54 protein-coding genes and 2 pseudogenes (1 of these 56 running past the window's edge) are annotated in these 48,602 nt (G+C 64.1%); 32 read left to right on the forward strand and 24 right to left on the reverse strand.

Annotated elements, in window-relative coordinates; all coding sequences use genetic code 11:
• Window positions 1-484, forward strand: partial view of an RBBP9/YdeN family alpha/beta hydrolase gene (locus NKJ12_RS22835; RefSeq protein WP_352705247.1) — the 3' portion only. 83 nt of this gene lie to the left of the window's left edge; 484 of the gene's 567 nt are visible here — the last part of the coding sequence; its start codon lies off the left edge, out of view; the stop codon is at window positions 482-484.
• 60 nt (window positions 485-544) lie between these two features.
• On the opposite strand, the gene NKJ12_RS22840 is transcribed toward NKJ12_RS22835, so the two are convergent.
• Entirely contained in the window at window positions 545-1,504 is a 960-nt protein-coding gene (locus NKJ12_RS22840; RefSeq protein ID WP_352705249.1) for a prohibitin family protein, read from the reverse strand.
• 295 nt (window positions 1,505-1,799) lie between these two features.
• Between NKJ12_RS22840 and NKJ12_RS22845 the strand changes: the two genes are divergently transcribed.
• The 5 genes from NKJ12_RS22845 (at window position 1,800) to NKJ12_RS22865 (ending at window position 3,729) form a co-directional block, all read left to right on the forward strand.
• Window positions 1,800-2,168 (forward strand): hypothetical protein, encoded by a 369-nt coding sequence (locus NKJ12_RS22845; protein ID WP_254819632.1) that lies wholly within the window; start codon window positions 1,800-1,802, stop codon window positions 2,166-2,168.
• Window positions 2,165-2,473: a hypothetical protein gene (locus tag NKJ12_RS22850; protein WP_023675703.1), complete on the forward strand. Its 309-nt coding sequence runs from the start codon at window positions 2,165-2,167 to the stop codon at window positions 2,471-2,473. The genes NKJ12_RS22845 and NKJ12_RS22850 overlap by 4 nt, the downstream gene beginning before the upstream one ends.
• 11 nt (window positions 2,474-2,484) lie before the next feature.
• Window positions 2,485-2,667 carry a DUF3606 domain-containing protein gene (locus NKJ12_RS22855; RefSeq protein WP_023675702.1) on the forward strand — a complete coding sequence of 61 codons (183 nt, stop codon included), beginning with the start codon at window positions 2,485-2,487 and terminating at the stop codon, window positions 2,665-2,667.
• Between the two features lie 223 nt (window positions 2,668-2,890).
• Window positions 2,891-3,073: a hypothetical protein gene (locus NKJ12_RS22860; protein WP_245274654.1), complete on the forward strand. Its 183-nt coding sequence runs from the start codon at window positions 2,891-2,893 to the stop codon at window positions 3,071-3,073.
• Window positions 3,074-3,117: 44 nt separating this feature from the next.
• Window positions 3,118-3,729: a hypothetical protein gene (locus tag NKJ12_RS22865; RefSeq protein WP_352705251.1), complete on the forward strand. Its 612-nt coding sequence runs from the start codon at window positions 3,118-3,120 to the stop codon at window positions 3,727-3,729.
• Between the two features lie 15 nt (window positions 3,730-3,744).
• On the opposite strand, the gene NKJ12_RS22870 is transcribed toward NKJ12_RS22865, so the two are convergent.
• Window positions 3,745-4,650: a S1C family serine protease gene (locus NKJ12_RS22870; RefSeq protein WP_023675699.1), complete on the reverse strand. Its 906-nt coding sequence runs from the start codon at window positions 4,648-4,650 to the stop codon at window positions 3,745-3,747.
• A gap of 249 nt (window positions 4,651-4,899) precedes the next feature.
• On the opposite strand from NKJ12_RS22870, the gene yghU reads away from it, so the two are divergent.
• Window positions 4,900-5,787 carry a glutathione-dependent disulfide-bond oxidoreductase gene (gene yghU, locus NKJ12_RS22875; RefSeq protein WP_352705253.1) on the forward strand — a complete coding sequence of 296 codons (888 nt, stop codon included), beginning with the start codon at window positions 4,900-4,902 and terminating at the stop codon, window positions 5,785-5,787.
• Window positions 5,788-6,086: 299 nt separating this feature from the next.
• Here yghU and NKJ12_RS22880 read toward each other — a convergent pair whose 3' ends face one another.
• Both NKJ12_RS22880 and NKJ12_RS22885 read right to left on the reverse strand, forming a co-directional pair.
• Window positions 6,087-6,338, reverse strand: coding sequence for an exopolysaccharide production repressor protein (locus NKJ12_RS22880; protein WP_302896853.1), 252 nt, complete (start codon window positions 6,336-6,338; stop codon window positions 6,087-6,089).
• Window positions 6,339-6,491: 153 nt separating this feature from the next.
• Window positions 6,492-7,631, reverse strand: a complete 1,140-nt coding sequence (locus NKJ12_RS22885; RefSeq protein WP_352705291.1) for a KamA family radical SAM protein — start codon at window positions 7,629-7,631, stop codon at window positions 6,492-6,494.
• 512 nt (window positions 7,632-8,143) lie between these two features.
• Here NKJ12_RS22885 and NKJ12_RS22890 point away from each other — a divergent pair.
• Window positions 8,144-8,575 (forward strand): SAM-dependent methyltransferase, encoded by a 432-nt coding sequence (locus tag NKJ12_RS22890; RefSeq protein WP_352705255.1) that lies wholly within the window; start codon window positions 8,144-8,146, stop codon window positions 8,573-8,575.
• 50 nt (window positions 8,576-8,625) lie between these two features.
• Here NKJ12_RS22890 and NKJ12_RS22895 read toward each other — a convergent pair whose 3' ends face one another.
• Window positions 8,626-10,248, reverse strand: a complete 1,623-nt coding sequence (locus tag NKJ12_RS22895) for an ABC-F family ATP-binding cassette domain-containing protein (protein ID WP_352705257.1) — start codon at window positions 10,246-10,248, stop codon at window positions 8,626-8,628.
• Between the two features lie 848 nt (window positions 10,249-11,096).
• Entirely contained in the window at window positions 11,097-12,002 is a 906-nt protein-coding gene (locus tag NKJ12_RS22900) for a LysR family transcriptional regulator (protein ID WP_352705293.1), read from the reverse strand.
• A 101-nt stretch (window positions 12,003-12,103) separates the two neighbouring features.
• Here NKJ12_RS22900 and NKJ12_RS22905 point away from each other — a divergent pair, with 101 nt between their 5' ends.
• Both NKJ12_RS22905 and NKJ12_RS22910 read left to right on the forward strand, forming a co-directional pair.
• On the forward strand, window positions 12,104-12,844 hold the full coding sequence (locus NKJ12_RS22905; protein ID WP_352705259.1) for an SDR family oxidoreductase: 741 nt from the start codon (window positions 12,104-12,106) through the stop codon (window positions 12,842-12,844).
• A gap of 34 nt (window positions 12,845-12,878) precedes the next feature.
• Window positions 12,879-13,079, forward strand: coding sequence for a tautomerase family protein (locus tag NKJ12_RS22910; RefSeq protein ID WP_254819641.1), 201 nt, complete (start codon window positions 12,879-12,881; stop codon window positions 13,077-13,079).
• 24 nt (window positions 13,080-13,103) lie between these two features.
• On the opposite strand, the gene NKJ12_RS22915 is transcribed toward NKJ12_RS22910, so the two are convergent.
• Complete coding sequence (locus NKJ12_RS22915; RefSeq protein ID WP_352705261.1) at window positions 13,104-13,253, reverse strand: hypothetical protein; 150 nt, start codon at window positions 13,251-13,253, stop codon at window positions 13,104-13,106.
• 158 nt (window positions 13,254-13,411) lie between these two features.
• On the opposite strand from NKJ12_RS22915, the gene NKJ12_RS22920 reads away from it, so the two are divergent.
• Window positions 13,412-13,876 (forward strand): GFA family protein, encoded by a 465-nt coding sequence (locus NKJ12_RS22920; RefSeq protein WP_352705263.1) that lies wholly within the window; start codon window positions 13,412-13,414, stop codon window positions 13,874-13,876.
• A gap of 39 nt (window positions 13,877-13,915) precedes the next feature.
• On the opposite strand, the gene NKJ12_RS22925 is transcribed toward NKJ12_RS22920, so the two are convergent.
• The 6 genes and pseudogenes from NKJ12_RS22925 to NKJ12_RS22950 form a co-directional block, all read right to left on the reverse strand.
• A complete protein-coding gene (locus NKJ12_RS22925; protein ID WP_254819644.1) occupies window positions 13,916-14,686 on the reverse strand; it encodes an exodeoxyribonuclease III in 771 nt (256 codons plus the stop codon).
• A gap of 9 nt (window positions 14,687-14,695) precedes the next feature.
• A complete protein-coding gene (locus NKJ12_RS22930) occupies window positions 14,696-15,340 on the reverse strand; it encodes an alpha/beta hydrolase family protein (protein WP_352705265.1) in 645 nt (214 codons plus the stop codon).
• A 215-nt stretch (window positions 15,341-15,555) separates the two neighbouring features.
• Window positions 15,556-16,649, reverse strand: a pseudogene (locus tag NKJ12_RS22935) (tetratricopeptide repeat protein).
• Window positions 16,646-17,560, reverse strand: a complete 915-nt coding sequence (ku, locus tag NKJ12_RS22940; protein WP_352705267.1) for a non-homologous end joining protein Ku — start codon at window positions 17,558-17,560, stop codon at window positions 16,646-16,648. The pseudogene NKJ12_RS22935 and the gene ku overlap by 4 nt, the downstream one beginning before the upstream one ends.
• 231 nt (window positions 17,561-17,791) lie before the next feature.
• Window positions 17,792-20,290 carry a DNA ligase D gene (gene ligD, locus NKJ12_RS22945; protein ID WP_352705269.1) on the reverse strand — a complete coding sequence of 833 codons (2,499 nt, stop codon included), beginning with the start codon at window positions 20,288-20,290 and terminating at the stop codon, window positions 17,792-17,794.
• A gap of 87 nt (window positions 20,291-20,377) precedes the next feature.
• On the reverse strand, window positions 20,378-20,602 hold the full coding sequence (locus NKJ12_RS22950) for a hypothetical protein (RefSeq protein WP_352705271.1): 225 nt from the start codon (window positions 20,600-20,602) through the stop codon (window positions 20,378-20,380).
• A 183-nt stretch (window positions 20,603-20,785) separates the two neighbouring features.
• On the opposite strand from NKJ12_RS22950, the gene NKJ12_RS22955 reads away from it, so the two are divergent.
• The 5 genes from NKJ12_RS22955 to NKJ12_RS22975 all read left to right on the forward strand — a co-directional run bounded on the left by NKJ12_RS22955 (window position 20,786) and on the right by NKJ12_RS22975 (window position 26,346).
• Complete coding sequence (locus NKJ12_RS22955; protein ID WP_352705273.1) at window positions 20,786-21,793, forward strand: aldo/keto reductase; 1,008 nt, start codon at window positions 20,786-20,788, stop codon at window positions 21,791-21,793.
• 229 nt (window positions 21,794-22,022) lie between these two features.
• Complete coding sequence (locus tag NKJ12_RS22960) at window positions 22,023-22,973, forward strand: substrate-binding domain-containing protein (protein ID WP_352705295.1); 951 nt, start codon at window positions 22,023-22,025, stop codon at window positions 22,971-22,973.
• Window positions 22,974-23,223: 250 nt separating this feature from the next.
• On the forward strand, window positions 23,224-24,789 hold the full coding sequence (locus NKJ12_RS22965) for a sugar ABC transporter ATP-binding protein (RefSeq protein ID WP_352507795.1): 1,566 nt from the start codon (window positions 23,224-23,226) through the stop codon (window positions 24,787-24,789).
• The gene (locus NKJ12_RS22970; protein WP_254819652.1) at window positions 24,786-25,802 is read left to right on the forward strand and encodes an ABC transporter permease; all 1,017 of its coding nucleotides are present in this window, start codon (window positions 24,786-24,788) and stop codon (window positions 25,800-25,802) included. The genes NKJ12_RS22965 and NKJ12_RS22970 overlap by 4 nt, the downstream gene beginning before the upstream one ends.
• Before the next feature lie 64 nt (window positions 25,803-25,866).
• Window positions 25,867-26,346, forward strand: coding sequence for a GNAT family N-acetyltransferase (locus NKJ12_RS22975; RefSeq protein WP_352705275.1), 480 nt, complete (start codon window positions 25,867-25,869; stop codon window positions 26,344-26,346).
• 187 nt (window positions 26,347-26,533) lie between these two features.
• Here the strand turns inward: NKJ12_RS22975 and NKJ12_RS32300 are convergent, their stop codons facing one another.
• The 4 genes from NKJ12_RS32300 to NKJ12_RS22995 all read right to left on the reverse strand — a co-directional run bounded on the left by NKJ12_RS32300 (window position 26,534) and on the right by NKJ12_RS22995 (window position 29,495).
• The gene (locus NKJ12_RS32300; RefSeq protein ID WP_502896260.1) at window positions 26,534-27,178 is read right to left on the reverse strand and encodes a DUF982 domain-containing protein; all 645 of its coding nucleotides are present in this window, start codon (window positions 27,176-27,178) and stop codon (window positions 26,534-26,536) included.
• Window positions 27,175-27,390, reverse strand: coding sequence for a hypothetical protein (locus NKJ12_RS22985; protein WP_254819654.1), 216 nt, complete (start codon window positions 27,388-27,390; stop codon window positions 27,175-27,177). The genes NKJ12_RS32300 and NKJ12_RS22985 overlap by 4 nt, the downstream gene beginning before the upstream one ends.
• 103 nt (window positions 27,391-27,493) lie before the next feature.
• On the reverse strand, window positions 27,494-29,125 hold the full coding sequence (groL, locus tag NKJ12_RS22990) for a chaperonin GroEL (protein ID WP_352507798.1): 1,632 nt from the start codon (window positions 29,123-29,125) through the stop codon (window positions 27,494-27,496).
• A 55-nt stretch (window positions 29,126-29,180) separates the two neighbouring features.
• Window positions 29,181-29,495: a co-chaperone GroES gene (locus NKJ12_RS22995; protein WP_254819656.1), complete on the reverse strand. Its 315-nt coding sequence runs from the start codon at window positions 29,493-29,495 to the stop codon at window positions 29,181-29,183.
• Between the two features lie 364 nt (window positions 29,496-29,859).
• Between NKJ12_RS22995 and NKJ12_RS23000 the strand changes: the two genes are divergently transcribed.
• A complete protein-coding gene (locus NKJ12_RS23000) occupies window positions 29,860-30,129 on the forward strand; it encodes an usg protein (protein WP_023718102.1) in 270 nt (89 codons plus the stop codon).
• A gap of 109 nt (window positions 30,130-30,238) precedes the next feature.
• Here NKJ12_RS23000 and NKJ12_RS23005 read toward each other — a convergent pair whose 3' ends face one another.
• Both NKJ12_RS23005 and NKJ12_RS23010 read right to left on the reverse strand, forming a co-directional pair.
• Window positions 30,239-30,502, reverse strand: coding sequence for a DUF982 domain-containing protein (locus tag NKJ12_RS23005; RefSeq protein ID WP_254819658.1), 264 nt, complete (start codon window positions 30,500-30,502; stop codon window positions 30,239-30,241).
• Window positions 30,503-30,638: 136 nt separating this feature from the next.
• Window positions 30,639-30,851 (reverse strand): hypothetical protein, encoded by a 213-nt coding sequence (locus NKJ12_RS23010; RefSeq protein ID WP_352475551.1) that lies wholly within the window; start codon window positions 30,849-30,851, stop codon window positions 30,639-30,641.
• 339 nt (window positions 30,852-31,190) lie between these two features.
• Between NKJ12_RS23010 and NKJ12_RS23015 the strand changes: the two genes are divergently transcribed.
• From NKJ12_RS23015 to NKJ12_RS23055, 9 genes are all read left to right on the forward strand, one after another.
• Window positions 31,191-31,667: an Hsp20 family protein gene (locus NKJ12_RS23015; protein WP_254819660.1), complete on the forward strand. Its 477-nt coding sequence runs from the start codon at window positions 31,191-31,193 to the stop codon at window positions 31,665-31,667.
• A gap of 29 nt (window positions 31,668-31,696) precedes the next feature.
• Window positions 31,697-32,218, forward strand: coding sequence for an Hsp20/alpha crystallin family protein (locus NKJ12_RS23020; protein WP_352705277.1), 522 nt, complete (start codon window positions 31,697-31,699; stop codon window positions 32,216-32,218).
• Between the two features lie 67 nt (window positions 32,219-32,285).
• The gene (locus tag NKJ12_RS23025) at window positions 32,286-32,963 is read left to right on the forward strand and encodes a hypothetical protein (RefSeq protein ID WP_352507800.1); all 678 of its coding nucleotides are present in this window, start codon (window positions 32,286-32,288) and stop codon (window positions 32,961-32,963) included.
• A gap of 109 nt (window positions 32,964-33,072) precedes the next feature.
• On the forward strand, window positions 33,073-33,675 hold the full coding sequence (locus NKJ12_RS23030) for a CDP-alcohol phosphatidyltransferase family protein (protein WP_254819663.1): 603 nt from the start codon (window positions 33,073-33,075) through the stop codon (window positions 33,673-33,675).
• A 26-nt stretch (window positions 33,676-33,701) separates the two neighbouring features.
• Entirely contained in the window at window positions 33,702-35,489 is a 1,788-nt protein-coding gene (locus NKJ12_RS23035; protein WP_352705279.1) for a bifunctional alpha/beta hydrolase/class I SAM-dependent methyltransferase, read from the forward strand.
• 2 nt (window positions 35,490-35,491) lie between these two features.
• Window positions 35,492-36,829: a phosphatase PAP2/dual specificity phosphatase family protein gene (locus NKJ12_RS23040; protein WP_352507802.1), complete on the forward strand. Its 1,338-nt coding sequence runs from the start codon at window positions 35,492-35,494 to the stop codon at window positions 36,827-36,829.
• Window positions 36,826-37,251: a hypothetical protein gene (locus NKJ12_RS23045; RefSeq protein WP_352691790.1), complete on the forward strand. Its 426-nt coding sequence runs from the start codon at window positions 36,826-36,828 to the stop codon at window positions 37,249-37,251. The genes NKJ12_RS23040 and NKJ12_RS23045 overlap by 4 nt, the downstream gene beginning before the upstream one ends.
• 8 nt (window positions 37,252-37,259) lie before the next feature.
• Window positions 37,260-37,922, forward strand: coding sequence for a lysophospholipid acyltransferase family protein (locus tag NKJ12_RS23050; protein WP_254819667.1), 663 nt, complete (start codon window positions 37,260-37,262; stop codon window positions 37,920-37,922).
• Between the two features lie 22 nt (window positions 37,923-37,944).
• Window positions 37,945-38,880: a phosphatidate cytidylyltransferase gene (locus NKJ12_RS23055; RefSeq protein ID WP_254819727.1), complete on the forward strand. Its 936-nt coding sequence runs from the start codon at window positions 37,945-37,947 to the stop codon at window positions 38,878-38,880.
• 125 nt (window positions 38,881-39,005) lie between these two features.
• Here NKJ12_RS23055 and NKJ12_RS23060 read toward each other — a convergent pair whose 3' ends face one another.
• Window positions 39,006-40,997 (reverse strand): AI-2E family transporter, encoded by a 1,992-nt coding sequence (locus NKJ12_RS23060; RefSeq protein ID WP_352507803.1) that lies wholly within the window; start codon window positions 40,995-40,997, stop codon window positions 39,006-39,008.
• A gap of 306 nt (window positions 40,998-41,303) precedes the next feature.
• Between NKJ12_RS23060 and NKJ12_RS23065 the strand changes: the two genes are divergently transcribed.
• From NKJ12_RS23065 to NKJ12_RS23075, 3 genes and pseudogenes are all read left to right on the forward strand, one after another.
• On the forward strand, window positions 41,304-41,594 hold the full coding sequence (locus tag NKJ12_RS23065; protein WP_254819668.1) for a hypothetical protein: 291 nt from the start codon (window positions 41,304-41,306) through the stop codon (window positions 41,592-41,594).
• A gap of 256 nt (window positions 41,595-41,850) precedes the next feature.
• A pseudogene (locus NKJ12_RS23070) lies at window positions 41,851-41,946 on the forward strand (alkylphosphonate utilization protein); the annotation flags it as partial.
• Window positions 41,947-42,139: 193 nt separating this feature from the next.
• Complete coding sequence (locus NKJ12_RS23075; protein WP_352705281.1) at window positions 42,140-44,110, forward strand: acyltransferase family protein; 1,971 nt, start codon at window positions 42,140-42,142, stop codon at window positions 44,108-44,110.
• A gap of 228 nt (window positions 44,111-44,338) precedes the next feature.
• On the opposite strand, the gene NKJ12_RS23080 is transcribed toward NKJ12_RS23075, so the two are convergent.
• On the reverse strand, window positions 44,339-44,617 hold the full coding sequence (locus NKJ12_RS23080) for a DUF2285 domain-containing protein (RefSeq protein ID WP_352475563.1): 279 nt from the start codon (window positions 44,615-44,617) through the stop codon (window positions 44,339-44,341).
• Window positions 44,618-44,902: 285 nt separating this feature from the next.
• Here NKJ12_RS23080 and NKJ12_RS23085 point away from each other — a divergent pair, with 285 nt between their 5' ends.
• Both NKJ12_RS23085 and NKJ12_RS23090 read left to right on the forward strand, forming a co-directional pair.
• The gene (locus NKJ12_RS23085) at window positions 44,903-45,166 is read left to right on the forward strand and encodes a hypothetical protein (RefSeq protein WP_254819672.1); all 264 of its coding nucleotides are present in this window, start codon (window positions 44,903-44,905) and stop codon (window positions 45,164-45,166) included.
• A gap of 244 nt (window positions 45,167-45,410) precedes the next feature.
• Window positions 45,411-45,719 carry a hypothetical protein gene (locus NKJ12_RS23090; RefSeq protein ID WP_292664589.1) on the forward strand — a complete coding sequence of 103 codons (309 nt, stop codon included), beginning with the start codon at window positions 45,411-45,413 and terminating at the stop codon, window positions 45,717-45,719.
• Window positions 45,720-45,763: 44 nt separating this feature from the next.
• On the opposite strand, the gene NKJ12_RS23095 is transcribed toward NKJ12_RS23090, so the two are convergent.
• The 3 genes from NKJ12_RS23095 to NKJ12_RS23105 all read right to left on the reverse strand — a co-directional run bounded on the left by NKJ12_RS23095 (window position 45,764) and on the right by NKJ12_RS23105 (window position 47,535).
• Window positions 45,764-46,369, reverse strand: a complete 606-nt coding sequence (locus tag NKJ12_RS23095) for a DUF6456 domain-containing protein (RefSeq protein ID WP_352705283.1) — start codon at window positions 46,367-46,369, stop codon at window positions 45,764-45,766.
• Window positions 46,370-46,430: 61 nt separating this feature from the next.
• Entirely contained in the window at window positions 46,431-47,015 is a 585-nt protein-coding gene (locus NKJ12_RS23100; protein WP_352705285.1) for a high mobility group family protein, read from the reverse strand.
• A gap of 121 nt (window positions 47,016-47,136) precedes the next feature.
• Window positions 47,137-47,535: a hypothetical protein gene (locus tag NKJ12_RS23105; RefSeq protein ID WP_352705287.1), complete on the reverse strand. Its 399-nt coding sequence runs from the start codon at window positions 47,533-47,535 to the stop codon at window positions 47,137-47,139.
• A 74-nt stretch (window positions 47,536-47,609) separates the two neighbouring features.
• On the opposite strand from NKJ12_RS23105, the gene NKJ12_RS23110 reads away from it, so the two are divergent.
• Window positions 47,610-48,314: an XRE family transcriptional regulator gene (locus NKJ12_RS23110; protein WP_352705297.1), complete on the forward strand. Its 705-nt coding sequence runs from the start codon at window positions 47,610-47,612 to the stop codon at window positions 48,312-48,314.
• The last annotated feature ends 288 nt before the right edge of the window (window positions 48,315-48,602 follow it).

Below are 48,602 nucleotides of genomic sequence, written 5' to 3' on the forward strand. Positions count from 1 at the left end.
GATGCGGCGGTTTAATCCGGCGAGTTGGGACGCGCCGGATTTCGACGACTGGGTGGCAGCATTGGAAACCGCTGTATGCCAGGCATGGACACCGCCGGTGCTCGTCGCCCATAGCCTCGGCTGTCTGCTGGTCGTACACTGGCAACGGATCTCCCCTCGCGAGATCAGCGGCGCGTTGCTGGTCGCGGTTCCGGACCCTGCGTCGCCGGCCTTCCCCTCCTCCGCCCGGGCCTTCGCCGACGCGCCGCAACAACGGCTTCGCTTTCCGTCGCTGATTGTCGCCAGCACCAACGATCCCTACGGCTCGCTGGACTATGTCAGGGCGAAATCCGAGCGCTGGGGCAGCGATCTCCATATCGCCGGGCCGCTTGGCCACATCAATGGCGACAGCGGGCTCGGCGACTGGCCGGTGGGAATGGAGCTGCTGACGGCTTTTCTCGGGCGAACGCAAGCAAGCGCCCGAGGCGCCGTGCTTCAGCCGTGACCGCAATGGGACGGCTACCTTGCCGCCGTCCTGATCTGGTTTGCGCCGCGGCGCCGCGCCTCAGTTCGATGCTGCGGCAGGTGTGCTGAGCTCCAGGAACGGCACTGTCGAACCCGGGATCATCGACTTCGGCAATTCGCCGTTCCATCTCTCCGCCTTGGTCAGTTCGACCAGCAGCGGATTGTTGGCGATTGCGGCGGCGCGAGCCTTGATGGCGCCCGCGGTCGCATCGCCTTCGACCCTGGTCTTGTAGGCGCTGGCCTCGGCTTCGGCCTTGACGCTGTCGGCGCGGCCCTTGGCCTGGGTGACAGCGATATCGGCCTTGATCTTTTCCTGCTGCAGGTTCTGTTCCTGCTTCTGCACCTCCACCTGCGCCGTCATCCTGGCTTCGACCGCCTGCTCGTAGGCGTCGGAGAAGTCGATGTTCTCGACCTGCACGCTGTCTATCATCACCGGGCCGTCGGTTACCGCCGCGATGGCGTCGGCAACGTCCTTGTTGAACTTCGCCCGGTTCTGGATAACCGACACCGCGTCGTACTGGCCGAACACGGTCTTGATCTCCTGCGGTGCTTTCCTGGCAATGACACGGTCGGCCAGTGCCTCGATCGATCCATAATTGGTGTAGACGTTGCTGACTTCGGCGGCCGGCACGTGGAAGTTGACGGTGACGCGCATGTCGGCCGGCTGCTGGTCGCGCGAATAGGCCTGCATGGCCGGCAGGCCGCCGCAAGCGTTCTGGTTCTCGCAGCCCCATTTGAGCACCTGCTGGCGCAGGCTGATCTTCTCGACGCGCTGTAACCACGGCAGCTTGAAATGCAGTCCGGGATCGACGACCGAACTCAGCGCCCCGTTGGTCAAGAGCACGCCGCGGTCGCCCTGATCGATCGTGTACCAGGATCCAAACAGCGCAAAGATGCCGAGCGCCACGATGAGGAGTGCGACCAGGCCGGAACCGATCGACCTCGACGCCGTCCCCGGCTTGCCCTGCGGACGGCCTGAATTGCCTTGCGTTTCGGTCATTACCCCACCCCAACCCGATTGCCCGTGCTGCTTTTGCCCACAATAGCGGCGGCATTGCAATCCTCTCGACATGGAAGGATCTTCGCGCCGGCCGGCCCCGGACCGGCGGGGTGGTTCAGGCTGGCTAGCGGATTTCCCCTGCAGCCGCGGCAGTACGCGTTGCCTGGCGTCTCCTTCTGCCGTTCGGCATCGCTTTTGCGCTTCGGGCAATCCTCGTAGTCGTGGTCGCGCCCACCGCAGTAGGAGCAGCATTTTGCCGGCGCGTCGGAGCGAAGCATCGTTGGCATGCACAAGGATGCACGAAAACCCGACAGATTGCGACGGCTTGCGCACCGGCAACGTCGATTTCGCCACGGAACCGCTGCCGCCGCATGAAAGTTATCTGCTCATTGCAACGGGAGCACAGGACATGGCCGACGACCCGAACCGCTACGAGACCGGAGCGAGGAAATATCCGGCAAAGATGAGCCCCGACGCGGCCGACCAATTTTCGCAGGATGCGGCCGGCAACAAGCCGCCTCCCGGCGGCATGGGATTGACCAGGCCGGCTGACGATTTCGACGACAAGACCCGGCATTCGGAGGGCCAGAACCCGCCGCGCGCAGCGATCCGGCCAGACGACAAGGCCACCGCCAAGAAGCCCGGCGAGGACGCAAAACGATGAACGTCGCCAATCTCCAACTCGAAGGATTGATGATGGCGATCGCGGCCGTCAACAACGCGCTGGTCCACAAGGGCCTGCTGTCGGTCGACGAGGTCGACATGGCGTTGCGCCGGGCCGAGGCGGCGATGACCAGCGACGAGCGTCTCTATGAAGACATGTCGCCATCCAACCGCGACGCCGTCTGCTTTCCGCTCAGGCTGCTGCAGGCGGCCAACAATGCCCAGGGCGAAACCGGCGTGCCGTCCTTTGCCGAACTGGCCAGGATGGTCGGCCGGACCAAGGAGCCCTATAACGACCAGATGTGATGGAGGACGCCATGGCCGACGACAAATCCAAGACCAAGCAGGATCGCAAACTGGTCTCAGGCGAAGAGCCTTACGAGGTCGCTGCCTTTGCCCGCAAATACGGCATACCGCAAAGCGAGGCCGCGACCATCATCAAGCGTTACGGCCCCTCGAGGAGGAAGCTCGACGCGCATATGGCGAGCCGCAACGCCTGAACCAATTCTGGCGGCGGCCGCCGTTCACGCCGGAAGCGTCCCTGCCCTGCCGCCTTGTCGAGAGTATCGGCACCGTCAGCCGTGACCTGTCGGGTTCGCCCCTGTGGGGATTCAACGCCTGGTTTTGACAGCCGCGGAATACTCTCGCGGCGCAACAACTCATTTACCTCGACGCTGTACCAGTCCGGTGAGCAAAGCCGGGGGTCGGATGCAGGAACAATTATTGCGCTATGAATGTGTCATGGAGCCGAACGGCCGTTGGATGGTGTGGGACATCGTTCACGATCTGCCGGCGCAATTTTCGGAGATCGCGCTGATCGGCCTGAGCCGTCGTGAAGCGGTTTCGCTCTGCCGGCTGCTCAACGAGACGAGCCGTTCCGAGACGCGGCAGAGCCGGGCCTCCTGAGAAGCGCGTGCGTCTCCGGCCTGCCCAGGCGAAGAGGATTTCACATGCGGTCGACAATATTCGGTTTGGTCCTGTTGCTGCCGGCCGCCGCACTGGCAGAACCGATCGAGACGCAGAAGATCATCACCGCGGCGACCGGCGATTGGAACGGCGACGGTGCCGCCGATCTGGCGATGATCGTCGAGACCGAGCCCGGCCATCCCATGGATCTGCATTTGTTCCTCAGGGACCGCGACGGCAATTTTCTCAGACCTGCCGGGGTCGTGCATGAACAGATTGACGGGGAATGGAAGGATTACGACCGGCCGGGCCCCGCCACATCCGACACCGAGCCCGAACTCACTACGCTCCCCAACGGCTCGATCAAGCTCTATATTCCGGCGATGGAGATCGGCAGCGAGCGGACCAATAAGACGCTGACGCTCGCCTGGCGCAACGGCACGTTCGTCGTCGCCGGTTTTGCCTACGAGTATTGGGATTACATGGACGACAATGTTGCCGGCGACTGCAACTACAATGTGCTGACCGGCAAGGGCAAAAGCAGCAAGAAGCTGGCGGACGGCACCACCAGGCAAGCGACCGTATCGGTCGAAGGCAAGGTCATCCCATTCGCGGAGTGGACCCCGGGCACTGGCTTCAGCGCTTGCGGAGAGTGAGAGGTTTCGGTTGCCTCACTGCAGCGGCGGCTTCCACAGCAGGCTGTTGCGATCGGCGGACTTGACGCGCAGCCAGGTTTCGCGGCCATCGCGCAGCACCCGGAGCGGGATCTCGGCACCCGCCGGGCCGCTCTTCCAAAGCTTGCGATAAAAATCGGCAAGCCCATCGACCGCCGTGTCGCGGACATCCGAGATGACATCGCCTTGGCGAAGGCCCGCCTGGGCGGCTGGACCGCCCTCGGCGACGCTCATCACCACGACCTTGCCGTCGCTCTCGGCCGAGAAGGCGCCGAGCCACGGCCGCGGCGGCCTGGCGACCTGCCCGCGCGTCAGCAGATCGTCGAGGATGGGCGGCAGAAGATCGATCGGCACCACCATGTTGATGTCGGCGACCTCGCCGTTGCGGCTCATCTGCAGGCGCAGCGAACCGATGCCGAGCAGCCTGCCATCCGCGCCGATGAGGCCGGCGCCGCCCCATGAAGGGTGAGCCGGCGCCGTGAAGATCGCCTCGTCGAGCAGATATTCCCAATAGCCGGCGAATTCCTGCTTGGTGACGATCCGCGCCCGCACGGAGCGGCCGACGCCGTCGGCGAGCACGACGGGATCGCCGATCTTGGCCCTGGACGCATCGCCGAGCGCAATGGCGGGCAGCCCGAGCGGCGCCAGCGCCTGCACCAGGCCGAAGCCCGACTCCTGGTCGTAGGCGAGCGCATGGGCGGGAACCACGCGCCCGTCCTGGTCGGCCAGCCAGACCTCCTCGGCCTCGGTGATGAGATAGCCGATGGTGAGTACCAGCCCGTCGCCGCGGATGACCACGCCACTGCCCTCGCGGCGGGTGCCAAGTGTATTTGCCGTGAAGGCGTCCTCCGGCACGGTGGCGCGGACGGCCACGATGGATCGCAAAAGGGGTTCGATATTCATGCTTTGGTTCCTGGCAATGTTCGCAGGCTGATATGGGCTATAGGTATGGCGCAGGTGATCAGGCGCAAGAGGTGGCGCCGGCTTTGGCGTGGACCGGCGCCGCGCCGTTCGCGCCGGGGTTTTGCATCAGCGCCGGCAGCCCTATCTGTACCTACGGCTATCCCAAGCTGCCCTATGCAAAGTTCCTCCGCCATTACCCACGTTGATATCTGATATCCTCCCAACCCAACCCTTCCAAAGGCCTCCCAAATGAACGACTACGCAACGGACCAATACACGCCGCCAAAAGTCTGGACCTGGAACAAGGCAAATGGCGGCGCTTTCGCCAGCATCAACCGGCCGACCGCCGGCCCGACGCATGACAAGAAACTGCCGGTCGGCAAGCATCCGCTGCAGCTTTATTCGCTGGCGACACCGAACGGCGTCAAGGTGACGATCATGCTGGAGGAACTTCTGGCGCTCGGCCACAGCGGCGCCGAATACGACGCCTGGCTTATCAGGATCAACGACGGCGACCAGTTCGGCAGCGGCTTCGTCGAGATCAACCCCAACTCGAAGATCCCGGCCATGATGGATCGCAGTGGGAAAAAGCCGGTCCGCATCTTCGAATCCGGCTCGATCCTGCTCTACCTCGCCGAAAAATTCGGCGAATTCCTGCCGACGGAGCAGCCGGCCCGCGCCGAGACCCTGTCATGGCTATTCTGGCAGGTGGGCTCGGCGCCCTATCTCGGTGGCGGCTTCGGCCATTTCTATGTCTATGCGCCAACGAAGATCGAATATGCCATCGACCGCTTCGCCATGGAAACCAAGCGGCAGATGGACGTGCTCGACCGACGCCTCGCCGAAAGCGAGTATTTAGGCGGCAGCGACTATACGATTGCCGACATTGCGGTGTGGCCCTGGTACGGCGGGCTGGCCAAGGGCCGCATGTATGACGATTCCGGCGAGTTCCTGCAGGTGGAGCAGTACAAGAACGTGCAGCGTTGGGCCGACGCCATCGACGCGCGGCCGGCGGTCAAGCGCGGCCGCATGGTCAACCGCACCTTCGGCGAGCCTTCGATGCAGCTGCACGAGCGCCATGACGCCAGCGATTTCGAGACCAAGACGCAAGACAAGCTCGCGGCGGCCAAAAGCTAAGCCGACGACGCGCCGATCTCTCGCCTTGTAGGGGAGATCGGCAGCTTCGGCCGACTGCTCAGGCCCGTCTCTACCGCCGCCATCCAAGCTGGCATCAACAAAAGGGAGCTTGCCAGCCGGTTGTAAAATGTGGCGTTGGGCACCGTCGTACAAGCAGCAGGCAGGTTTTCCCGCTAGCTCAAAAACGACGATATGAGTTGGACGATATATATTAGTTGACTAAACTAGCGGAACGTCCAATGCACATTCCCAGAACCGAACATGTCCTGTCTAGACCATGATATCTATATGGGACATTACTACATAAGCTGAACGCGACCTCGACGGTTTGGCGGCACAGCCCTCAGACGCCGCGGCTTTACCTCCGCGCTTTTCGCCCCGGATCCGTAGATCAACCGGACGACGAACAGGAAATATCCAACCTGCATGACGATCAAGGTCAAGATCGTCCAAGCCAGCGTCTTCCAGATTGAACCCGTCGCAAGGTAAGTCGAGATCGCCACGATGGACGATATGGTGGTCAGCCCCACCAGGAACCGTGGAAAGTTCATGACTTTTGCGCCGCCCCGTAACTCGCAACAGCCGGGACGAACTCCCCTAACCCATTACCCCGGACCAACGTTTTCACTATTTTGGCAATTGCGCAACCACCAAATAGATCAGCAGTTAACGCATGCTTCCGTGATCAAGGGCTGCGTGTCAGGTCACCAAGGTGGGCTGGCTTGGACGGCGGCTGCACGTCCCTCCTCCCCAACCAGCTCTCCATACCTCCTTACAACCCCATCAAGCCCACGTATTCGCCACGTCTCCCCTTCGCACGCCTCGAGATAGCACTGGCCGAGCGGGACTTTCCCTCCGCCGTCCGGCAGGTCCAGCACGTAGACGGGATTGCAGATGCCGGACAGGCGCGCACGCAAGGCGCTGACCAGCGCCTGGCCCTCGGCGATCGTGGTGCGCCGGTGCGCCATTCCGCGCACGAGGTCGCCGTGGTGCAGGTAATAGGGTTTGACGCCAAGGCGATACATCAGCTCGCGGCACAGCTCTTCCAACACCTCGACCGTATCGTTCACGCCTTTCAGCAGAACACTCTGGTTCAGCAGCACGAAGCCGCCCTGCCTTAAAGTACGGCAGGCCCGCTCGGTCGCCTCCGTGATTTCGCGTGGATGGTTGAAATGGGTGACGACAGTGACCATCAGCCGGCCCTGCAAGGCTTGAACCAACCGGCCGGTGACGCGCGACGGCAGCGCGACGGGTACGCGAGTGTGGATGCGCAACAGCCGCACGTGCTGGATCGCCTCGACTCGGGCGCGGATTTCCGCCAGCGCCTTGTCCGGCAGCGACAGTGGGTCGCCGCCGGTCAGGATCACCTCGCGGATTTGCGGATGGGCCGCGATATAGGCGAAGGCCTCGTCGAGAGCTTCGCGCGTATAACCGCGGCCGATCGACGTCAGCTGCTCCTTGCGAAAGCAGAACCGGCAATAGACCGCGCATTGATAGGTTGGGAACAGCAGAACCCGGTCGGCATGGCGATGCGTCAATCTCGGCACCGGACTGAAGGCGTGGTCGGCGATCGGGTCGTCGAGCTCGCCCTCCTGCTCTGCCAGTTCGTCGGGCGACGGGATGACCTGAAGCCGTATCGGATCGGCGGGGTCGTTCCAGTCGATCAGGTCGAGATAGGCCTTGGGGATGCGAACCTTGTGGCGCGTGGCCGCGGCTTCTGCCGCCGCCCGCTCGGCTGGCGACAGCGGCAGCGAATCCAGATCGCCTACATGCCGCACGCCCTCGCGAACATCGTCCCGCCATGCGGCATCCGCCTCGCGAGCGCGCCGGTCATCGGCTGTCATGCCGGCAGCATCGACCGCCATGCTGGCCTCGGGGATGTCGGGATGTGAGGTCATTGCAGGCTCCTTGAATTTCGGCCGGGGTACAGCATCGGAGCCAGGACTTGAAGGCAATAAGCGGTGTTGGGCCGGGTTGGAGGGCGCGGCAGGAAGCCACAACCGGCCACTGATCGGCCCAATCGTCCAACATCGCTGAGGCACAACATTAGCTTGCGCTCATATTAGCTTGAGCGTATACACATAAACGGCCGGTGATCTATCCCCCAACCGGTTAGGCTCGGCGCCAGTCCCTCCCTACCCCTCAGGTCAACGACGCCGGGCCGCTCGGGGTCCGCCCGGTCGCCCGCGGCTGAGACCGGATCGTCGACCTCTTCGATGTCGATCATGCCCCCTGCTCGAGCAGCACCCAACTGAACATACCAGCTGAACACATCGGCGATGCCCGCGTCTCTCGGCCTTCCCGTCGCCGGCCGCGGTCGCTAATCTCGGATTGCGAAAAAGCTGGAGAAGAGCGTATGGCGAACGACTTGTCGCCAAGGCTTTTGGAGATTGTCAATGCGCTGCCCTTGCGGCAGGGCATGCGAGTGCTGGAGATCGGCTGCGGACCGGGTGCTGCAGCGCGCGAGATCGCGCGCCGGATCGGCGGCGGGCACGTGCTGGCGATCGACCGCTCGGCCAAGGCCATCGCGCAGGCCGGGGCCGCCTCGCGCGCCGAGATTGCGGCAGGCCGGCTGAGCCTCCGCCAGGTCGCCATCGAGGATTTCGAGTTGGAGGCCGATGAGAAGCACTTCGACATTGCCGTTGCGGTGCGCGTCGGCGCGCTGGACGGGCGTCATCCCGAAGCAGGAAAAATTGCCCTGCGACGGCTCGGCGCCGCGTTGACCGCGCAAGGCCGGCTGTTCATCGATGGCGGCGATCCGCTGCGCGAAATTGCGATACACGGCTGAACAGCTCGTGCTTAGCCTCTGGAATCGAGCGGCAGAGCTGGGTGCGCGCCTCAGCTCCGCAACCCCGGCGCCTCCTGCCCGGTGCGCTCGACATATTCGGTATAGCCGCCGCCATAGGTGTGGATGCCCTCGGGCGTCAGTTCCAGCACCCGGTTCGACAGCGCCGCCAGGAAATGGCGGTCATGCGAGACGAACAGCATGGTTCCCTCGTACTGCGACAGTGCCGTGATCAGCATTTCCTTGGTGGCGATGTCGAGGTGGTTGGTCGGCTCGTCCAGCACCAGCAGATTGGGCGGATCGAACAGCATCAGCGCCATCACCAGCCGCGCCTTCTCGCCGCCCGACAGCACGCGGCACTTCTTCTCGATCTCGTCGCCGGAAAAGCCGAAGCAGCCGGCCAGCGCCCTGAGCGGCGCCTGGCCGGCCTGCGGAAATGCATCTTCCAGCGTCTGGAACACGGTGCGCTCGCCCTCCAGCACTTCCATGGCGTGCTGGGCGAAATAGCCCATCTTGACGCTGGGCCCGCGCGCCACCGTGCCATTGTCCGGCTCGGAAGCGCCGGCGACCAGCTTCAACAGCGTCGACTTGCCGGCGCCGTTGATGCCCATCACGCACCAGCGCTCGCGGCGGCGCACCTGAAAATCCAATCCCGCGTAGATCAAGCGGCTGTCATAGCCCTTGTGCACGTTCTTCAGCGTCACCACGTCCTCGCCGCAGCGCGGCGCCGGCTGAAAGTCGAACGATACCTTCTGGCGGCGCTTGGGCGGCTCGACCCGGTCGATCTTGTCCAGCTTCTTCACCCGGCTCTGCACCTGCGCGGCATGCGAGGCACGCGCCTTGAAGCGCTCGATGAAGGCGATCTCCTTGGCCAGCATCGCCTGCTGACGCTCGAACTGCGCCTGCTGCTGCCGGTCGGCGATCGCCCGCTGCTGCTGGTAGAATTCGTAGTTGCCGGAGTAAGCGGTCAGCGAGCCGCCATCGATCTCGACCACCTTGTTGACGATGCGGTTCATGAACTCGCGGTCGTGCGAGGTCATCAGCAGCGCGCCGTCGTAGTTCTTCAGGAACTGCTCCAGCCAGATCAGGCTTTCGAGGTCGAGATGGTTGCTCGGCTCGTCGAGCAGCATGGCGTCGGGCCGCATCAAAAGGATCCTGGCCAGTGCCACGCGCATTTTCCAGCCGCCGGACAGCTTGCCGACGTCGCCGTCCATCATCTCCTGGCTGAAGCCAAGGCCGTCCAGCACCTCCCGAGCACGCCCATCCAGCGCGTAACCGTCGAGCTCCTCGAAACGGTGCTGTGCCTCCCCGTAACGGGCGATGATCTCGTCCATTTCACCGGCGCGATCGGGGTCGCCCATCGCGTGCTCGAGCTCGCGCATCTCGGCCGCCACTTCGCTGACCGGCCCGGCGCCGTCCATCACTTCGGCAACGGCACTGCGGCGGGACATATCGCCGACATCCTGGCTGAAATAGCCTATGGTGACGCCGCGATCGACCGAGATCTGGCCCTCGTCAGGCTGCTCCTCGCCGTTGATCATGCGAAACAGCGTTGTCTTGCCGGCGCCGTTAGGCCCGACCAGCCCGACCTTCTCGCCCTTCTGCAACGCGGCGGAGGCTTCGATGAAGACGATCTGCCGGCCGTTCTGCTTGCTGATGCTTTCGAGACGAATCATGGTTTTCCAGGAAAGGCCAAAGGAGAGTTCCCGCGCCCATACGCGATAGGCCGCGCCGGCGGAAGCCCGCAAGTGGTGAGGCGCCCCGCGCCAAATTGTCTGAACCCTATCGTTGCATCGCCCGCCGGAATCGCTCGTCCAGTTGCTGGAACTCGGCAAAGAGCCCATCGCATGCCCGGCGACCCGCTTCGCATCGCATAGTCCGTGTTTGGTACCAACTGCCCTGCCGGTCCCTGCTGAGGCGATTGCAGGTTATGGCGGGATACGCTTGTTCGGTGGGCCTTGTGAAACTCCACTGTGTCAGCCCGTCAGCAGAAACGAACAGTTCGAAGCGGGATGAGGCAGCAACCCAACGCAACGCGGGAGACGCCCTCAGTTGCTCGACCAAATCCAATGCGTCAGCACCGTGGAAACCGCACATCGTCGACGGCCCATGCGCGTCGCGGTGGATGCCTTCGTCCACAGTCTGGGCGTGCGAGGCGCCGTAGGTTGCGAGCATAATCGCGCCGACTACACGGAATCTTCTCACTGGAGCTTCCCTATTGGCTACTGCATTCCTTCAACACTGTTGGTTGCAGCAGGACCACTCACCCGATCCCGTCACCTCATAGGCGCCGGCGGCGCGCCTGTCCTCAAGTCGCACCGGCCGGCACAAGGACACTACCGGTGAAGCGCGCGCCGCTCCGATGCCGCTCCGATGCATAATGACAGGCTCGCCGTTGACATGGACTTTGCGCTGGTTTTGGTTTTGGTCTTGGTCCCGGTCCCGATCTTGTCACTAAACCCAAGCGCGATGTTTATCTCGTCCGATCGCCCTTCGCAAAGTAGCCGGCGGCCCGAGTGCACGATCACACCCGGCCCGATGTCCCACCCTCGCCAAAAATCCCGGTCACCCAGTCGATGAACACGCGTACCCGTGGCGCGAGCTGGCGGTTCTGTGGGTAGAGCGCCGACAGCGGTGTCGGCGACGGCGGGTAATCCGGCAGCACTTCGACAAGCGTGCCGCGTGCGAAATCCCCGGCGAAGCGGTAATGCGGCGCCTGCACCAGGCCGAAGCCGAGACGCGCCAGCTCCGCCATCGTGTCGGAGCCGTTGACCGTCACCCGGTTCGGCAGCGTGACATAGCGCAACGCGCCGCCAACGGTGAATTCGAGCGGCATGACCTCGCCGGTGCGCGACGAGCGGAAGCCGACCATCAGATGGCCTTCGAGATCGTCGGGGGTTGCCGGCATGCCGTGCTTTTCGAGATAGGCGGGGCTGGCACAGGTGACTTCGCGCAATGTTGCCACCCGCCGCACGATCATACCGCTGTCGGCCTGTTCGCCGGAACGCAGCACGCAGTCGATGCCCTCGCGCACCAGATCGACCAGCCGGTCGCCGTCGCCGATATGCAGGTCGATCCCGGGGTAGCGGTCGAGGAATTCGGTGAGCCGCGGCAGGATGAAATGGCGGGCCATGAAGCCGTGCACGTCGATCCTCAAAAGGCCCTGCGGCTGCGCCGATTGAAAGCCGGCCTCGGCATCTTCGACATCGGCAAGGATGGCGAGGCAGCGCTGGTAATAGGCCTGGCCGTCCAATGTCGGCCTGACATGGCGCGTGGTGCGTTCGAGCAGCCTCACCCCCAGCCGCGCCTCGAGGTCCTTGATCGCCTCGGTAGCGCTCGATCGCGACATCGACAGATCGGCGGCGGCCGCGGTGAAGCTGCCGCGCTCGATCACACGGGCAAGCAGGCGCATTCGGTCGAGACTGTCCATCGCCATTGTTCGCCATATCCGAATGGTGTTGGCAAGTCCCGAGCGATTATCCCGCAGGATTTATCGCCTATTTTTCAGCCGACAAGAATTGGAGAGCGGACATGACTACGCGGAATGGAAAGGCGGCGCTGGTAACCGGCGCCTCGAAGGGTATTGGCGCCGAAATTGCCAGAAGGCTGGCACACGACGGCTTTTCGGTCGTCGTCAACTATGCCAGGGGCGCCGAAGCAGCCGAAAGCGTGGTGCGCGGGATCGAAGCGGCGGGCGGCACGGCGATCGCCGTTCAGGCCGATGTCGGCGATCCCAAAGGCGTGGCGCATCTGTTCGACGCAGCCGAGCAGGCGTTTGGCGGCCTCGACGTGCTGGTCAACAACGCCGGCATCATGAAGCTCGCGCCGATCGCGCAGATGGACGACACCGGTTTCGAGCAGCAGGTCGCGGTGAACCTCGGTGGCGTCTTCCGCGGCATGCGCGAGGCCGCAAGAAGGCTGCGCGACGGCGGCCGCATCGTCAGCTTCTCGTCCAGCGTGGTCGGGCTCTACCAGCCGACCTACGGCGTTTACGCTGCCACCAAGGCCGGCGTCGAGGCGATGACGCATGTGCTGGCCAAGGAACTCGGGCCGCGCGGCATCACAGTCAATGTCGTGGCGCCGGGGCCGGTGGCCACCGAGCTGTTCCTCGGCGGCAAATCTGAGGCACTGGTCGAAACGATCACCAGGATGATCCCGCTGGGGCGGCTCGGCCAGCCCGCCGACATCGCCAGCGTGGTGTCCTTCCTGGCCGGACCGGACAGCGGCTGGGTCAACGGCCAGGTGCTGCGCGCCAATGGCGGCACGGTCTGACTTTATCTCCAACAACCAACAGGGAATCGACATCATGCCGTTTGCAAACTTCAAGGTGCCTGAGCGCGCGCTGTCCGCCGAACAGAAGGAGGACCTCGTCCACAAGACCACAGCCCTGTTCGTCGAAATGTTCGGCGAAGGCGTGCGCCCCTACACCATGGTGCTGATCGAGGAGGTCGCCGATGGCGGCTACGGCCGCGCCGACGTGGTGTTCACGATTCCTGGGGCAGGATAAAATCCTGAACCCTAAGCACCGCCTTCACCCGCTCGAGCGCCAGCTCGTCATGAAGCTTTCGATGGAAAAGACGTTGCAATAGGCGCCAAGGCCGCGCAGCGACGAGACGCGCAACGGCATGTCGGCAACGAAATGCCAGTTCACCCGCTGGTTCGGCGCGAACAGCTTCGTCAATCATGTGATCGCTTCAACTTGCGATCACCGCGGCCGCGAGAACGCGGGTTCGGGGACGGCTAAGCTGCCGATGCCTTCTTTGAGGGACCGTCAAGGGAGAGATTGCAGCATGGCGGTCGCGCGCTAGATCGCTGGCAGAGGCTAACGCGAGGCCAGCCATGGACGATTGGAAGCTACCTTGGGACGGCGGTTGCCTATGCGGCGGGATACGCTTTCGCGTAAGTGCGCCGCCTTTGCTGACGACGGCGTGTCACTGCACCGGCTGCCAGAAACTGAGCGCCAGCGCGTATTCCTTGACCATCGCCGTGCCGAGCGACGGTTTCGCCGTCACCCAAGGCGAGCCGGTGGTCGGCGGCCTGCACGGCCCGCACCGGCAACTCTACTGCCCGCATTGCAAGAACTGGATGTTCACGCGTCCGCATGGCCTGGACTTTTTCGTCAACATTCGCGCGACCATGCTGAACGAGCACCATTGGTATGTGCCTTTCGTCGAAGTCTTCACATCGGAAAGGCTGCCCTGGGCTTCGACCGCCGCTACCCACAGTTTTGCTACGCAGCCCGACCTTGAGGGATACGCCCCTTTGATCGAAGCATTCGCCCGTGAAGCGGCGCGGCCAAGCTGACTGGTTGGCGCCCGGAAAGGCGGGGCCAGTCTTCGTGCTTCACCGCAACTCCACCCAGACAGGCGCGTGGTCGCTGGCGCCGGTCTCGCCACGCACGTCGCGGTCGATGCCCGCCGCGACCAGCCGGCGCGACAGCTTCTTCGAGAGCAAGATATGGTCGAGCCGCAGGCCGGCATCGCGCGGCCAGCGATTGCGGCGATAGTCCCAGAATGTGTAGAGCGTCTCCGTCGGGTGCTTCTTGCGCAGCGCGTCAAGCCAGCCCTGGTCGAGCAGCCGCTGGAACGACGCGCGGCTTTCCGGCTGCACCAGCGCGTTGTCGTCATAGGAGCGGGTCGGGTAGATGTCGCGCGCCTCGGGCACGATGTTGTAGTCGCCGGCCAGCACCACGGGCAGGCCGGTGTCGAGCAACTGCGCCGCATGCGCCTCCAGCCTTTCGTGCCAGGCCAGCTTGTACTGGAATTTCGGGCCGGGCTGCGGGTTGCCGTTCGGCGCGTAGAGCGAGGCGACGACGATACCGTTGACCGCCGCTTCGATGTAGCGCGCCTGCTGATCGCTATCGTCGCCGGGCAGCGCCTCGCGGGTCAGAACGGGTTCTGAGCCACGCGAAAGGATGGCGACGCCGTTCCAGGTCGGCTGCCCGACCCAAACCGCGCCGTAGCCGGCGGCCGCCAGCGCAGTGCGCGGAAACTGCGTCTGTCTCGCCTTGAGCTCCTGCAGGCAGGCGATGTCGGGTTTGGCGGCGGCCAGCCATGCGAGCAGGTTCGGCAGCCGGCTGTTGATGTTGTTGACGTTGAAGGTGGCGATCTTCATCGGCCTGCTTCAGCGCACGATGCGTTCGGTCCACGCCTTCACCGCATCAGCGAGCGTCTTCAGATGATCGGCGATGGAGAAGCCGGAGATGTTTTTGCGCGGCTTCAGATCATGGTCGCCATCTTCCAGCCAGAGAATCTCGATCGCCTCGGACAGAGCATAGGTCGCGACCTCGTCTTTGGTCCCGAACTCGTCGCGCGTGCCCTGGAGGATCAATGTCGGCGTCTTGAGATCGGCGAGGTGCTTTGTCCGAAGCTGCGTCGGTTTGTCCGGCGGATGGAACGGATAGCCGAGGCAAAGCAGGCCCGAGATCTCGCCCTTCGAAAACATCTCGTCGGCGATCATCGAAGCGACGCGTCCGCCCATCGACTTGCCGCCGATGATGAGCGGCCCCTCCACGCCCTTCGCCCTGAGGTCGGCGATCGCCTTGACGTATTCCGGGTTAACCGTCTCGGCGCGCGGCGGCGGCTTGCGATGGCCGTAGCGGCGGGCGGCCATGTAGTGGAATTCAAAGCGCGCGACGCGGAAACCGGCCGCGGCGAGCGTTTTTGCCGTGGCTGTCAGCGAGGGCGAGTCCATAGGAGCGCCTGCGCCATGCGCGAGCAGGATGGTGTTGGCGGCGGTGTCGGGGCCGTCGAAGAGAAAGGTGGTCATGGGGCGGTCCACTTATAGAGGCCGCGCTCCGTCCCACCCCCCTCTGTCCTACCGGACATCTCCCCCTCAAGGGGGGAGATTGGATGTCGCCGCCGGTTTCGCCAACCACTAAAGCTGAAAGGCACGCGGGGCACCGAAGCTGCCGATCTCCCCCCTTGAGGGGGAGATGTCCGGCAGGACAGAGGGGGGCGTTCAAGCGCAGGCATTGGATTACCTCACCCCGCCGACAGCCGCGCCAGCTGCAAATCCACGAACTGTATCCCCTTGGCCGCCATACGCGCCCATTCGGAATTGGCGTCGAGTTCGAGGTAGCGCACCCAGCGACGCCGCGCCTCGGCGAAATTGCCGGCATCGAACTCCAGCCTCGCAAGGTTGAACACCGCGTCGGCATAATTGGGATCGAGTGCGATCGCCTTCAGCAAATGGCGGCGCGCCGAGGCTACCCGCCCCTCTTCGCTCATCAGCCCGGCAAGATTGAACCAGGCTTCTACGAAGCCGGGGTCGCACTTGATGGCGCGGCATAGTCGTGCGCCGCCTCGGCCGCGTGGCCGGCCGCGCGCAGGCAGTTGGCGCGGTTGAAGGCGGCGATGGCATCGCTCGGGTCGATGGCCAGGCAGCGCTGGTAGAGTGCCGCCGCCTGCTCGTGGTCTTCAGCCTCTTCCGCCGCCTCGGCATCGGCGAACAGCTCTTCCAGCGTGTCGTCATCCCGCGTTCCCAGATCGAACAGCAGCTGGCCGTCGAGTTCGCTCTGGCCTCCCTCGAGATAGATCGCGTCGGCCCTCCCATGCTGCGAGCCGACGGCGAGCGACTTGGCGGTGAGCGAGGCGACCGGGCCCGAGCGATGCACAGAGCGCGCGATCGCCCCCCACGAGGCGCCGCCGGCAACCAGCCCGGCATATTTGCGGGCGAGGATCAGGTCGCGAAAGGAATACGGTTCGCAATCATGCTCGAAGGCATCGAACAGCGACAAAAGGTCGAGATCCGCGCCGGTCAGCCGCGACTGGTCGATCAGCGACTGCCGCGACAGCGCCGAAGCCTCCGGCGCTTTCATCAGCCCGAGCAGGCGCAGGAAGCCGTTCTCGCTGACCAGCTTGCGCCCGGCCGCGCGCTCGGTGACGACGCGGCGTTCAATCTCGGTATCGCCGGCCCTGGCGAGCAACATGCGGCCCAACACGACATGTGTGGTGCGCCGAGTGACGCCGCGCCGCAACTGGCCGTGCCGACGCTCGACCTCGCGCGCCGCCAGCCTGAGCGGGAAGGCCGCCAGCGCACCGACGATGCCGAAGACCGTGCCGGCGAGAGCCGTCACGCCTTGCTCTTGCCGACGGCTTTGAGAAGGTTCGCCTTGAGCGGGTTATCCTTGGCCGCGGCGGCGCCGGCCTTGGCGGATTTCGCCGCGGGCTTGGCCGTTTCATCGGCCTTGCTCTTGGACTTGGCCGGCGGCTTGGCCGATTGCGACAGGCTCGCCTTCAGCGCATCCATGAGGTTGATGACATTGCCGCGCTCAGGCGCCGCCGCGATGATAGGCTTGTGGCCCTTGAGCTTCTCGCGGATCATCGCCATCAGCGCGATCTCGTAGCGGTCCTCGTAATTCTTTGGATCGAAGGTGGTTTCCTTCTGCTTGATCAGCGCTTCGGCCAATTGCAGCATTTCGGGATCGGGGTTTCCGGCCGGGATATTGCCGAAATATTCAGCCGTGCCACGCACTTCGTTCGGATTCCTCAAGGTGCAGACGAACATGCCGTTCTCGCGCGCGCCGATCGTCACGACGCGCTCGCGGCTGGACAGCACAAGGCGGGCGATCGCCAGCTTCCCCGATTTGCGCATCGCTTCGCGCAACACGGCAAAGGTCTCCTCGGCCATTGCGCCATCCGGCGCCAGGTAATAGGGCGCGTCCTGATAGATGACGTCGACCGAATGCTCGTCGACAAAAGCCTCGATGTTCATCGTATGGTTGGATTCGATGCGCACCGCATCGAGATCGGAGTCCTCGATGATGATGTACTGCTTGTCCTCGTATTCGTAGCCCTTGACCAGGTCCGAACGCTCGACCAGCCCGAGCTCGGGGTCGACCGGCTTCATGTTGATGCGGTTGTGCGTCTTCTTGTGCAGCTGGTTGAAGCTGATGCGTTCGCTGGCGCTCGTCGCCGGATAGAGCCGGACCGGACAGCTGACCAGACTGAGCTTGAGGTAACCTTTCCAACTTGCCCTGGGCGCCATGAAATACTCCTACGCGGCCTTGTGCTGTCGAACAGTTCGCAGCGTTCATTCGTCCGGAGGACGAACGGGACTGCCGAAATCCTACATTGCCCTTACAATACCGGGCCCTTACAATACCGGCAAATCCCTAGCGAAATCTTCCTCCGCTGAGAGCCGCCTGCACGCAAGAGGTCCATGGCGAAGAATAATTCAAATTTTCCGGAGCGTCGATGGAGTCTGGGGCCCGCAGAACTACCTCGCGGTGGCTATCAACGGCAAATCCCGGGCGAAATCTTCCATGTCGGCCCAAGGGTCGCCTGACGTCGCCAGCAGGCCCGGCAGTGACGAATAATTCAGGTCCTGCGGGGCGTCGATGGATTCCAGGTCGCTCCAGCTCACCGGTGTCGAGGCCGGCAAATTGGTGCGGGCGCGCAGCGAATAGGGAGCCGCCGAGGTGTGGCCGCGCGCATTGCGGTGATAGTCGATGAAGATGCGCCGCTTGCGGTTCTCCTTGCCCATGGTGGTGGTGAAAGTGTCGGGCGCGGTGGCGGCAAGATGCGTGGAGATGGCGCTGGTCGCCTGATGCAGTTTCTTCCAGTTCTGCTTTTGTGTCACCGGCACGGTGATGTGGATGCCGTGGCCCCCGGAGGTCTTGGCGAACGGCACCAGCCCTAGCGCTTCGAGCTCGCTGCGAATATGCACCGCCGCCTCCACCACGTCGCGCCAGGCGATCCCCTCGCCCGGGTCGAGATCGAAAACGATCAAATCCGGCTTGTCGAGCCGCGTGCGATGGGTGCCCCAGGTGTGGAACTCGACGACGCCGAACTGCGCCAGCGCCAGATAGCCCTTGGCGTCTTCTACCGAGAGATAGGATTTGGTCTCGCCCTCGGAGTTGGTCGCCTCGAAGGTCGCCACGGATGACGGCATGCCGGTGAAGGCATGGCGCTGGAAGAAACAGTCCTGCGGCCTGCCGGTCGGGCAGCGCACCAGCGACACCGGCCGGCCGAGAATATGCGGCAGCATGAAATCGCCGACCAGCGCGTAATAGACGGCAATGTCGAGCTTGGTCGGGCCGGTCTTGCCGAATAGCCGCCGCGTCGGGTTGGTCACCCAGATGGTTGCGAGGTCGGCCTCGGCGATCAGCCGCTTGCGCTTGGCCGAAACCGGCGTCGACAGGCCGACGTCGCGCAGGCCGCGGAACACGGCATGGCGCAGCGCATTGTCGGTGGTCCGGTTGGCGTAGTGGATATGCGCCGAAAGCAGCGGCCGCACCCAGTTCATCTCGCGCATGATTTCGCGCGGAACACCTTCCGGCGCGGACGCCCCGGCGCGCAACGGCTCCAGCCGCGCCAGCAACTCGCCGGCGGTGGCGGCGTCGAAGCCGGTGCCGACCTTGCCGCGATAATGCAGCTCGCCATCCTCGAATTCGCCGAGGCCGAGTGCGGCCAGCCCCTCGGCCGCGTCGGAGACCGTGTAGCCGGCGATGACGAAGTCGCCGGTCTGAAGCGCCTTGGTCTTGGTCCAGGTCTTGGTACGGCCGCTCTGGTAGATTGCCGTGGCGCGCTTGGAGACGACACCCTCGAGCCCCATCTCGGATGCCTGGTCATAAAGTGCTTGGCCGTCTCCTTCGACATGATCGCTGAGCTGGATGGCCGAATTGGCGCCGAGACCGGACAGCAATTGCGAAAGCAGCGCCTTGCGCCGGCGGAGCGGCGCTTGTCTCAGGTCCCAGCCGTCGAGATACAGAAGATCGAAGGCGTAGAAGTGGAGCTTGTTGCCGGCGCCTTCGGCCAGCGCGTCTTGCAAAAGGGCAAAGCGGCTGATGCCCTTGGCGTCGAGCGCGACGACCTCGCCGTCGATGATCGCCTCGCGGCACGGCAGCCTGGCGAAGGCAAGCGGCAGGTCGCCATAACGCTTCGTCCAGTCGAGGCCGGCGCGGGTGATCAGCCTGACTGCGCCGTTAGCGAGATGCGCCATGGTGCGGTAGCCATCGAATTTGATCTCGTGCAGCCAGACTTCGCCCGTTCGGGCCGCTGGGTCATCGCCGCCCGGCGGCTTCGGAACCTGCGTAGTCAGCTGCGGCTCGATCCGGGAAGGCGGCGGCGCCTTGACGGCGCCCGGCAAAGCACCTGGCTTCAGCACCACCGGCCTGGCAGGCTTGGCGGCCGGCTTCGGCGTTGCCACCAGTTCCTCGATGCGGCGTCCGGATTTGACGCTTTCCGGCCGGGCTTCCAGTATGTCGAGCTTGGCGTCGGCGGCCAGATCACGCTCCTTGAACAGCAGCCAGTTCTTCTTGCCCTCATCCTCGCCGGGCTTCGGTTTCAGTCGCGTCAGCATCCAGCCGCCATTCAGCTTTTCGCCGGCGAGGCGGAACTTGAAGGAACCGGTGCGCAGGCTCTTCTCGACATCGTCCATCGGCGCCCAGATGCCGGTGTCCCAGACGATCATCGGCCCGCCGCCATATTCGCCTTCGGGAATGACACCTTCGAAGTCGATATATTCGAGCGGATGGTCCTCGGTCTCGACCGCCAGCCTTTTATCGGCCGGATTGAGCGACGGGCCGCGCGGCACCGCCCAGCTCTTCAGCACGTCGCCGACCTGCAGGCGCAGATCGTAGTGATCGGCGGTGGCGTGATGCTTGTGAACGACGAAACGATTGCCCTCATCGGCAACCAGACCGCCGGCTGGTTCCGGCGTCCTCGTGAACTCGCGCTTGGCGCGATAGGCCTTGAGCTTTGGCGGGGCGGTCACGGCCACATGCTCTTGCGCAAAAACAACGGCTTGATGCGCATGTCTTGAATCATTTTGTCAGCATCGGGCAGGTCGGCGTCACGCCGCTCAATCGTCGGTGGCCGGCGTCAATTCGAGCTCGGCCGGCGACAGGCCCTGCTGCAGCTGGCTGAGCCGGAATTCGTCGACCCAATAGGCCTCGCCGTCGACCAGCACGCGCGCGCTGTAGCTGCCGGCCGAAAAACGCTGCGCAGTGATGTACACCTTGTGGCGATCGAGCGCGTTCCGCACCGCGGCGCGCTTGGATTTTTGGCTGGTAGCGGAACTGGCCATGCTGGTTACTCACGCACAAGCCGCAAGGCGGCGTGCCTTAAGGATGGCCGAGAGCGTGTCGGCTGTCAATTTGGCGGTCGCTGCGAGCCGCGCGCGGTGGCGCCTCCCGATCTGTGGAAACCGAGCCGGTGCGCTATATTGCCCTGGCGGCTTGGAACGCGATGCTGATCCGGAGAGCTTCACATGACATTGACGATGCGCAAACTCGGCAGCCAGGGCCTGCAAGTCTCGGCAATCGGTCTCGGCTGCATGGGCATGAGCCAGTCCTACGGCCCGGCCGACGAGGCGGAATCGACCGCCACGCTGCACCGCGCCATCGAACTCGGCTGCACCTTCCTCGACACCGCGGAAGTGTACGGGCCGTTCACCAACGAGGAACTGCTCGGCCGCGCGCTAAAGGGCCGGCGCGATGAGGTGACGATCGCGACGAAATTCGGCTTCCGCATTGAAAACGGCAAGCAAGTCGGCACCGAGCGCGACAGCCGGCCCGAACATATCCGCGAGGCTTTGGAAGGTTCGCTGAGAAGGCTCGCCACCGACCATGTCGACCTCCTCTATCAGCACCGCGTCGATCCGGCGGTGCCGATCGAGGATGTGGCGGGTGCTGTCGGCGAGCTGATCGCTCAGGGCAAGGTTCGCTTCTTCGGCCTGTCGGAAGCCGGTGCCGCCAACATCCGCCGGGCGCATGCCGTTCATCCGGTGTCGGCAGTGCAGAGCGAATACTCGCTATGGGAGCGCAATCTGGAACCGGAAATCATTCCGCTGCTGAAGGAGCTCGGCATCGGCCTGGTGCCGTTCTCGCCGCTCGGCCGCGGCTTTCTCACCGGCGACGTCAGGCGCGCCGAAGACTATCCAGAGGGCGATTACCGGCGCGGCGACCCGCGCTACCAGGGCGCCAACTATGACGCCAACATGCAGGCGGCAGCCATGGTACTCGACATCGCCGCGGCCAAGCGCGTCAAGCCAGGCCAGATTGCTCTGGCCTGGCTGCTCCACAAGGGGAGCGGCTTCGGCATCGACATCGTGCCGATCCCCGGCACCAAGCGCCGAAAGTACCTCGAGGAGAACGTCGCCGCGGCTTCGATCAAGCTCGACACAGCCGAGATGCAGGTGCTCGACGACGCGCTGGCGCCCGGCAAGGTCGCCGGTCCGCGCTACGGCGAGCGCACCATGGTAATGATCGATCGGTAGGTCTTGCCTTCTCCCGTTCTTGCGCAAAGCTCCGGCCTTGGCTAGCATCCTTGGGCAGGCACCGAGCGGAGGAGAACGTCGCGGTGGACCGGCTGGAGCGCCGTTGCGTCCCTTCAAACACGAGTTGGGCGCTCGAAGGACACTCCATTTTTGAATCGACGCAAGGAACCTTCCGGAAAACCCATTCCGGTTCCGGGGTCGTGCGCTCATCTGGGAGGAGACTAAATTGATCAACAGACGTGAATTCCTGCTGTCGACCGCGGCGATGGGCGCCCTGGCGCTGGCCGCTCCGCAACTGGCTTTTGCCCAGGACAAGCTGACCATCCTCGGCTCGGTGCCGAGCCTCGGCTTTCCGTTCTTCGTACACATGCTGAACCAGATCAAGGCGGAAGCCCAGGCGCAGGGCGTCAACCTGATCGAGAGCGACGGCCAGAACTCGGCGCCCAAGCAGACCGCCGACATCGAGGCGGCACTCGTGCAGAAGGTCAACGCCATCGTCATCTCGCCGCTCGACGTCAACGCGCTGGCCCCAGCCATCGAAGAAGCGGTCAAGGCCGGCGTTCCCGTCGTCACCATCGACCGCCGCGTCGACGGCGTCGAGGGCATCCTCGCCCATGTCGGCGCCGACAATGTCAAAGGCGGCGAGGCCGAAGCGCAGGCCATGGTGGCGGCGTTCCCGAACGGCGCCAAGATCTTCCATCTGCAGGGCCAGCCCGGTGCCGGCCCGGCGATCGACCGCAACAAGGGTGTGCACAATGTCCTCGATCCGATGAAGGACAAGTACCAGATCATCTTCGAGCAGACCGCCAACTTCGCCCGCGCCGAGGCGCTGTCCGTCACCGAGGCCGGCCTTGCCGCCAACGGCAAGCCCGACGCGATCATCTGCGCCAATGACGACATGGCGCTTGGCGCGGTTGAAGCCTGCGCGGCGCGCAACTTCACCGACGTCAAGATCTACGGCTTCGACGCGCTTCCCGAAGCGCTGGTCGCCGTGCGCGACGGCAAGCTGGCCGGAACGGTCGAGCAATTCCCCGGCGAACAATCGCGCACTGCGGTGCAGATCGCGGTCGCCTACGCCAGGGACAAGACCGAGCCGAAGGAAAAGCTGGTGCTTTTGACGCCGATCGTCATCGGCAAGGAGAATCTCGACAAGGCCGAGAGGCTGGGCGAGACGAAGTAGGCGCCGAGGGCGCACAGCGCCAAAAGCAGCGTTCTGTCGCGCCCCCCTCTGCCCTGCCGGGCACTCCCCCTTAAGGGGGGAGATTGGCAGTTTCAACGCGTTGCCTTCTCTTCAACGCCGGAGACTAGCGAAAGCCTGGGTGACATCCGATCTCCCCCCTGAGGGACCCTGAGGGGGAGATGCCCGGCAGGGCAGAGGGGGGCGCTGTCCCGCTGGCCTTTCGGGTGGATCGCAATTCAAGGAGCATCCTTTGCCAGTCGAAGCCATTGCGCCCTCTCCCGCCCTGCTCGCCGTCGAGGGCGTGACCAAGCGCTTTGCCGGCGTCACCGCGCTGAACGACGTTTCGCTTGAAGTCCGCCCCGGCGAGATCCTCGGCCTGCTCGGCGAGAACGGAGCCGGCAAATCGACGCTGCTCAAGATCCTGTCCGGCGTGATGCCGCCGTCCAGCGGCCGCATCGTCTTCGACGGTGTCGAGTTCAGCCCGCACAATCCGCAGGATGCCAAGCGCCACGGCATCGTAACAATCTACCAGGAGCTGAGCCTGATCCCGACGCTGACCGTGGCGGAGAATATCTTCATCGGCCGCGCGCCGCTCGGCCGGTTCGGGCTGGTCAGTTGGCGGCGAATGGAGGAAGATTCCCGCACGATCATCGCTCGCGTCGGGCTCAATCTCGACCCGGCGACGCCGGTTTCCGCACTGTCGGTGGCCGAGCAGCAGCTGGTCGAGATCGCCCGCGCGCTATCGCTGAAGAGCCGCTTGATCATCATGGACGAGCCGACCTCGGCGCTGACCGAGACCGAAGTGCACAGGCTGATGTCGATCATGGACCGGCTGCGCAAGGATGGCGTCGCCATCATGTTCGTCACCCACCGGCTGGAGGAGGCATCGGCGATCTGCGACCGTATGACCGTGCTGCGCGACGGCAGGCTGGCCGGCCATCTCGACCGCGAAGGCGGGCCGATCAGGCTGCCGAAGATCATCGAGAAGATGGTCGGCCGTGCCGCTTCCGAGCTCTATGCCAGGCCGACGCAGCGCGATGTCGCCGGCGACGTCCGGCTCTCTGTGCGCGGCCTGCGCACGGTGCGCGATCCGCAGGCGCCGCACGCCATCGTACTCGAAGGCGTCGATCTCGACCTCAAGGCGGGCGAAATCCTCGGCGTCGCCGGGCTCGTCGGCTCCGGCCGCACCGAGCTCGCCCGCGCCATCTTCGGTGCCGACCGCATTGCCGCCGGCACCATCATGCTCGACGGCAAGCCGATCGCGCCGGCATCACCCGCCGACGCCATCGAGCTTGGCATCGGCCTGGTGCCGGAGGACCGCAAGCACCAGGCAATCTTCGCAGCACTCGCCATCCTCACCAATTTCTCGATCGCCGCGCTCGACCGCTACTCCAGTGTCGGTTTCATGGCCGAGCGGCGCGAACGCGAGGCGCTGGCAAACTACAGGAAGATGCTGTCGATCCGCATGGCTTCGCCCGAACAGGCGATCGAGGGCCTGTCCGGCGGCAACCAGCAGAAGGTGATCCTTGCCCGATGGCTGGCGCGCGATCCCAAGGTGCTGATCGTCGATGAACCGACGCGCGGCGTCGATGTCGGCGCCAAGGCGGAAGTGCACCAGATCCTGGTGGAACTCGCCGCGCGCGGCATCGCCATCATGATGATCTCTTCGGAGCTGCCCGAGGTGCTTGCAGTGTCGGACAGGATCGTCACCATGCGGCGCGGGCGCATTACCGGCGAGATGCCCGGCGTCGAGGCGACCGAGGAGAAACTGATGGAACTGATGGCGCTCGACCAGAAGCAGGAAGCAACGCAATGACCAGTACGACCGAACGGAGCCAGCGCGGTGGCGTCAATATTGCGCGCCTGCTGATGAGCTTCGGCCCGCTGATGTTCCTGGCGTTGCTGATCGTCGTCTTCACCGTGCTGAAGCCGAGCTTCATCGACCCGATCAACCTGTTCAACATCATGCGCCAGATCTCGATCACCGGCCTGATCGCGCTCGGCATGACCTTCGTCATCCTCACCGCCGGCATCGACCTGTCGGTCGGCTCGCTGCTCGCCTTCTGCGGCATGGTCGCGGCGGTGGTGGCCAAAGGCGGCACCGCCAACACGCTGTCGCTGTCGACAACGGGCACGCAGGGCTATGGCTGGTTCGCCGCCCTTCTCGCCGCCGTCGTCGTCGGCGCCGTGGCCGGCGGCGTCCAGGGCTTTGCCATCACCAGGCTGAAAGTGCCGCCCTTCGTCGTCACGCTCGGCGGCCTAACCGTGTTTCGCGGCCTGACCTTGACAATCTCCAATGGCGGTCCGATCTCCGGCTTCGACGCCTCGATGCGCTGGTTCGGTACCGGCCTGATCGGCCCGGTACCGGTGCCGGCGATCATCTTCGCAATTGCCGCCATCCTTTGCCACATTGTGCTGCGCTACACACGCTACGGTCGCGCAGTCTATGCGGTCGGCGGCAATGCCGAGGCCGCGCGCCTCTCCGGCCTGCGCGTCGACCGCATCCTGATCTCGGTCTACATCATCGTCGGCTTCTTCGCCGGCCTTGCCGCCTTCGTTTTGTCGGCGCGGCTCAACTCCTCCGAAGCCGTCGCCGGCATCGGCTACGAGCTGACGGTGATCTCGGCGGTCGTTATCGGCGGCACCTCGCTGTTCGGCGGCATCGGCAGCGTCGGCGGCACGGTAGTCGGTGCAGGACTGATCGGCGTCTTGCAGAACGGGCTGCAGTTCAACAACGTCTCGTCCTACACGCAAAGCATCGTCATCGGCCTGATCCTCATCCTCGCCGTGGCCTTCGACCGCTGGCTGAAATCGCGGGTAAGGCGGTGATGGCCGAGCGAACGCTGCGGTGCCATAAACTGCCCGGAAGGTGGCGATGCCTCAAAGAAGAACCATGACCGAACAGGATGTTCCGGCGGTGTCGCGGCTGCTTGGAAGGTCCTGGCGACAGACCTATTCGCCGATCCTGGGTGCCGGGACCACGGCACGGCTGTCGGATGAGAGGCACGCGCCGGAGCGGCTGGCGTCCGAGCTCGGGGACGACAACAAGATGTCCTTCGTCGCCGAGCGGGCTGACAGCTCGCTCGCCGGTTATGCGATGGCAGCGATGGACGACAAGGGCGAGGTCATGCTCGAGCGGCTCCATATAGACAAAAGCGAGTACGGCACCGGCCTTGCCGCCGACCTGCTGCATGCCGTTCTTGCCGCGCATGCGGGTATTCCCAGCATCGCCCTGGAAGTGATCGAGGGCAACGACCGCGCAATCGCCTTCTATCGTAAGCACGGCTTCGAGGTCGTCGAGCGCCGGCCGGCTGCACACGGCGTGGGCGGCCACGCCTCGCTGATCATGCGCCGGCTGCTGCCGATGGCTTAGCAAGCGAAAGCGGCTGAGCGCGTAATCTCCCCCCTTGAGGGGGAGATGTCCGACAGGACAGAGGGGGGCGCCGCGCGTGAGGCGCCAACTTTCTCTTTCGTCCAATATGGCGTCGCGCCAGGACGTACCGACCCCCTCTGTCGCCTTCGGCGACATCTCCCCCTCAAGGAGGGAGATTGGCACTCGCTCAGGCCGGGGCGTTGACGCGCTGTGGGCGCGTTGCCCAGTCGGCAACGGTCGCGCCAGCAACGCTCTCGCCGGCAACCATCCCGTTCGTCTGCGGCGCAAGCAGGTCGTTGCGGCGGGCGAAGGCAACGAAGGTGGCGCGCGCCGTTTCGGCGTCGATCTCTCCTTCCAGTGCTGCACGGCACGCTTTTGCGGCGATGTCATGCGCGGCCGTCCGGCTCGTTGCCGGCCATTCAGCCAAAAGTGCATAGGCCTCAGCCGCGCTTTCTATCTTCGTCGGTGTACCGAGGCCGGTGAGGATATTAACCGGCTTGTCGAACGAAGCACGATCCATGACACTCTCCTTTCCTGGCTCAATCGGCTCCTTTCGGAACTCCACCGCGCGGGCGCTTCGATCCTCGAGGGCCGCCTGCAGAACGATGCCACCGATCTGCGAGTTGGACGCAATCGGGGGCATGCCCGGCCGCGGCAGCAGCCGATGCACCTTGACCAGCGCTTCGAGCCAGGCCGCCACGCCCAGCGGCGGATGTTCGCGCCCGTAGAGCCACGCCTTTGCCTTGGCGAGCGGGTATCCCGCCTCTTCGGCGAAATCGTTTTCCGACCACCGCAGCAGGCGCAGGCATTCGCGCATCCGCGCCGCGATCATTTGCGCTCCTCCGTGCCGGCCCCCACGCGTTGAGCCGATAGAAACATCAGCGTGTAGGCCGCCTTGCGGCGGTCCCAGCCGGCCGACTCGGCCATATCCAGCAAGCCGTCGACCAAAGGCGCCAGCGCCGCCCTGCAGTCGGCTTCATAGTTGAAATCGTTTTTCGGGCGGGTCGGCGCCGCGATCTTTCCAAAACTGTCCATCATATCCATGGCAACACCTGCTCAGCATTAGTCCCGGACCGGCAAGACCGTGCCCGCTTTTGGCGGACACGGTCCATCTGCCGTTTCGAAGTCGCGCTTTGGAAGCCTGGCTTTAGAAGTCCATGCCGCCACCGCCGGGCATTGCCGGCGCGCCAGCTTCCTTCTTCGGCTTCTCGGCCACCATCGCCTCGGTCGTCACCAGCAGGCCGGCGACGGAAGCGGCATCCTGCAGAGCGGTGCGCACCACCTTGGCCGGATCGATGACGCCCTGGCCGAAGAGATCGCCATAGTCGCCGGTCTGCGCGTTCCAGCCGAACGAGAACTCCTGCTTTTCGCGCAGCTTGCCGACGATAATCGAGCCTTCGGCGCCGGCATTTTCGGCAATCTGGCGCACCGGAGCCTCGATCGCGCGCCGCACGATTTCGACACCGGTCTTCTGGTCGGGATTGTCGACCTGAATATTGTCGAGCGCCTTTGCCGCCCGCAGCAGCGCCACGCCACCGCCGGGCAGGATGCCCTCCTCGACCGCGGCACGGGTGGCATGCATGGCGTCGTCGACCCTATCCTTGCGCTCCTTGACCTCTATCTCGGTCGAGCCACCGACGCGGATGACGGCGACGCCACCGGCGAGCTTGGCCAGCCGCTCCTGCAGCTTCTCGCGATCATAGTCGGAGGTGGTCTCCTCGATCTGCGCCTTGATCTGGGAGACCCGGCCCTGGATTTCGCTCTTCGAGCCGGCACCGTCGACGATCGTGGTGTTTTCCTTCTCGACCACCACCTTCTTGGCGCGGCCGAGCATGTTGAGCGTGACGTTCTCGAGCTTGATGCCGAGATCCTCGCTGATTGCCGTGCCGCCGGTCAGGATGGCAATATCCTCCAGCATGGCCTTGCGGCGATCGCCGAAGCCCGGTGCCTTGACGGCCGCGACCTTCAGGCCGCCGCGCAGCTTGTTGACGACCAGCGTCGCCAGCGCCTCGCCCTCGACGTCCTCGGCGATGATCAGCAGCGGCTTGGACGACTGCACCACCGCCTCCAGCACCGGAAGCAGCGCCTGCAGGTTGGACAGCTTCTTCTCGTGGATCAGCACATAGGGCTCGTCGAGCTCGACGCGCATCTTGTCCTGATTGGTGATGAAATAGGGGCTGAGATAGCCGCGGTCGAACTGCATGCCTTCGACGACTTCGAGCTCCGTCTCGGCGGTCTTGGCTTCTTCGACGGTAATGACGCCCTCATTGCCGACCTTTTCCATCGCTTCGGCGAGGAAGCGGCCGATCTCGGCGTCGCCATTGGCCGAGATGGTGCCGACCTGGGCGATTTCGTCGTTCCTGGTCACCTTGCGGGCATTGGCCTTGAGTTCGGCGACGACGGCTTCGACCGCCTTGTCGATACCGCGCTTCAGGTCCATCGGGTTCATGCCGGCGGCAACCGCCTTAGCGCCTTCCTGGACGATCGACTGCGCCAGAACGGTCGCGGTCGTGGTGCCGTCGCCGGCGACGTCACTGGTCTTCGAAGCCACCTCGCGGACCATCTGTGCGCCCATGTTCTCGAACTTGTCCTCGAGCTCGATCTCCTTCGCCACGGTGACGCCGTCCTTGGTGATGCGCGGGGCGCCGAACGACTTGTCGAGGACGACGTTGCGGCCCTTGGGACCGAGCGTCACCCTCACCGCGTCGGCGAGGATGTTGACGCCGCGCAGCATCTTCTCGCGGGCTTCGGTATGAAATTTCACATCTTTGGCAGCCATTGGATCACTCCTTCGATAGGCAGCTTCGTTGACTGGAATGCTTGTTCAGGCCCACTCAGGCAGCCTTCTTCATCTCGCCGGCGCCCTCGATAACGCCCAGCACGTCGCTCTCTTTCATGATGAGCAGATCCTCGCCATTGAGCTTGATCTCGGTGCCGGACCATTTGCCGAACAGGATGCGGTCGCCGACCTTGACGTCGAGCGGCTGCAATTGGCCGCTGTCGTCGCGCGCGCCCGGACCGGCGGCAATGACCTCGCCCTCCTGCGGCTTCTCCTTGGCGGTGTCGGGGATGATGATGCCGCCGGCGGTCTTCTCGTCGACCTCGATACGGCGGACCAGGATACGGTCGTGCAATGGACGGAACGTCATGTCGTTCTCCTCTCGGGACAAACAGATTTTCGAAGATCCTCCTGACCGAACCGGCAATATCGGCCCGGCACGGGGTGCGCGACCCCTTCATCAGGCATCGCGCGCATACGAACTAGTCGCGCTTTTTTCTGCTTTCAAGAGGGTCACGCAAAAATTTTAGCACTCGACGCATGAGAGTGCCAATGCACTGTAATCGTTCGCACATTAGCCGCTCTCAGCTAAAGTGCGGCTCAAATTTTGGCGCGATATTTCAAAATGCCGCCGGTCCGGAGCCGCTCGTGGCGGCGGGAACCTATGTGGAAGGCGAGGCGTTTTGCAGACCGAGATTTCAACGGACCGAGATTTCAACGGAAAGGACGATCGCATGACCAGCAGGGACTTTCAGCTCCAGATGCAAGGGTTTGGTCTTACCACGGCGGAGATCCACTATCGCCTGCCCGATCATCGGAGCCTGCTGCAACTCTATATCTGGCAGGAATACGATATTGCCCCCGATTTCCCGACGCTGAAGCATTTCCTCGATTTCTGGGAGCGCGAAATCGAAGGCCCGCTGCATTCGGTGCGCGTCGCCCATCATCACCTGATCCAGCCCTCCGAATGGCGGGCCGTAAACGGCATTATCACCGTCCACTGAGGAGCAAGCCGATCTGCCGCTAGACAGCGGGCAAAGTCTCTCGCGGTGGGGGAAAGGCAGTTGCCTTTTCCCCAACTTGTTTTGGAGTTCAAATATCGGAGGGTCCGGGCTAGCCGGCGTGGTCGACAGGCTCGCAGGCGAGCAATCCGGCGTTGCGCGCCGCCCTGACGAAGGCCTTGCGCGCATCTCGCGCGGTGCGCCAGCCGTCGAGCGCGTCGCGGCAGGCCCGATAGGCGGCGCGCCAACTCCGGCCGCGGGCACGGTCCGGCCACTGCTGACGCATGCATTCGATGGCTTCCCAACTACTGGCGACCTTGCGCTCGCTGGATTGGAATTTCAACGTGATCGGCTCGGCGAAGCGGACGTCGTCCATCACTTCCTCCTTGTTTTCTGATCGTCTTCTTGTTTGAGCAAGCAACGTCATGCTGGCGGCACCGGCGACCAGCCGGCGCCGCTGAAGGACATGGTTCGTCCCTTTGCGCGGTTCAAGAGCATCGCGGCAACAGCGGTTATTCCTCCTCGTCCGGCCCTTGCAGCAGTTCGATCAGCGTCGCTACTCTTGCCGTCGGCAGCGGTCGGCCTTCGTTCACCAGCGCCTCGTCGGCGGCGATCCAGGCCAGGGCCTCACGCAATTCCTGGACCGTCCCGTCCGTCGCCGCAATGTCGGCGATAACGGCGTCGTCGACCGGGCCCAGCACGGAAATGATCTCGTCGCGTGTCATGGTCAGCTCCATCTGCGAGTGCCGGGAATGGGCCCGGCAACACAAGAATCTGGGTCTTGACCTGCGGCAGACAATAACCGGCCGGGGAACTCGGCGTTGGCGATTGAAGCCAAACAGGCAATCTCCTGCCGGACATCTCTCACAAGTAGATTGGCAGCCTCGCCGAACCGACCAAAAACCGGCCCGAAAACCGGCAACGCGAGAGCCATCGGGGTCTTGACTTGCGGCGGACAATAACCAAATCGATGGCACCGGTCGCCGAAATGGGGCCGGCGAAACCAGGGAGCGCCAGCTCTTTGGCGCTCCTCGTATCTATGTTGCTCGATGGAGGATGTAGCTATGAGAACCGCATTCGACTTTTCCCCGCTCTATCGGTCGAGCATCGGCTTCGACCGCGTCTTCAACCTGCTGGAAAATGCGCCGCAGGCTTTCGACGCCTGGCCGCCCTATGACATCGCGCGCAGCAGCGAGAACAACTACCGCGTCACTATCGCCGTCGCTGGCTTTTCCGAGGACGACCTCGAAATCATTCATGAACCCAACCTCCTGATTGTCTCCGGCCAGCATAAGGAGCCGGACAACGCGGAGTATCTGCATCATGGCCTCGCCACACGGCCCTTTACCCGCCGTTTCGAGCTTGCCGATCACGTCAAGGTCGCAGGCGCCTCGCTCGACAACGGCCTGCTCAGCATCGATCTGGTACGTGAGGTGCCCGAGGAGATGAAGCCTCGGCGCATCGCCATCGCGACCGATGTCGCCTCGCCGAAGACCGGGCCGAAGGCCGCGCAGGTCGAAGCAAACAAGCAGGCTGCCTGAACGAACCAGTCGAGAAAGGAGACTATGCAATGGCTATTCGTGATCTCATTCCCTGGGGCCGGGAGAATAATCAGGCCCCCAGCCTGTTCCGCAGCGGCGATCGCGATCCCTTCCTGACGCTGCATCGCGAAATGAACCGCCTGTTCGACGAGGCGTTCCGCGGCTTCGACACGAGGCTGCCGTCGCTCGGTGGCTTCTCCGCTGCCGGCGCCAGCTGGCCGAGCGTCGAAATCTCCGATAGCGAAAAGGAGATCCGCGTCACCGCCGAGATCCCCGGAATGGACGAGAAAGACGTCGAGCTGCTGCTCGATGACGGTGTGCTGACGCTGCGCGGCGAGAAGCGTGAAGAGACCGAGGACAAGGACAGGCAGTTCTCCGAACGCTTCTATGGCCGTTTCGAGCGGCGTATCCCGCTCGGCTACGAAGTCGACGAAGACAAGATCAACGCCGCGTTCCGGAACGGCGTGCTAAGCGTGACGCTGCCCAAGACGGAGCGCGCTCAGGCCAAGGCCAAGCGTATCGCCATCAACGGCGGCAACGGCAAGTCCTGATGGCTCGCAGCAGGACGACGCCCGCTTCTGCCCTGCCGGTTCCGGCGGGCAGAAGCGGGGAATGTCGATGACCCGTTCTCCCGACGCTCCGGTTCCGCCTGACCAGGCGCAGCAAGTCTTGCAGTGCCTGACGACCGAGCATTTCGTGCTGCAAAACGCTCGCGCCGCGACCATTCAGGAAGCGAACCAGCGAGCCAATCTGTTCCTGACGTCGGTCTCGAGCGCAACGATTGCCTTGTCCTTCGTCGCCCAGGTCACGGAGATGGGCAGGCCGTTCGTGTTGTTCAGCCTTATCTTGCTACCTTGCCTTTTCTTCATCGGCCTGGTCACCTTCGTGCGCGCTGTGCAGGTTGCCATCGAGGACATGGTGCATGCCCGCGGCATGGCCAGGATCCGCCACTATTTCGTCGAGCTGGCGCCGGTCCTGCAAAGATACCTTGTCAACTCCACGCATGACGACCTCTCGGCGGTGCTGGTCGACAAGGGCCTCCGCCCCTCGCCGCTGCAATATTTCATGACCACCGCTGGGATGGTGGGCACGATCAACGGCGCCATCGCCGGCGCCTTCACCGGCATCGTTGTTAAGTCCGCTTTCGGCGGAGGCATGTCGCCCGGCGTGATTTGCGGGCTGGCGGTCTTCGCGACATGCATTCTCGTCCTGCGGCGTTATCATAGTCGCGCCTGGGCCACGGCCGAAGAAAGCTTGCCAGCACGGTTCCCGGTCGACAATGACAGGAAAAGCTAGCGCCGACATATCCGGATGTCGAAAAATGGCAGGGCGCCGCCCTTGCGTCTTGCGCGCCAATTGACCATCCTCGCCAACATCATTTGCACCGCGGCCGGGGGGTTCGCACATGCCGACGCTTTATGCGCTGAAACCGGCCTTCCAGGCCAGGCTGCGGCCGCTTGCCGACGGCCTGGCCAAGGCCGGCGTCACCGCCAACCAGATCACACTGTTGGCCGCTGCCCTCTCGCTCGCTGCCGGCCTTGCGGTGGCAGCCCTTGCAGGCCGCCGCGCGGTCTTTCTGCTGATGCCGCTCGTGCTGTTTACGCGAATGGCGCTAAACGCCATTGACGGCATGCTCGCAAGGGAACATGGCCAGGCCTCGACGCTCGGCATGTATCTCAACGAGCTTTGTGATGTCGTCTCCGATCTCGCTTTGATCCTGGCCTTTACTGTCATTTTTCCTGCCTGGGGCGTCGTTGCATTCGCTATCGCGGCTATGATCGCGGAATTCGCCGGCGTGCTCGGCATCGCGGCCGGAGCTGGGCGCAACTATGCCGGCCCGTTCGGCAAAAGCGACCGGGCGCTGGCGCTTGGCATCCTCGCGGTGCTTATCGCGTCCGGCCTGTGGGTCCCGGCGCTCACGCCGCTCGTGTTTCCGGCCATGGCTACACTCTCGCTGGCGACCGCCATCAACCGGATACGCAGCGGCCTTAACGGGAGCGGTAGCTGAATTCCGGTCTCGCCAGGGAGAACAACATGCTTCACCAACAGACGGTTGCCGCCGTGGCTTCAGTCAATATCGAGCGGGTGGCGCAGGAGCGCAGCTTCAAGAGCCACGATGGCACAGAGATCTTCTATCGCTATTGGCCGGCGCTGTCGGAAAACCCCAAGGGCGCCATCCTGCTGTTCCACCGCGGCCACGAGCATGGCGGCCGTATGGCGCATCTGGTCGACGAGTTCCAGATGCCCGACCACGCCTTCTATGCCTGGGACGCGCGCGGCAATGGCCGCTCCGCCGGCGAACGCGGCTATGCGCCGTCATTTGCCGCGCTGGTGCGCGACATCGATTGTTTTGTGCGCGAGATCGACAGCGACGGCTTTGCCCGGCGCGACATCGCGCTGATCGCGCAATCCTTCGCCGCCGTGCTTGCCGCCGCCTGGGTGCACGATTACGCGCCCGACATTCGCGCCCTGGTGCTGGCCTCGCCAGCCTTCTCGGTCAAGCTCTACGTGCCCCTCGCCAAGCAAGGCATCGCGTTGTGGCAGAAGCTGAAGGGCCGCTTCTTCGTGAATTCCTACGTCAAGGCGAAATTCCTGACGCATGACCCCGAGCGTATCGCCTCCTTCGACGCCGACCCGCTGATCACCCGGCCGATCGCCTCCAACATCCTGGTCGAGCTCTACGACCATGCTGCGCGCATCGTCGCCGACGGACGCGCCATCACGGTGCCGACACAGCTTCTGATCTCCGGCAGTGACTGGGTGGTGCGGCATGAACCGCAGCACGAGTTTTTCGTCAATCTGGCGAGCCCGGCCAAGGAGCGGCATGTTTTGGCCGGCTTCTTCCACGACACGCTGGGCGAGCGCGACCGCCACAAGGCACTCGACCTGATCAGGCCTTTCCTTGAAAAGCAATTCGCGGCGCCGGAAAAGCCGGTCGACCTGACCGAGGCCGACCGCGCCGGCTACACGCGCGACGAGGCCGACCGGCTTGCCTCGCCGCTGCCGCTGCTGTCGCTAAGGGGCCTCTACTGGGCAATGAGCCGCGCTTCGATCCGCATGGGCGCCTGGCTGTCGTCCGGTATGAAGACGGGGATTGCCACCGGCTTCGATTCGGGCTCGACGCTCGACTATGTCTACGAGAACGAGGCGCGGGGCATCAGCCCCATCGGCCGCATGATCGACCGCACCTTTCTCGATGCCATCGGCTGGCGCGGCATCCGCCAGCGCAAGCTGCATCTGGAAGAACTGATCGGCAGCGCCGCCGCCTCGTTCAAGGCCGCCGGCCGGCCGGTCCATATCGTCGATATCGCCGCCGGCCATGGCCGCTACGTGCTCGATGCCGTGCAGAAATGCGCCGAGCCGCCGGCAAGCGTACGGCTGCAGGATTTCTCCGAGCTCAACGTCTCGCTCGGCCGCAAGCTGATCGCCGAGCGCCAGCTGCCGGCGAGCGTCACTTTCCATCAAGGTGACGCCTTCGACGCCACGATGCTGGCCGGGCTCGACCCGGCGCCGGATCTCGCCATCGTCTCGGGGCTCTACGAATTGTTTGCCGACAATGCCGTGATCGCCCGCTCGCTCGGTGGACTGGCCAGCGCCATGCAGCCGGGAAGCCTGCTCGTCTATACCAACCAGCCCTGGCATCCGCAGCTCGAGATGATCGCGCGCAGCCTGACCTCGCATCGCGGCGGCCAGGCCTGGGTGATGCGCCGCCGCACGCAGGCCGAGATGGACCAGCTGGTGGCGGCCGCCGGCTTTGAGAAGCTCGACCAGCGCATCGACCAGTGGGGCATCTTCACCGTTTCGGTCGCGCGGCGCGTCTGAACATGGACTTGCCTGCCTCTGCCTTACCTCGCGATGCCCTTCCGGCCTTGCCGCGCGAGCCGTATCCCGGGATCGTCCTGCGCGCCGCATTGTGGCTGGCATTTCTGGCGCCGTTCTTCTACGCCACCTACGGCTTCGCCAATTGGCTGGCGTCGCGGCGCGACGATGTCGGCAGCATCGTCTACGGCTGGGAGCATGGCATCCCGTTCCTTGCCTGGACGATCGTGCCCTACTGGTCGATCAACCTGTTCTATGGCTTGTCGTTGCTGTTGAACAATTCGAAGAGCGGCGTCGACCGCCTTGCCGGCCGCTATCTGACGGCGCAGCTCGTCGCCGTCGCCTGCTTCATCCTGTTCCCGCTGACTGCGACCTTCGTGCGCCCGCAGACGAGCGGCCTGCCCGGCTTCATGTTCGCCGTGCTCGGCGGCTTCGACAAACCCTTCAACCAGGCGCCGTCGCTGCATATCGCGCTGCTGGTCATCATCTGGGACCATTGGCGTTACAGATTGACCGGCATCGCCGGCTTCGCTTGGCATGTCTGGTGTTTCCTGATCGGCGCCTCGGTGCTGACGACGTGGCAGCACCATTTCATCGACATTCCGACCGGCGCGCTGCTCGGCCTTTTCGCCCTGTGGCTGTTTCCGCGCGACAGCGAGCTGCCGTTCACCGGCTTCCGCCTGAGCGCTGACCCGAAGGCACGGCGGTTGGCGCTGTTCTATGCGCTCGGCGCAAGCCTTGCACTGGCCGGCGCCGCTGCCGGCGCGTTGGTCTCGGCGCTGTGGCTCATCCTGTTGTGGCCGGCACTGGCGCTGGCCATAGTCGCTTTCGCCTATGCCGGCGCCGGCGCCAAAGTGTTCCAGAAAACAGCCGATGGCCGCGTGTCGCTGGCCAGCCGTCTACTGCTTTGGCCCTACCGCCTTGGCGCCAAGGCCAATGTGTGGGCGTGGACGCGAAAGCTTCCGGCGCATATCGTCATTGCCGACGGTGTTTCCCTTGGCCGTTTTCCGACCGCCGCCGAAGCCGACCCTTTCGGCACGGTGATCGACCTTGCCGGCGAACTGGAAAGGCCGCGTGGCGCCTCGATCCGCTGGGTGAGCCTGCCCATGGTCGACCTTTTGCCGCCGTCTCGCGAGGCGCGTGCGCAAGCGGTGGCGGCGATCGAGGCGGCGCAGAAGCAGGGCGCGGTGCTGGTCTGCTGTGCGCTCGGCTTCCAACGCAGCGCCGCCGTGGTCGCCGAATGGCTGGTCGCCAGCGGCCGGGCCGCCACGCCCGATCAGGCGCGAGGCAAGCTCGCCGCCGCGGGCCGGCCGGTGCATCTTTGCACGGACGCACCGGCATGACCGCCTATCGTGACAGGGCCGAAGCGTTCGCTGCCGGGCTGATGGTGCAGGTGGCATGGCCGCTGCTGCTGATTGCTGCTGCCTTCCTGGCGGCGCCGGTCATCGGCCTGGCGGCTGCGCCGCAAACATCGTCGCTGTCCGCGGTAGCCTGGCTGATCGCCGCCGCAAGTGCCATAGCCACAATCATTCTCTCGGCCCTGCTTTTGTTCGACGCGCTGCTGTTTCGGTTGATGGCCAGCCACGCCAGCGAGGCAGGCGGCGGCGCGGCGATCGACGACGTGCTGGCGCGCATGCGGCTGAAGTCCACTGCCGGCGGCCGCTCACTCGAGCAGCGGATGGCCGGCACGCGCCGCCTGCTCGCCAAGCAGCGTATCGCGTTCGGCCTGTTCGCGGCGGCCTCGGTCGTCGCGGCATTCTTTTGAGCCCGTCCATGACAAAGCTTCGCGTCAGCACCTATACCCTGCTGCAGACGGTGACCTCGGTCGGCCTGTCGGCGCTGGCCTGGGCGGTCACCGGCGTGCGGCCGATCTGGAACGGCAGCCAGCCATCGGACCGGCAGCGCATCTACTTCGCCAACCATGCCAGCCACGGCGATTTCATCCTGCTGTCGGCCTGCCTCAGCGAGAAGGAACGCGCCCGTACCCATGCGGTGGCGGCCGCCGATTATTGGGGCAAGACGCGGCTGCGCCGGTTCATCGCCGAGGACATGCTGTCTTCCGTGCTGATCCACCGGCAGTGGACGGATGAAACGCAGCACCCGATCTCGATCATGCTGTCGGTGCTCGACCAGGGCCATTCGCTGATCCTGTTTCCCGAAGGCACGCGCAACATGACCGACGAACCGCTCCTGCCGTTTCGCTCCGGCCTCTACAATCTGTCGATGGCGCGACCCGATGTCGAGCTCATCCCGTGCTGGATCGAGAACATGTCGCGGGTGCTGCCCAAGGGGCAATTCGTGCCGGTGCCGCTGCTCTGCCGCGTCGTCTTCGGCGCGCCGATCGCCATTCAACCTGGTGAGGAACGCCGCGCCTTTCTCGACCGCGCCCGCGAAACGCTGCTGGCGCTGAACCCCCGGCCGGAGCGAGACGATTGAGGATCAAGGCAAAATGCTGCCGATGATGCACGAAACCCTCATTCTGATTGTCGGCCTGCTGGCGGTGCTGATCAGCGCCAGCGTCGTCGCCGGCGTTTTGTCGTGGCGCGCGCCGAAGCCGTTGTCGCCGACGCTGGTCAACCTCACCCAGCGCATCAATGCCTGGTGGGTGATGGTGGTGGCGATCACCGTTGCCTTCTTCTTCGGCCGCCCCGGCATGACCATCCTGTTCGCGCTGATTTCGTTCGCCGCGTTGCGCGAATTCGTGACGCTGACGCACAGCCGCCGCAGCGACCACTGGGTGCTGCTCGGCATGTTCGGCATCGTCATCCCGTTCCAGTACTGGCTGGTGTGGACCGCCTGGTATGGCCTGTTCACCATCTTCATCCCGGTCTACTGCTTCCTGCTGATGCCGGCGATCACCGCGCTGCACGGCGACACCGAGCGCTTTCTCGAGCGCGTCTCGGCGCAGCAATGGGCGGTCATGATTTCGGTCTACTGCGTCAGCCACGTGCCGGCGCTGCTGACGCTCGATGTGCCTGGCTTCGAAGGCCGCAACCTGTTGCTGATCGCTTTCCTGATCATCACCGTGCAAGGCAGCGACGTGCTGCAATATATCTTCGGCAAGCTGTTCGGCCGGCATCTCCTGGCGCCGACGGTCTCGCCGTCGAAGACTTGGGAGGGGCTGGTCGGCGGGCTGGCGGCATCGAGCCTGCTCGGCGTGCTGCTGTCGTTTCTGACGCCGTTTTCGCCGCTGCAGGCAGCCGGCGTCGCCTTCATCGCCTGCCTGATGGGCTTCCTCGGCGGGCTGGTCGCCTCCGCCATCAAGCGCGATCAGGGCGTCAAGGACTGGGGCCATCTGATCGAAGGCCATGGCGGCATGATGGACCGTGCTGACAGCCTGGTCTTCGCCGCCCCGGTCTTCTTCCATACGGTGCGCTATTTCTGGACTGTATGAAGGTTGGCGCCGTTTGCCGGGGCGGACGGTTCAGCGCGACCTTGCGAGGATAACCTGATCCGTTTGGTTATTACCACTTTCGCGAAAGCGGTAATAACCCGACCTGCCGCCGTCGTCGGCCGCGTTCATTTTGCCGCGGCGAGCGGCTCTTTCTTGCGCGCCGGCGTCAAGCGGCGCATGCGGCGTTTGGCGGTAGCCTTCAGCGCCACCGGCGGAGCGCTGGACAACGCGCCGAGCACCGCGCCGACCATGCCGTGTGCGACGAAATCGGCATTGATCTCGTTGGCCAATCTGGCGTCTGCCTCCTGGTTGTCGCTGTCGGGTTCCGACCACAACACGATACCCACCCGCAACCTTGGTTTGGCGCGTTTCAGCCGACGGACCAGGAACCGGCCGTGCTTGACGGAATCGCGGTTCAAAAATCCGACGACGACGGTATCGACGGCGTCGAGTTCAAGGCGGCGAATGCTTCCCGGTTCCAGATCGGCGAAGCTCGCCCTCAACACCGTAGCGCCCTGGACTTCGAGCACCTGCGCCAGCATGGCGGCAGCGGCGTCGTCGAGTTCGCCGCGCCCTCCGGCGCACAGCACCGACATGCCCGTGCCATCCGGCAGTTCGGTGTCGTCCTCGTCCTCCCCCTGAATCTGCTTGTCCTCGCGTACACCATTGTCCTCGGCCGCGGCCGTATCGTCCGCTTCCGCCTCCTCCTGCGCGCTGTCGTCGAGGTTCGCCACCATCGTCAGCGCGCTGCCGGCGACCTGCTGTCTTTGCTCATCGCTCAACACACCACGCACACGGTCCTGCTCGCCGAGCAGAAGTGCGGGAATCGCGACCTTGTCGTAGAACTCGACTAGATAGTTTTCCTCCAGCATCTCCTCGGCATGGTCTGTCGCTTCCTCGGGATCGCCGGCCAGCAGCCGTTGGTAAAGCCGGGCGTGCGGTTCGAGCACGGGTTCGTTGCCGAACAGAACGTCGAGGAATTCGAACTGCGGCACATGGCGGCCGAGCACGACGAGGCAGACCGTGAGCGGCGTCGACAGAACCAGGCCCAATGGCCCCCAGAGCCAGGTCCAGAAGATCGCCGCAACGATGATGGCCAATGGCGACAGCCCGGTGCGCGAGCCGTAGAGCCAGGGTTCGATCACGTTGCCGGTGATCAGTTCCACGACCACGAAAAGCCCGGCGGTCCATAGCACGAGCGACCAGCCGGGCGCCACGGCCAGCGCCAGGAACAGAGGCAGCAGCGTCGCGATGACCGGGCCGATATAGGGAACGAAGCGCAGCGCCAGCGCCAGCAAGCCCCACAGCAATGGATTGGGTATGCCCAGAACCCAAAGCCCGAACGTAATCGGCACGGCATAGACGATGTTCACGACCAATTGCATGAGCAGGTAGCGGCCGACCCGCTTGCCGGCATCCTGCAGCGCCTCGGTGGTTCGATGCAGATCGCCGTAGCCGACGAGACGTATGAAACGATCGCGCAGGTCTTCCCGCTCGAGCAGCATGAATATGACGACCACGACGATCAGCCCGGCCGATCCCAGCGGGCTCAGCAGCGGGCCGATCAGATTCTGGAGAACCTCGAGCGGTCGTTCGCGCGCGACGATTTCGACCGGGATCGGCTCCCGCGGAGGCTGATCGGCGGCGGGTTGCACAGGTCCGGGTCTGTCGAGTTCCTGGCCGACGCGTTCGATCACCCGGCTCAATCTGGAAACGATACCGCCGCCGACGCCGGTGTCCTTGAGGGACCGGACCTTGGTCAGGATATTAGCCTGGTAAAGCGGGATGTTCTGCGCCAGTTCACTGACCTGCGTGGCGACGATGAAGGAGAACAGCGCCAGCACCGTGAATGCGCCGAGCACGCTCGCGATCACGGCAGGAAGACGCGGAATGCCAGCGCGCTTGAGTGCCGACACCATCGGTACAAGCGCAAAGGTAAGCAGCAGGGCGATTGCGATTGGCAGAAAGACCTCGCGCCCGAAATAGAGCGCCGCGACGGCCGTCACGACCGACGCTACGCTGGGCAACGATGTGCGCGGAAGCGCCCTGGCAGCGGCAACAATGCCCGCCCGCCGGGGCTCCGACAGGTGCGCGCCGTTTCGACGATTTGCCGCCACTTGATACCTCCGCCCCGCCGTCGCCATGATCGGGCATATTGAGCCGGCGTGCAACTTCGCAGCGTCTCCCCCAACTGGACACCGATTGCCCTGGACCTTAATTGGCTTTGTCGGGCTTCAGATCGGCAGCGCGGCTATTCAGTCACGGTAGAATTTTTCAGTCACGGTAGAATTTTTTGCATAAATGGCGTCACGGGCAATCCTGTTCCATGTCTGCGCCGGAACGCGGAACTTTTGGGTCAAAACACCGTTCCTTCGTAGATCGCTGATGGACAACCTCAAAGCAGCAGCTCAGGAGGAATGATCATGAACATCAAGATGCTTTGCATGGGCGCGATGGCGCTTTCGATGATGACCGGCGCAGCGCTTGCCGCCGGTGCCACTGGCACTTCGGCGCTCGACGATCCGCAGAAAATGTCACCCTTCTTCACCGACGCCGGCATGAAGAGCATGAAGTCGGAAGCCGAATTCAAGACCGCATGGATGGCCATGTCCACGAGCGACCGGGCCATGGTGTTGAAGGAATGCAGCGACGCCGGCATTGCCAAGACGCATGCCGACTTCTGCAAGATGGCCAACCAGCTCGGTAACAAGTGACCGCCGGCGTCTTGCCGATCGCAATAACGGACCAAGCGAAAGGGCGGGCAGGTCCGTCATTGCGCGACCTTCCAGTCTGCACGGCGGCTTAGCCATTTGACGTCGCTACGCCGGAATATCCGCGCAATGAAGGCCACGGCTTTTGTTCGATTGCCGTGGCGCCATCGGCATGGCCTGGTCGGAACGCATGTCGCGGAGTGGCAATGCCACCCCGAGCGGTCCCGTCTGCTCGCAGCCCGCCGGTTAGCCTCCGCATGGCATTGCCGGCACCGGCGATCCAGGCGAGATCGCATGCAGCACCAGGCAGCTGAAGGGCCTGGTGCTGAAGACCGAGTTTTTGAAAAAGGCCTGATCGCCTCGGCACCCTTCGCTTCCATCTCAATCGCCTCATGACTGAACCGCCAATGTGAGCGAATCGCCCATGCGACGAGTGGGAGGAGCCTGTCCCCTCGCCCTATGTTGCACTGCGTTAGATTTGTTGCATTGCAATATCGGCGCATCGGGTCGAGCCTCTGCGAGGTGGGCATTCCTTGCACGAGGTGATTGTGTCGGCATCATTTCGGCCTGACATCGAAGGGCTGCGCGCACTGGCGGTGGCGGGTGTCATCGCCTTCCATTTTGGTCTCTCCGGCCTGCCCGGCGGCTTTGCTGGCGTCGACATCTTCTTCGTCATCTCCGGCTACCTGATTACAAAACACCTGGTTACGGAAATAACCGAAACCGGGCGGCTGAACCTCTGGCGCTTCTACGCCCGGCGCGCCCGGCGCCTGCTGCCGGCGGCACTGTTCGTCATTCTCGCCACGCTGTTTGCTGGTTACTTCATCCTGTCGCCGGAGGAACAGGCGCTCTATTCGAAAGGCGCTATGTTCGCCTCCGCCTACATGATCAACCTCTGGCTGATCCGCTGGTCGTTCGACTATTTCGCCGCCGACGCCACCAACAACCCCTTCATCCACTTCTGGTCGCTGTCGGTCGAAGAACAATTCTATTTGGCATGGCCGGCGCTGCTTTTGATGGCCGCATGGCTGCGCCCGGGCAAGCGCACCGCTATAATCGTCATTGGCCTCGCCGGCCTAGCCTCCTTCGCCGCCTGCGCCTGGCTGACGGAAGTGTCGCAGCCCTGGGCCTTCTACTTCTCGCCGCTCAGGGCCTGGGAATTCGCCGCCGGCGGGCTCGCGACCATGGCGCCGGCAAAGATCTGGCGCGACCGGCCGCTGCTCGCCACGTTCCAGGCATGCCTCGGTCTGGTGCTGATTGCCTGGGCCTATCTGATGCTGGACGAAGACTCACCGTTTCCCGGGGTGAATGCGCTGGCGCCTGTCGCCGGCACCGTGCTGCTGCTGCTCAGCGGCAGCGGCGGCCGCAATCTGCCGAGCGCAGTGCTGGCGCTGCCGCCCATGCAATGGCTGGGCCGGCTGTCGTATTCGCTCTATCTCTGGCACTGGCCAGTCATCGTCTACGCGGCAATGGTGGTTCCCAACCTGTCCATCCTGGACCGCTTTGCCTGCGCGGCGCTGACGCTGCTTCTGTCGATGTTCACCTATCATTTCGTCGAGAACCCGATCCGCCGCAATGGCTGGCTGATGGCCGGAGCAGCGCGGGCGCTGGTGCCCGCCGTCGCGCTGACCGGCGCCGGCGTGGTGGCGGCCTATGGCAATGCGCGCTTTGCCGAGCACAATCTCAGCCCCGAACAGCACGTCATCGCCGACAGCGCCGCCCAACTCTCCACCGTGCGCGCGACCAATGGCGGCTGCGTGCTCGATTTCGAGACCGTCAAGCCGAAGCCCTGCATGTTCGGCCGCAAGGATGCCCAACGCTCGGTCGTGCTGTTCGGCGACTCGCATGCCGACCATTGGTCGACGCCGCTGATCAAGGCGGCCGAGAAGAACAATTTTCGCGTCGTCACCTTTCTCAAATCCTCCTGCCGGGCTTCGCGGGTGACGACCTGGAACTGGCGGCTGAAGCGCGACTACACCGAATGCGACCAGTGGCGCGAGCAGTCGGTCAAGGACATCATCGCGCTGCACCCGCAACTGGTGGTGATTTCGGAATTCTCGATCGGCAATGTGATGAAGGAATCGCCCGAGGAGTTGAAGCACGCCGATTGGCAAGCGCAGTGGCGGACGGGCCTCACCTGGACGCTTCAGGCCTTCAGCCAGGCCGGCATCAAGGTCGCGGTCATCAGGGACGTGCCCTACAATGCAAGCTACGCCGACAAGTGCGTGGCGCGCGCTCTGTGGCGGGGCCAGACGCCCGCGACATGCGACACGCCGAGGATCATGGCGGCAAACGACGACATCGCCACAGTCGAGCGCGACATCGTGCGCTCGACGCCGAACGCCACTTACATCGACATGACCGACCGGTTTTGCGACCAGACCACCTGCCACGTCTTCATCGACGGCAAACTAGCCTTCCGCGACCGCCACCACCTGGCAACGCCCTTCGCCGAAATGCTGGAGCCGGCGGTGGAACGGGCGCTGTTTTCGGATGTGATGGCGGCGGCTGTGAAGTAACAGTGCGGGATCTTGTCGGATCACGACCGACCAGCCCTTGGCGAGCAACCCACGCCTGGTCAGCTAAGGATGAGACCAGCCAGTAAAACGGTAAGGATAAGCGACAGCGGAACTGCAAGAAGGCAGCACAGCTCGAAAGTATTGGCTCGCCAAGAAGTCATTGGTCGCTTTTCCATGTTGGCCTTCTCCCTCAACGGCCAGACCGGGACGGCAGTTCCTAGATGGTGCTCATCCCCACCACTCATCACGCAATTGGCGCAGTTCGTTCCGCTTCCTGGTCATCCATCGTGCACGCGCCAAATGTGTCGCCCACGCCCGGAAAGCCCTCTCCGGCTCCCGCTCCGGATCAATATGCAGAACGATGCGGGCGACCTCACGCCAATCGGTCCCTTCCGCCGAAGCGTCGAGCAGCCGGATATAAGTAAGCATGCGATCTTCGTCATAACCGGTCAGAACCGAAGACGTCGGCGCTGCGTTCGCGATATGAAGGTTTGGCGGCTTTAGCATTGCGACCTACCAGCACTGGCGCATCGTAGCAGCCTATGAAGAAGCCCGCGCCCTTTGATCGGAGGATGCGGATAGAGATTTCGCCTCGACGGTCGACAAATGCGGACCCCGGGCGGGGGTTCCCCGCCCAGTTGGGCTCACGCCTCACCCATCGCGATCGGGTGGACGCAATCTATGTATTTTACTATGTATTTCAGTGGAACCTAATTTAGTCGGCGCAATTATGCGTGCGTGAGAAAGCGTGAAATCCAGACCGTCACTGAAAGCCGGCTATCGCGGGATCAGTTGGCCGATGATCCAGTGATTGCAGTCGATTTGACCGAACGGATATTGCAGGCGGCCGACAACGACAGGATAGTCTGCCTCGTCGTGGCAACGGAGCAGCTGGAAGCCGACCGCATCGAGAAAGCGGAGCCTCAGGAGACCAGGATTGCCGCTAGTTTCGTCCGGGACTTTGAGGTGATGCTGCTTGTTCTTTATGCGGCCTACGCCCTTGCTGTGCTGGGTGCGACCGCTTTCGTTTTGCTGGAACTGGGGCATGTCCTATAGATCGGCAAGGTGACGGGACTGGCACCGCCTGATTGTCGCTGTTTGACGGGACACCGGGATACATACGGCGCGGACCACAACAGCTCGAGGCTTGCGTCGACGGCCACCCTGCCGCACAGCCAGAGGCGTTTTCGCCCACGCGGCGCTAATTGGGCTCTCGGTTCGGGCCATCTTGCTAATTTGTGGAACGAGCCTGCCCCTCGCGGGTTTTTCTATTAGAGGGACGTTAATGAAGGAGGTAGCTATGAAGAAGCTCCTGCTTGCCTCGGTGATCGCCATCGCGTCGGCGGCTTCCGTGATTGGCCCGGCCAATGCCGGCGGCAGCGTCACGATCGGCATCGGCAACGGCTATGACGACGACTATTATTATCGCCACCATCGGTATTCCGATTACGACGATGAGTACGTCCCCCGTTACCGCTATGATGTCTATAACGAGGACTACGCGCCGCGCTACCGGTACCGGTACCACCGGCGGTGCCATACCGAAGTCATCAGGCACTGGCGTCATCACCACCGGATCATCGAAAGAATCCGTGTCTGCCGTCGTTGACGGATCGATCCGGCCGGTAGTGCCGGCCGGATCGGCGGGGCTCCTCATCTCGGCTTGCGCATCAGCATCATGCCGTAATGCACGGCCAATATGTCGAGCCCGATCTTGAGTAGTTTCACCACCACGTCGCGCGGTTCGCCCGCCTGTTCGGCCAGGCTCTTGACCGTTGCGTCGGCACAGCAGACCTTTTGCACGATGCCGGCGATCTCCCAATGAACAAGCGCCCTGGTGGCCTCGGCATGGTCGCGGCCGGCGGCCAGGATGTGTTCTGCGACGCCGCTGCCAGTGCGGCCGCCGTCGACACGCTCGGCCCAAGCCATCGGCTTGGCGGTTGCCTCCGACGAACTGCGGAAATCCTGGCGGTAGCGCATCCCCGCCTCGCGCTGCTGGCGCGACAGCGAGGTGAGGCCGCTCAGCGGGTCGACATTGCGCACCCGCACGATGCCGCCGGTCGCAGTGTGGCCGTCATTGGAGACCTCATAGAGGCGCGCCGCCTCCTGTGTTCCTTTGGCCAGCCGCTTGCGGCCGAACCTGTCGTCTTTCAGCGCGAAATCATGGCCGATCTCCTTGCGGATGCGCACCTGCTCGGCCTCGCCCTTCGGCAATCGCGGCGGCCTGGCTTTGGTCTTCTGGGCGGTTTTGCTGCTCATCGGCTCGGTCCTCCTGGTTTTTTGTCGTCGGGCTCTGGCGAATTTCCGTCATCCACTGGGCTCAAATCGTTTCGGCCGGCAGCGTGCGCAGGAAGCGCGCCGCGTGATAGGCGCAGTAACTTTTCGAAGGCTTTGTGCGCAGCCCGCAGCACAGCATGTCCAAACCGGGGCGACTGCCGGTGGCATCGTTTTCGGCATCCTCCTGCAGCGTCGTGTCGAGCGGCGCGCGGCAACGGTCGAAAAGGCAATCGATGAAGCGCATGGCGGCGAAATGTGGCTGGCGGCCGCCGGCGGCGATCGGGCGCGGCGCCGGCATTTCGAGCGGCCCGCCATCGGACCCGGTGATCCGAGCCGGACCCGGCTGCCAGGCCGGCGGCGCCAGCCTGGCCGACAGCCTGGCGGGGCGGCAGCGTGGCTCGGCCTTCGGATCGGCCTCCGCTTGGCTTGCGGCATTTGATGGCTCAGGCGCCGAATCTCCGAGCCGGCCGCCCGAGCGTCCGCCACACCGGCCCTTGGATCTGGCAAGGCCGATGGCGCGCAGACGGGCGGTGCGGTGGACGATACCGATGATGGCTGCGCGCGAGGCCGGGCGGCCGCCCAGCGCGGTCAACCGGGTGGCGATCTTCGCGGCCGACAGCCCGCTCATCAATAAGTTCTCGATTTGTTCCAATTCAGAGGCGGAATAGCGGGCGGCCATGATGTTTTATTCCCTGCAAGGGTGGTTGTGTGTGGCGCCGGCTTCGCCGGCTCTCAGGCTGGAAAGCCGATCAGCCTTCGCGTGGCCTGCTACGATCGAGCTTCATCTCGGCCGCCTGCCTGGTTGCGCCGGAGACTGCCTTGCCCGTCCGCTTGTCGAAGGCGATGACCGTGCCGTCTTCGGTACGGATCCAGGAAACCGCGGCACCCGCGTTGCCGGTCGACGGGTAATTCGTGGCCGGAGCCGTGAGGGGAACGGCTCCGGCCGTTCCGGCCGCTTGCGCCGCCGGAACCGAGGCGCGAGCCTCGGGCATCGTCCCGGCCGGGGAGGAGGACAGCCGCGACGAAGGGGAAAGGGTTGGCACATGCATGGCCTTGGCGATCGTTTGCGGTACCGCCTCCAGGCCAGCGCCGCCGGCGCGCTGAACGGCGGATTTAAGGACCGAAAGCTGGTGAAGCGACTTGTGCATGCCCACATAAAAGCATAACTCAAATCACAATGCAAGCGATTCTTGCATAGACGAAACCGAATCTTATGTCTCAGATGGGAGCCATGGCGAAAACTGCACTGTCGATCAAGGTCGGAGCGGCGATCCGCCGGGCGCGCAAGCAGCGCGGCCTGGTGATGCGTCACATTGCCGAGCACAACGACACCGACGTCGCTGCCGTCGGCAATTGGGAAACCGGGCGCAACCTGCCCAAGACCGAGAACCTTTTGAAGACCGCCGCTTTCCTGCGCGTCGATCCGGTGGCGCTCGGCAAGGGCGAGGTCGTCTTCCTCGAAGATGCCGGACCGGTCGCCGATGCCGAGATCGTCACCGATCCCGGCCCCCTGCCCGCCGAACCGATGGACATCCAGCTTCTCGGCACCGCCGTCGGCGGCGACGATGGCGACTTCACCTTCAACGGCCAACCGGCCGGCTATGTCCAGCGGCCGCCGGGGATCCGGCATCTGCGCAATGTGTTTGCGCTGCACGTGCTGAGCGATTCGATGGTGCCGCGCTACGAGCCCGGCGAGATGATCTATTGCGGCGGCCGCGACGCCGTGCCCGGCGACCATGTGGTGATCGAGACGCTGCCCGAAGAGAACGAGCAAAACGGCAAGGCCTTCATCAAGAAGCTGGTCAAGCGCACCGCCGCCGAACTGATCGTCGAACAGTACAATCCGCCCAAGACGCTGACCTTCAACCGCTATGCCATCAAGAACGTCTTCCGCGTCATCCCGCTCAAGGAACTGCTGGGGTATTGAGGAGGGAGCTTTCCCTTCTCCCGAGAGAAGCAGGACAATCGCACATAGGCAAGTGCCCCCTCACCCGGAATGCCAGCCGAATTGCGAAGGGCAATTCGGGGCAATCTGACCTCTCCCCGAGGGCGAGGAGGTCGCCTGCATTGATGCCAAGCCCTTCTCCCCAGCGGGCAGAAGGTGGCCGCCCGCCGGGGCCGGGGGGAGGGCAGCCCCCGGGGCGGCGGGCGGGGGCGGGGGGGGGGGGGCCGGGTGGGGTGGGGGTTTTAAAAAACCGCCCGCCCCCGGCCGGGG

Source organism: Mesorhizobium sp. M0195 (assembly GCF_040322115.1).
In the GTDB taxonomy this organism is placed as follows: domain Bacteria; phylum Pseudomonadota; class Alphaproteobacteria; order Rhizobiales; family Rhizobiaceae; genus Mesorhizobium.

What these genes read in the sequence shown, in the direction of transcription:
- NKJ12_RS22880 (WP_302896853.1), bottom strand. Translation starts at nt 6,338, where the DNA reads ATGAACTTTCCACGGTTCCTGGTGGGGCTGACCACCATATCGTCCATC.
- NKJ12_RS22950 (WP_352705271.1), bottom strand. Translation starts at nt 20,602, where the DNA reads ATGGCCAGTTCCGCTACCAGCCAAAAATCCAAGCGCGCCGCGGTGCGG.
- NKJ12_RS23020 (WP_352705277.1), top strand. Translation starts at nt 31,697, where the DNA reads ATGGCTATTCGTGATCTCATTCCCTGGGGCCGGGAGAATAATCAGGCC.
- NKJ12_RS23025 (WP_352507800.1), top strand. Translation starts at nt 32,286, where the DNA reads ATGACCCGTTCTCCCGACGCTCCGGTTCCGCCTGACCAGGCGCAGCAA.
- NKJ12_RS22995 (WP_254819656.1), bottom strand. Translation starts at nt 29,495, where the DNA reads ATGACGTTCCGTCCATTGCACGACCGTATCCTGGTCCGCCGTATCGAG.
- NKJ12_RS32300 (WP_502896260.1), bottom strand. Translation starts at nt 27,178, where the DNA reads ATGATCGCGGCGCGGATGCGCGAATGCCTGCGCCTGCTGCGGTGGTCG.
- NKJ12_RS22845 (WP_254819632.1), top strand. Translation starts at nt 1,800, where the DNA reads ATGCACGAAAACCCGACAGATTGCGACGGCTTGCGCACCGGCAACGTC.
- NKJ12_RS23000 (WP_023718102.1), top strand. Translation starts at nt 29,860, where the DNA reads ATGACCAGCAGGGACTTTCAGCTCCAGATGCAAGGGTTTGGTCTTACC.
- NKJ12_RS23065 (WP_254819668.1), top strand. Translation starts at nt 41,304, where the DNA reads ATGAACATCAAGATGCTTTGCATGGGCGCGATGGCGCTTTCGATGATG.
- NKJ12_RS22895 (WP_352705257.1), bottom strand. Translation starts at nt 10,248, where the DNA reads ATGATTCGTCTCGAAAGCATCAGCAAGCAGAACGGCCGGCAGATCGTC.
- NKJ12_RS22870 (WP_023675699.1), bottom strand. Translation starts at nt 4,650, where the DNA reads ATGAATATCGAACCCCTTTTGCGATCCATCGTGGCCGTCCGCGCCACC.
- NKJ12_RS22925 (WP_254819644.1), bottom strand. Translation starts at nt 14,686, where the DNA reads ATGAAGATCGCCACCTTCAACGTCAACAACATCAACAGCCGGCTGCCG.
- NKJ12_RS23080 (WP_352475563.1), bottom strand. Translation starts at nt 44,617, where the DNA reads ATGCTAAAGCCGCCAAACCTTCATATCGCGAACGCAGCGCCGACGTCT.
- NKJ12_RS23045 (WP_352691790.1), top strand. Translation starts at nt 36,826, where the DNA reads ATGACCGCCTATCGTGACAGGGCCGAAGCGTTCGCTGCCGGGCTGATG.
- NKJ12_RS23105 (WP_352705287.1), bottom strand. Translation starts at nt 47,535, where the DNA reads ATGCACAAGTCGCTTCACCAGCTTTCGGTCCTTAAATCCGCCGTTCAG.
- NKJ12_RS23015 (WP_254819660.1), top strand. Translation starts at nt 31,191, where the DNA reads ATGAGAACCGCATTCGACTTTTCCCCGCTCTATCGGTCGAGCATCGGC.
- NKJ12_RS22840 (WP_352705249.1), bottom strand. Translation starts at nt 1,504, where the DNA reads ATGACCGAAACGCAAGGCAATTCAGGCCGTCCGCAGGGCAAGCCGGGG.
- NKJ12_RS22850 (WP_023675703.1), top strand. Translation starts at nt 2,165, where the DNA reads ATGAACGTCGCCAATCTCCAACTCGAAGGATTGATGATGGCGATCGCG.
- NKJ12_RS22890 (WP_352705255.1), top strand. Translation starts at nt 8,144, where the DNA reads ATGGCGAACGACTTGTCGCCAAGGCTTTTGGAGATTGTCAATGCGCTG.
- NKJ12_RS22930 (WP_352705265.1), bottom strand. Translation starts at nt 15,340, where the DNA reads ATGACCACCTTTCTCTTCGACGGCCCCGACACCGCCGCCAACACCATC.
- NKJ12_RS23040 (WP_352507802.1), top strand. Translation starts at nt 35,492, where the DNA reads ATGGACTTGCCTGCCTCTGCCTTACCTCGCGATGCCCTTCCGGCCTTG.
- NKJ12_RS23005 (WP_254819658.1), bottom strand. Translation starts at nt 30,502, where the DNA reads ATGGACGACGTCCGCTTCGCCGAGCCGATCACGTTGAAATTCCAATCC.
- NKJ12_RS22910 (WP_254819641.1), top strand. Translation starts at nt 12,879, where the DNA reads ATGCCGTTTGCAAACTTCAAGGTGCCTGAGCGCGCGCTGTCCGCCGAA.
- NKJ12_RS22865 (WP_352705251.1), top strand. Translation starts at nt 3,118, where the DNA reads ATGCGGTCGACAATATTCGGTTTGGTCCTGTTGCTGCCGGCCGCCGCA.
- yghU (WP_352705253.1), top strand. Translation starts at nt 4,900, where the DNA reads ATGAACGACTACGCAACGGACCAATACACGCCGCCAAAAGTCTGGACC.
- NKJ12_RS22955 (WP_352705273.1), top strand. Translation starts at nt 20,786, where the DNA reads ATGACATTGACGATGCGCAAACTCGGCAGCCAGGGCCTGCAAGTCTCG.
- NKJ12_RS23110 (WP_352705297.1), top strand. Translation starts at nt 47,610, where the DNA reads ATGGGAGCCATGGCGAAAACTGCACTGTCGATCAAGGTCGGAGCGGCG.
- groL (WP_352507798.1), bottom strand. Translation starts at nt 29,125, where the DNA reads ATGGCTGCCAAAGATGTGAAATTTCATACCGAAGCCCGCGAGAAGATG.
- NKJ12_RS22900 (WP_352705293.1), bottom strand. Translation starts at nt 12,002, where the DNA reads ATGGACAGTCTCGACCGAATGCGCCTGCTTGCCCGTGTGATCGAGCGC.
- NKJ12_RS22905 (WP_352705259.1), top strand. Translation starts at nt 12,104, where the DNA reads ATGACTACGCGGAATGGAAAGGCGGCGCTGGTAACCGGCGCCTCGAAG.
- NKJ12_RS23095 (WP_352705283.1), bottom strand. Translation starts at nt 46,369, where the DNA reads ATGAGCAGCAAAACCGCCCAGAAGACCAAAGCCAGGCCGCCGCGATTG.
- NKJ12_RS22985 (WP_254819654.1), bottom strand. Translation starts at nt 27,390, where the DNA reads ATGGATATGATGGACAGTTTTGGAAAGATCGCGGCGCCGACCCGCCCG.
- NKJ12_RS22975 (WP_352705275.1), top strand. Translation starts at nt 25,867, where the DNA reads ATGACCGAACAGGATGTTCCGGCGGTGTCGCGGCTGCTTGGAAGGTCC.
- ku (WP_352705267.1), bottom strand. Translation starts at nt 17,560, where the DNA reads ATGGCGCCCAGGGCAAGTTGGAAAGGTTACCTCAAGCTCAGTCTGGTC.
- NKJ12_RS22855 (WP_023675702.1), top strand. Translation starts at nt 2,485, where the DNA reads ATGGCCGACGACAAATCCAAGACCAAGCAGGATCGCAAACTGGTCTCA.
- NKJ12_RS23090 (WP_292664589.1), top strand. Translation starts at nt 45,411, where the DNA reads ATGAAGAAGCTCCTGCTTGCCTCGGTGATCGCCATCGCGTCGGCGGCT.
- NKJ12_RS23100 (WP_352705285.1), bottom strand. Translation starts at nt 47,015, where the DNA reads ATGAGCGGGCTGTCGGCCGCGAAGATCGCCACCCGGTTGACCGCGCTG.
- NKJ12_RS23050 (WP_254819667.1), top strand. Translation starts at nt 37,260, where the DNA reads ATGACAAAGCTTCGCGTCAGCACCTATACCCTGCTGCAGACGGTGACC.
- NKJ12_RS23030 (WP_254819663.1), top strand. Translation starts at nt 33,073, where the DNA reads ATGCCGACGCTTTATGCGCTGAAACCGGCCTTCCAGGCCAGGCTGCGG.
- NKJ12_RS23055 (WP_254819727.1), top strand. Translation starts at nt 37,945, where the DNA reads ATGATGCACGAAACCCTCATTCTGATTGTCGGCCTGCTGGCGGTGCTG.
- NKJ12_RS23010 (WP_352475551.1), bottom strand. Translation starts at nt 30,851, where the DNA reads ATGACACGCGACGAGATCATTTCCGTGCTGGGCCCGGTCGACGACGCC.
- NKJ12_RS22920 (WP_352705263.1), top strand. Translation starts at nt 13,412, where the DNA reads ATGGACGATTGGAAGCTACCTTGGGACGGCGGTTGCCTATGCGGCGGG.
- NKJ12_RS22885 (WP_352705291.1), bottom strand. Translation starts at nt 7,631, where the DNA reads ATGACAGCCGATGACCGGCGCGCTCGCGAGGCGGATGCCGCATGGCGG.
- NKJ12_RS22970 (WP_254819652.1), top strand. Translation starts at nt 24,786, where the DNA reads ATGACCAGTACGACCGAACGGAGCCAGCGCGGTGGCGTCAATATTGCG.
- NKJ12_RS23035 (WP_352705279.1), top strand. Translation starts at nt 33,702, where the DNA reads ATGCTTCACCAACAGACGGTTGCCGCCGTGGCTTCAGTCAATATCGAG.